The following is a 57,671-nucleotide window of genomic DNA, read 5'->3' on the forward strand; positions in this document are numbered from 1 at the left end:
GCACGCCGACCCTCTTCTCGATTCAGGATCTGATTGACGAAGTGGTGCCGGAAGTTCTGCCGGTGATTAAGCGCAAAGGTCTGCAGCTGCTGATCAACAACCATCTGCCGGCCAACGACGAACGTCACGGCGATCGTGAGGCGCTGCGTAGAATTCTGCTGATGATTATTCAGTACGCCGTCACCACCACGCAAATTGGCAAAATCACGCTTGAGGTCAATACCGACGAGTCCGCGGAGGATCGTCTGACGTTCCGTATCCTCGATACCGGTGAAGGCGTTACAACCAGTGAGATTGATAATCTGCACTTCCCGTTCCTGAACGATACCCAAAGCGATCGCTACGGTAAGGCTAATGCTCTGACCTTCTGGCTGTGCGATCAGCTGGCGCGCAAGCTTGGCGGCCATCTGAACATTAAAGCCCGTGAATCGCTTGGCACCCGTTATTCGCTGCACGTAAAAATGGCCGCCAATCCTCAGGAAGAAGATGAAGAACGCCTGCTGGACGATGTGGTTGTGATGGTGGATGTGACTTCGAACGAGATCCGCAATATCGTGGTACGCCTGCTGGAAAACTGGGGTGCGGCCTGCATCACGCCGGATGAAAGACTCTCAAGTCAAGAATTTGATCTGTTTTTAACTGATAATCCGTCTAATCTTACTGCCTCCGGCTTGCTTTTAAGCGATGATGAGCCAGGCGTGCGAAAAATCGGCCCAGGCCAGCTGCGCGTCAACTTTAATATAAGCAATGCGATGCAGGAAGCTGTACTACAACTAATAGAAGAGCAACTGGCGCAGGAAGAGATAGCGGAATCCCCGTTAGGCGGCAATGAAAATGCCGAGCTTCACGCCAGCGGATATTATTCACTCTTTGTTGATACAGTACCAGATGATGTTAAGCGGTTGTATACTGAGTCCGCTGCGAATGATTTTGCAGCGCTGGCGCAGACAGCACACCGGCTTAAAGGGGTGTTTGCCATGCTTAATCTGGTTCCCGGCAAGCAGTTATGTGAAACGCTGGAACATCTAATTCGTGAGAAAGATGCCTCTGGCATTGAAAAATACATCAGCGACATTGACGCCTACGTCAAAAGCTTGCTGTAGCAAGGTAGCCTAATACATGAACAATATGAACGTAATTATTGCCGATGACCATCCGATTGTACTGTTCGGTATTCGCAAATCACTTGAACAGATCGAGTGGGTGAATGTAGTCGGTGAATTTGAAGACTCTACAGCACTGATCAATAACCTCCCAAAACTTGATGCACACGTGCTCATTACCGATCTCTCCATGCCTGGAGACAAATACGGTGATGGGATCACGCTCATCAAATATATTAAACGTCACTTCCCGGACATCTCGATCATTGTTCTGACCATGAATAACAACCCGGCGATTCTGAGCGCCGTGCTGGATCTGGATATCGAAGGGATTGTACTGAAACAGGGCGCACCAACTGACCTGCCTAAAGCGCTGGCTGCGCTGCAGAAAGGCAAAAAGTTCACCCCTGAGAGCGTCTCTCGTCTGCTGGAAAAAATCAGTGCAGGTGGCTACGGTGACAAACGCCTGTCGCCAAAAGAGAGCGAAGTTCTGCGTCTTTTCGCTGAAGGTTTCCTCGTGACCGAGATTGCCAAGAAGCTGAACCGCAGTATTAAAACCATCAGTAGCCAGAAGAAATCAGCCATGATGAAACTGGGCGTGGACAACGATATCGCGCTGCTGAACTATCTCTCCTCCGTGACGCTGAGCGCGACGGATAAGGATTGATCCAGAACGGGTGTGCGTTCTGATGCCCTCACCCCGTCCCTCTCCCACGGGGAGAGGGTGAAAAGTAAAAGGCCCTTACGGGCCTTTTTTATGTCCGCGTTTTTCTCACGCGATCCGCATAAATCGACAATGTCTGCTTCAGTACGTCCAGCGTAACCGGTTTCGACAGACAGCTGTCCATTCCTGACTCCAGGCAGCGCTGTTTTTCTTCCGCCAGCGCATTCGCCGTGACGCCTACCACCGGCAACGTCAGACCAAGCTGGCGGATACGCTGCGTCAGACGATAGCCGTCCATATTGGGCATATTCACGTCGCTGAGAACGATATCAATATGGTTTTTACTGAGCACATTCAGCGCATCCACGCCGTCATTAGCGGTCTTACATTGATAACCCAGCGAGCCCAGCTGGTCAGCCAGCAGGCGACGGTTAATCGGATGGTCATCCACGACCAGAATCATCATATCGTCGTTCACCGACGCCAGCGATTCCGGTGACGGCAGGGTCGCCGCGCCATCGTTCTCTTCGAGCTGCACGCTGTAGATGCGCGCCAGCAGCCCCAACAGCTCATGTGGCGTCGCCACACTGTGAACCCACTCGCCCGGCGCACGCTCAACCGGAATACCGATGTGGCGACGACAAAACATCACCACGCCCCTTCCCTGCCACGGTTGCGCCAGCGTGTCATCGGTGATCAGCACATCGTCCACGTCCGGCGTCTGGCCTTCATAACGGGAAACGCGCACGCCGCTGTGGTTCAGCAGTGCCGTCAGATAATCATTCAGCGAGGCGTTGTGCACCGCCAGCCAGCAGCGCTTATCGCTCAGGCCGTCAACCGTCGTTTTCGCCGGATACTGCGCAGAATAGAGCGGAATACGAATGGTGAACTGGCTACCCATACCGGGTTCGGTATCCACCGAGATATCGCCGTCCATCATGCTGACGAGCTTCTCACAAATTGCCAGCCCCAGTCCGGTCCCCTGGAAGTTACGCTGCACGCCGGTACCAACCTGGAAGAACGGGTCAAACAGACGAACCACTTCCTTCGCCGGGATCCCAACACCGGTATCCCGCACGCGAATGCTCAGGTAGTCCCCTGCCCGGCACACATGCAACACGATACAGCCGATGTCGGTGAACTTGATGGCATTACTGAGCAGGTTCGAAATGACCTGCTGCAGACGCATAGGATCGCCATGCAGCGTCAGCGGTACGTCTGGCTCAATAAAGCAATAGAGACCCAGCTGTTTACGCACCACCAGCGGCAGATAGTTGGCGCTGATGTGGTTCATCACCTCGCGCGGAGAGAACTCGCGCGGTTCAATTTTCAACTGCTCGGACTCAATTTTCGAGAAGTCGAGAATGTCGCTGATGATTTTCAGCAGCAGGCTTGAGGAGTTATTCATCGCCGTCACCAGGCGATCAACGCCTTTCGGCAGCTCTTTGGTTTGCAGCAGATCGAGGTTGCCGATAATCCCGTACAGCGGTGTACGCAGTTCGTGACTGACGGTGGCAAGGAACATGGATTTCGACTGGCTGGCCTGCTCTGCCGCCTGGGCCATCTCCTGCAAAGACTCTTCCATCTTCACACGTGCTGAGACATCCACCAGCACGCAAATCGCCACGTTTTCATTGCGATAGCGCGAATGCACGAAGCTTATCTGTAAGTTGGTGTGGGTGCTGGTCAGCACGTCGACAAAATTCACCTGCTGACCACAGATAATTTGCGTCAGCCTTTGCCGGTCCTCGTGCGTCAGCATGTTCAGGTAGTTATGCGCCAGTTCATTACTGAGGATATTGGTGCCGTCCTGGGTGCGCAGGATACAGATCCCCACCGGTGCGGAGGCAACAATCTTACGGTTAAACTGCTCGTGTTCCTCCAGGCGCTGGGCATCGCTTTCAGCGGGGATAAAAATCTTCCGCTCATACATCCGCGCCAGGGTAAACAGCGCGCCACCGGCCAGCACGTTCAATAGGATGGCATTCATGATAAGAATACGGATCCGCTCAAGCACCATATCCACCGGCAGGGAATAGACGATACTCAGCGACGATGGCGGTAAGCTTTTCTTCAGCACCAGCTCACGGAATCCTGAGGTATAGCCAAACCACGAACGCTCCTGCATCCAGTGTGGATCGACGTTCAGGCGATTATCCGGCCCGGTGAGTGAAATCAGGGGATGGCCGTTCTCATCCAGAATGGTCACTCCCATCGGCAGGCTGCCCGGCGTGAAGAAGTTTTCCATGCGGATGGTCTGTTCAATGCCCAGCAGCGCCTGCAGGCGATTGCCCAGATAAACTGGCGTCAGCGCATAGAAATAGCCCACGCCCATGCGCGGCCCCTGGCTTATCCAGAAGATGTTATTCCCGCGCTCGTCCTGCGGCGCATTGCGGTATTTCAAAATGCGTTCATGCAGGCTTTTCAGCGCATCATCACGTTCGACGGGCACATCGCGCAGGCCAAAGTCGGCCATGCAGAGGTTTTCGCTGCCAATCAGGAACACGCGGTTCAGGTCATAGGCGGCGGAGAAGTTGTCGCGCCAGTAGCGCATAAACCAGGAGAGCGATTCCAGTGAACCGCGCCAGGTGTTGCTCATGGCGGAGCAGTCGGAATCCGGGAACAGCGGCTCGAAATCCGGTACTTCGGTTTTGTCATTACGCCCGCGGATGGCAAGAATACCGTTTTCCGCCGTCAGGCGATTTTCGGCAATGTACTTCAGCTCCTTCATCACGTCGGAGGTGCGCTGAATATAGCGCTGGGCCTGATCGGAACTTAGGTTAAATTCCTGACGGATCTCCGCTTCTTTCTGGTGCAGCGCGTTGACGATGTAAAACACCGAGGACAAGGCCACCAGTAACCAAAGCAAGAGCGCCAGCGCCCGAAACAGATAGCGAGAGACTTTCAGCGTGGTTCGAAAGGAGACGAGGTATTTCAAAGGGGCGAGGCTCCGCCGTCGGGGTCAAAAAGAATGTGGTTAAGGTAGCGGTAAACGCGGCTTGTCGCAACGTTGACTTGTCTGCATCTGTAAAAGAAAAGGGCCGGAATCCGGCCCTTTATGCGTCAGGAGACATTACTCGTCAGCATCATCCGCTGCATCATCGTCGGTGTCCACTTCCGGTGCGATATCATCATCACCTTCCGCGACGCTACCGTCGATGGAGTCGAGCTCTTCGTCGTCCACTGGCTCAGCAACACGTTGCAGACCCACCACGTTTTCATCTTCCGCCGTACGGATGAGGATAACGCCCTGGGTATTACGACCCACCACGCTAATCTCCGACACGCGGGTACGCACCAGCGTACCGGCATCGGTGATCATCATGATCTGGTCGGCATCGTCTACCTGCACCGCGCCCACAACGGAACCGTTGCGCTCGGTCACCTTGATAGAGATAACGCCCTGCGTGCCACGCGACTTGGTTGGGTATTCCCCTTCCGCGGTACGTTTACCGTAACCATTCTGCGTCACGGTCAGGATAGCCCCTTCTCCGCGCGGAATAATCAGAGAAACGACGCTGTCTTCGCCCGCCAGTTTGATACCGCGAACGCCCGTTGCGGTACGACCCATTGCGCGGACGGCGTCTTCTTTGAAGCGCACCACTTTACCGGCTGCGGAGAAGAGCATGACTTCATCTTTGCCTGAAGTCAGATCGACGCCAATCAGCTCATCGCCTTCGTTCAGGTTCACCGCGATGATACCGGCAGAACGTGGACGGCTGAACTCGGTCAGCGCGGTTTTCTTCACGGTACCGCTGGCAGTCGCCATAAAGACGTTCACGCCCTCTTCGTACTCGCGTACCGGCAGAATGGCGGTGATACGTTCGTTCGCTTCCAGCGGCAGCAAGTTAACGATCGGACGACCACGTGCACCACGGCTCGCTTCCGGCAACTGGTAGACCTTCATCCAGTACAGACGTCCCCGGCTGGAGAAGCAGAGGATGGTGTCATGGGTGTTCGCCACCAGCAGACGATCAATAAAGTCTTCTTCTTTAATACGTGCCGCAGATTTGCCTTTACCACCACGGCGCTGTGCTTCGTAGTCAGTTAACGGCTGATACTTCACGTAGCCCTGGTGAGACAGGGTCACAACAACGTCTTCCTGGTTGATCAGGTCTTCGATGTTGATATCTGCGGAGTTGGCGGTGATTTCGGTGCGACGCTCATCGCCGAACTGATCGCGGATCTGCTCCAGCTCTTCGCGGATCACTTCCATCAGGCGCTCTGCGCTGCCCAGGATATGCAGCAGTTCAGCGATCTGCTCCAGCAGCTCTTTATATTCGTCGAGCAGTTTTTCATGCTCAAGGCCGGTCAGTTTCTGCAGACGCAGATCCAGAATCGCCTGGGCCTGCTGTTCAGTCAGGTAGTACTGACCATCACGCACGCCGAATTCAGGTTCCAGCCACTCAGGACGCGCGGCGTCATCACCGGCACGCTCCAGCATTGCCGCAACGTTGCCAAGATCCCACGGACGGGAAATCAGCGCGGTTTTCGCTTCCGCCGGGGTTGGCGCGCGACGGATCAGCTCGATGATCGGGTCGATGTTGGCCAGCGCCACGGCCAGTGCCTCAAGGATGTGGGCACGGTCACGCGCTTTACGCAGTTCGAAAATAGTACGACGGGTCACCACTTCGCGGCGGTGACGGACAAACGCGCTCAGGATCTCTTTCAGGTTCATGATCTTCGGCTGACCATGGTGCAGTGCAACCATGTTGATACCGAAGGAGACCTGCAGCTGGGTCTGAGAGTACAGGTTGTTCAGCACAACCTCGCCCACCGCGTCGCGTTTGATTTCAATCACGATGCGCATACCGTCTTTATCAGACTCGTCACGCAGCGCGCTGATGCCTTCAACACGTTTTTCTTTTACCAGCTCGGCGATTTTTTCAATCAGTCGCGCTTTGTTCACCTGATACGGGATCTCGTGAACAATGATGGTTTCACGGCCGGTTTTGGCATCTGCTTCCACTTCGGCGCGGGCACGGATGTAAATCTTGCCGCGACCGGTGCGGTACGCTTCTTCAATACCACGACGACCGTTGATGATGGCCGCCGTCGGGAAGTCCGGGCCCGGGATGTGTTCCATCAGCCCTTCAATGCTGATGTCTTCATCGTCGATATAGGCCAGGCAGCCGTTGATCACTTCGGTGATGTTGTGCGGCGGAATGTTGGTCGCCATCCCTACGGCGATACCGGACGAACCGTTCACCAGCAGGTTAGGGATCTTCGTTGGCATGACGTCAGGAATTTTTTCCGTGCCGTCGTAGTTATCAACGAAATCAACCGTCTCTTTTTCCAGGTCGGCCATCAGCTCATGGGCAATTTTCGCCAGACGGATTTCCGTATAACGCATTGCCGCGGCGGAGTCGCCGTCGATAGAACCAAAGTTACCCTGACCATCTACCAGCATGTAACGCAGCGAGAAAGGCTGCGCCATACGAACGATGGTGTCGTACACCGCGGAATCACCATGGGGATGGTATTTACCGATTACGTCACCAACGACACGGGCAGATTTTTTGTAGGCTTTATTCCAGTCATTGCCCAATACGTTCATGGCGTATAGTACGCGACGGTGTACCGGCTTCAGGCCATCGCGGACGTCCGGCAGCGCACGGCCAACAATGACCGACATCGCATAGTCCAGATAGGAGCTCTTCAGCTCTTCCTCGATGTTAACCGGTGTAATTTCTCTCGCAAGGTCGCTCATCTAACCGCTATCCCTCTACTGTATCCCGGATTCAAAGGTCGCAAATTATAACACAGCCGCGGTGATACAGGTAAACCTATACGCTTTATTCACAGGGATTGCCTGATATACTCATTCGTCTTGCTAAATAAGGAGTAAAAGCGCCCATGAATGCCGAAAAATCCCCGGTGGCTCACAACGTAGACCACGAAGAGATTGCCAAATTTGAAGCGGTGGCGTCCCGCTGGTGGGATCTCGAAGGTGAGTTCAAACCTCTGCATCGCATCAACCCGCTGCGTCTGGGCTATATCGCGGAGCGTTCCGGCGGTCTGTTCGGTAAAAAAGTGCTCGATGTCGGCTGCGGCGGCGGCATCCTGGCAGAGAGCATGGCGCGCGAAGGGGCCACCGTCACCGGCCTGGATATGGGTTTTGAACCGTTGCAGGTTGCCCGTCTGCATGCCCTGGAGTCCGGGATTCAGGTGGAGTACGTGCAGGAAACCGTTGAGGAACACGCGGCAAAACATGCGCACCAGTACGACGTGGTCACCTGCATGGAGATGCTGGAGCACGTTCCCGACCCGCAGTCCGTCGTCAACGCCTGCGCAAAACTGGTGAAACCGGGCGGCCAGGTCTTCTTCTCGACCATCAACCGTAACGGCAAAGCCTGGCTGATGGCCGTCGTCGGCGCAGAGTATGTACTGCGCATGGTGCCCAAAGGTACACACGACGTGAAGAAATTCATCAAGCCTGCCGAGTTACTGGGCTGGGTTGACCAGACGTGGCTCAAGGAGCAGCACATCACCGGTCTGCACTACAATCCGCTGACCGATAAATTCAAACTCGCCCAGGGTGTGGATGTTAACTATATGTTGCACACCACCGCCAAAAACGACTAACGTCATCCATTATTCTTATAAAGATTGCGCGACATCATGTTGCGCAATTCTGACCTCCCGTTGAAGAAATCAGCACTCGATCAAATTTTGAATTTTTTTTCTTAATTATTGACATCTCTTCCAGGCCTTACAGCATGAGGACTTAGCCTTTTTTACCCTTTCACAACCTCAATTTAACGTCAAAATCAACCCTTGTACTGAAAAGAATCCTTACTAGAATACTCACCATATAGCGTTTCTCTTATCGCAAACCCCCTATATGTAGTATTTATCCACAGAGTTAGTCACAAGGCGGATCTGTGGATAAACGGGGGATATTTTTTTATTTCACGGACAGGTAAAACCCACATGAATCAGAGTCTGCTGGTGACAAAGCGCGACGGTACTACCGAGCGTATCAATCTGGACAAAATCCATCGAGTTCTCGACTGGGCAGCAGAAGGCCTGAACAACGTATCTATCTCCCAGGTTGAACTGCGTTCCCATATTCAGTTCTACGACGGCATCAAAACGTCTGATATCCACGAAACCATCATCAAAGCGGCGGCGGATCTGATCTCCCGCGAAGCGCCGGATTATCAGTACCTCGCTGCACGTCTGGCGATTTTCCACCTGCGTAAAAAAGCCTACGGCCAGTTCGAGCCGCCTGCGCTTTATGACCACGTGGTGAAAATGGTTGAGCTGGGTAAATACGACACGCATCTGCTGGAAGACTATACGGAAGAAGAGTTCGAGCAGATGAACGGGTTTATCGATCACTGGCGTGATATGAACTTCTCCTACGCAGCGGTGAAACAGCTCGAAGGCAAATACCTGGTTCAGAACCGTGTCACGGGCGAAATCTACGAGAGCGCCCAGTTCCTCTATATTCTGGTAGCCGCCTGCCTGTTCTCTAACTACCCGCGTGACACCCGTCTGGAATACGTTAAGCGTTTCTATGATGCGGTCTCTACGTTCAAGATTTCTCTGCCGACGCCGATTATGTCTGGCGTGCGTACCCCAACCCGTCAGTTCAGCTCCTGCGTACTGATCGAGTGCGGCGACAGCCTGGATTCCATCAACGCGACCTCCAGCGCGATTGTCAAATACGTCTCCCAGCGTGCCGGTATCGGTATCAACGCCGGTCGCATTCGCGCCCTGGGCAGCCCAATTCGCGGCGGTGAAGCCTTCCATACCGGTTGTATCCCGTTCTACAAGCACTTCCAGACGGCAGTAAAATCCTGCTCTCAGGGCGGCGTGCGCGGTGGTGCGGCAACCCTGTTCTACCCAATGTGGCACCTGGAAGTCGAAAGCCTGCTGGTACTGAAAAACAACCGTGGTGTTGAAGGTAACCGCGTGCGTCACATGGACTACGGCGTACAGATCAACAAACTGATGTACACCCGTCTGCTGAAAGGTGAAGACATTACCCTGTTCAGCCCGTCCGATGTCCCGGGTCTGTATGACGCGTTCTTCGCCGATCAGGACGAATTCGAACGTCTGTACACCAAATACGAACAAGACGACAGCATCCGTAAACAGCGCGTGAAGGCGGTCGATCTGTTCTCTCTGATGATGCAGGAACGTGCCTCTACCGGCCGTATCTACATCCAGAACGTTGACCACTGCAACACCCACAGCCCGTTTGATCCGGTTGTTGCGCCAGTGCGCCAGTCTAACCTGTGCCTGGAGATCGCCCTGCCGACCAAACCGCTGGAAGACGTGAACGACGAAAACGGCGAAATTGCGCTGTGTACGCTGTCTGCGTTCAACCTGGGCGCGATTAAGAGCCTGGACGAGCTGGAAGAGCTGGCAGTGCTGGCCGTCCGTGCGCTCGACGCCCTGCTGGACTACCAGGATTATCCAATCCCGGCGGCGAAACGCGGCGCTATGGGCCGTCGTACGCTGGGTATCGGCGTCATCAACTTCGCCTACTGGCTGGCGAAACACGGTAAGCGTTACTCAGACGGCAGTGCGAACAACCTGACCCACGAAACGTTCGAAGCGATCCAGTATTACCTGCTGAAAGCGTCTAACGAGCTGGCGAAAGAGCAAGGCGCATGCCCGTGGTTTAACGAAACCACCTATGCGAAAGGCATTCTGCCAATCGACACCTACAAGAAAGACCTGGATGCGATTGCAAACGCGCCGCTGCATCTGGACTGGGAAGCACTGCGCGAGTCCATTAAGACTCACGGCCTGCGCAACTCCACGCTCTCTGCCCTGATGCCGTCTGAGACCTCTTCGCAGATCTCTAACGCCACCAACGGTATCGAGCCGCCGCGCGGTCACGTCAGCATTAAAGCGTCGAAAGACGGTATCCTGCGCCAGGTGGTGCCGGATTACGAACTGCTGAAAGACAACTACGAGCTGCTGTGGGAAATGCCAAACAATGACGGCTATCTGCAGCTGGTGGGTATCATGCAGAAATTCATCGATCAGTCGATCTCTGCCAATACTAACTACGACCCGACGCGTTTCCCGTCTGGTAAAGTGCCAATGCAGCAACTGCTGAAAGACCTGCTCACCGCGTACAAATTTGGCGTGAAAACCCTGTATTATCACAACACCCGTGATGGTGCAGAAGACGCGCAGGACGATCTGGCACCGTCAATTCAGGATGATGGCTGCGAAAGCGGCGCATGTAAGATCTAATAAATCCCCTCACCCTAACCCTCTCCCACAGGGAGAGGGAACTCTTTCCCCCTCTCCCTGTGGGAGAGGGCCGGGATGAGGGGGAAATAACACCACAGGACACACTCATGGCATATACCACCTTTTCACAGACGAAAAACGACCAGCTCAAAGAGCCGATGTTCTTCGGCCAGCCGGTCAATGTGGCACGCTACGATCAGCAAAAATATGACATTTTCGAAAAGCTGATTGAAAAGCAACTCTCCTTCTTCTGGCGTCCGGAGGAAGTTGACGTTTCCCGCGATCGTATCGATTTCCAGGCGTTGCCGGAGCATGAAAAACACATTTTCATCAGCAACCTGAAGTACCAGACGCTGCTGGACTCCATTCAGGGCCGCAGCCCGAACGTTGCCCTGCTGCCGCTGATCTCCATTCCGGAACTGGAAACCTGGGTGGAAACCTGGGCGTTCTCGGAGACGATCCACTCCCGCTCTTACACCCACATTATCCGCAACATCGTTAACGATCCGGCGGTGGTGTTTGACGATATCGTCACCAACGAGCAGATTCAGAAACGCGCGGAAGGGATTGCCCACTACTACGACGAGCTGATCGAGATGACCAGCTACTGGCACCTGCTGGGCGAAGGGACCCACAACGTGAACGGCAAAACCGTCACCGTGAACCTGCGCGCGCTGAAAAAGCAGCTGTACCTGTGCCTGATGAGCGTTAACGCCCTGGAAGCCATCCGCTTCTACGTGAGCTTTGCCTGCTCCTTTGCGTTTGCCGAGCGCAAGCTGATGGAAGGTAACGCCAAAATCATCCGTCTGATCGCCCGTGACGAAGCCCTGCACCTGACCGGCACCCAGCACATGCTGAACCTGTTGCGCAGCGGTGCAGACGACCCGGAGATGGCGGAAATCGCTGAAGAGTGCAAGCAGGAGTGCTACGACCTGTTCGTGCTGGCCGCACAGCAGGAGAAAGAGTGGGCAGACTACCTGTTCCGCGACGGCTCCATGATTGGCCTGAACAAAGACATTCTGTGCCAGTACGTTGAGTACATCACCAACATCCGTATGCAGGCGGTCGGTCTCGATCTGCCATTCCAGACGCGTTCCAACCCGATCCCGTGGATCAACACCTGGCTGGTGTCCGATAACGTGCAGGTGGCGCCACAAGAAGTGGAAGTCAGTTCTTACCTGGTCGGTCAGATTGATTCTGAAGTCAACACTGACGACCTGAGCAATTTCCAGCTCTGATGACGCGCGTAACGCTGAGTCTTTCGGGCACAGAAGTGCTGTGCCAGGAAGAGCACCCTTCCCTGCTGGCAGCCCTTGAGGCGAATCAGGTGACGGTAGAGTATCAGTGTCGTGAAGGCTATTGCGGCTCCTGCCGCTGCCGCCTGGTCACCGGCCAGGTGGACTGGCTGACCGAACCGCTGGCCTTTATCAATGAAGGGGAAATTTTGCCCTGCTGCTGCCGGGCAAAAGGTGATATTGAAATAGAAATATAGCGCCAACCCCTCCTTTCGGGTTCGTGATTTACGAACCCGTGATTCGCCTTTCCTCACCTGTTCACCCCTCCTCATGCCGCTTACTCTAACGGTATATCCACCTGAGGAGGCCATCAGCAATGTCCGTTTTATCCTTAGAACAGTTCATGACCACATCCCCTGAGCCGATGCCCTACGATATTATTATCGTTGGCGCGGGCTCTGCCGGGGCAGTGCTGGCAGCACGTCTTAGCGAAGATGAGCAGACACGTGTTCTGCTGCTGGAATATGGTCCGTCTTTTGATCCCGATGGCTATCCGGAACTGCTTTACAGCGGCAATATTATCGCGGCGAATGGCGATCAGCGATATGAATGGGGCTATTACGCCAGCCCGGTCAGCCAGCCCGATCCCGTCTATACTCCGCGCGGCAAAACCCTCGGCGGAAGTTCAGCCATTAACGCCGCCGTCGCCTGCCGGGCGCTCCCCTGGGATTTCGAACGCATCACGGCAAAAGGGCTTAAGGGCTGGAAATATGAGGATGTGCAGCCCTACTACAAAAAGATGGAAACCTACCCTTTGGGTGAGGATAAATATCATGGTCGTGAAGGTCCACTTCCGATCCATCAGATGACGTTAGAGGAGATCACCCCAGTTCAGCGGGCCACCCTGGAAGCGGCGTGGCAGTTGGGTTTTGCGCGGGTTGAAGACTTTAACCACCCAGAAGCCAACAACGGCGCCGGGCCCAATCCGATGAATATTATTAACGGCGTTCGGGTGAATACCGGAATGGCATGGCTTACCCGCAAGGTGCGCCAGCGCCCGAACCTGACCATCGTGTATGGGGCGCTCACGGACAAGCTGATCGTTGAGGGGAACCGGGTCAAAGGCGTGCAGCTTGCCGACGGGGAACAGTGCTTTGCCCGCCAGACAATCCTCAGCGCCGGCGCCTATGGTTCCGCCGCGATATTGCTGCGCTCAGGCATCGGCCCAAGCCACCATCTGGAATCGCTGTCGATCCCCGTCGTGAAAGAGGCCCCGGTGGGTGAGCGTCTACGGGATCACGCCTTCTACTGGATCAACTTCGCCGGAAAAGCCGAACTTAAGGGCCACGAGCATCCGGTTGTCGCCGCCCAGATCTGGACGAATTCAAGCTTTGCCAAATCAGCCCGCGAAATGGACATTGCCATTTCCCCTTCGCATCTGTTACCTGCAGACCTCAGCCCAACCGGCGTCGCCTTCTCCCTCGGGCTGGAACTCATGCATTGCAGCTCCACAGGCTACATCCGCCTGAAGAGCCGTGACCCTCACGATGCACCGGAAATAGCGCTTAATCACCTGACGACAGAAGATGACATGCGCCGGATGGTCGAGTGTTTTCGTCTGGCACGCCTGCTGGCGGATATGCCGCCGCTGCGCCAGCTCATAGAGTACGAAATCAGCCCCGGAGCCTCGGTCGGGGATGATGAATCTGACATTCGCCAGGCTCTGGCGCAGGGGGTTAGCACCCTCCAGCACCCCTGCTCCACCGCACCGATGGGGCCCCCTGATGACCCCTATGCCGTGGTGGATGAAAACGGGTGCCTCTATGGTCTGCATGACTTACGGGTCATCGACGCATCGATCTTGCCCGAAATCCCGCTCATCAACCTCAATCCGACCATCATGATGATGGCAGAAAAACTGGCTGATGCGCTGCGTAACGATATTCATGAGGAGAGGAAAAATGGTATCCATCAAGCCGGAAAACAGCGCCAGAATAATGAAACAATCGTACGACGTCATAGTCGCAGGCGGTGGTTCAGCGGGTGCGGTTCTCGCCGCACGTCTTAGCGAGAACCCTGACTGCCAGGTATTGCTGCTGGAGGGCGGCCCCGTCTTTGCCCCCGATGGCTGGCCGGACGAACTGGCGCAAAGCCACTCTGTTGGCGGCGGTGATTACGTCTGGGAACACGGCGCGGCAACGGGAACCGATCATACCTCTGGTCATCTGCGGGCCAAAGTGCTCGGTGGCGGCTCCACGATCAACGCAGGCGCGTTTGTTCGCGCCCCTAAATTCGATTTTGACCGCTGGGTAAAGCGCGGCCTGAGCGACTGGTCGTTTGATAAGGTCTTACCGTGGTTCAAACGGCTTGAAAATGCCGACTATGGCGACGATCGCTGGCATGGCCGCCACGGTCCCGTTCCGGTGCGATTACCTGCGCTGGAGACACTCAGTCCGGCAAGTCAGGCGTTTTATCACGCCTGTCGCGCTCACGGCTTTGCCGCCATTGACGATATTAACGGCGAACAACAACACGGCGTCGCCATCTATCCACTGAATGTTGTCAACGGCATCCGGCAAAACACTGGCATGGTCTACCTGACGGCGGAGGTTCGGGCGCGCAAGAATCTGTCAATTGTCGGCATGACGGTTGTGGATAAAGCGCTGATAGACAATTCGCGGGTGAACGGCATACAGCTTGCGGATGGGACACGGATCGCTGCCGACTGCGTGTTCCTTTGTGCCGGTGCGGCCGGTACGCCAGCCATTCTGTTACGCTCCGGCATTGGTCCTGCTGACGATTTACGCCGTCTGGAAATCCCGCTAAAACAGGATCTCCCCGTTGGCCGCAATTTGCAGGAACAACCCGTGAACGGGATCATGCTGGCGACCTCTGCAGAACATGCCAGCTATCCCCCAATAGGTGCAACGCTCTGGACGCAATCTTCGCTGGCCGCAGCCGACGAACTGGATCTGTATATCAGCAATAATCACTTCGTCGATCCGGGACTGTTTCCACACGGGGCGGGTTTCCAGCTCTTTTTCACCGTGGCTCGCCCCTGTGCCCGTGGGCGTCTGACACTGACGAGCCGCAATCCACTGCTCGCCCCCAGTATCGATCTCAATCTGCTGGGCGACGAGCGCGACGTCATACGGATGGTCGAAGCGGTGAAGTTGTCCCGGGCACTGGTGCAGGAAGGTCCGTTGCAGGCACTGGTTACTGGCGAAGTCCCGGCAGTTAAAGGCGGTAAACTCGCCAAAACAGACCAGCAGATAGCAGAGGAGCAGCGTGCGACGGTGAAAAGTAATCTACACCTCAGCGCGACAGCACCGATGGGTAAAGAAAGCGATCCGGCAGCAGTCGTGGACGCGTGCGGCAACGTCTTCGGTATTAACGGGCTGTTTGTCGTCGATGCCTCGCTGTTCCCGGACGTTCCCTCTCAGGCGACTAATCCGGATGTGATCATGGCGGCAGAATATCTCGCCAGCCGTTTTTCCGGTTCCCTGAACGGCGCATAGTAAACCGAATAAGCCATAAAGGAGCGCCTGTGTGAACAAGTTCGTGGAGATGAGCACGTTTGTTTCGGTTGTTGAGTCGCAAAGCTTTGTTGGCGCGGCGGCAAAGCTGGGGACATCAAAATCGGTGGTCAGCCAGCGCGTCAAGATGCTGGAGAAACGGCTTGGCGCAAGCTTGCTGGAGCGTGGGCCCCGCCTTAGCCTGACGGAAGCGGGTCTGCTTTTTTATCAGGAGTGCGTGCATATCCTTGACGAAGTCACACAGGCGGAAGAAGCCGTGGCACCCTCACGCAGCGAGCTTCACGGCGAGCTGCGTATCGCCACCTCGCATACCTTTATGACCACCCATCTGTCGACGATCCTGGCCGGATTTATTGGCGCTCATCCGGGACTGTCTCTCGATATCTCGACAGAAGATCGGCAGATTAATATGCATCAGCCCGACTTTGATATCGCCATCCGCCTCGGTCTCGTCCCGGACTCTACGCTCATCGCCCGCACGCTGGCGCGCAATCTGACCTGGCTGTGCGCGAGCCCGGACTATCTGGCGCAACGGGGCACGCCTGTGCACCCCGTTGAGCTGGAGCAGCATGACGGACTGTTATATACCCACCGTGCGCCAGGCGGTTGCTGGCAGCTACTGCATAACGGGCAGCGCCAGAACTGGCGCGTCAGAAATCGTCTGCGCTCGGATAATGCTTTCAGCCTGCTGGAAGCCGCCAAAGCAGGGCTTGGGATTGTGGTCATGCCGTTATTTTTAGGTGCTGATGCGATATTGCGCGGAGAACTGAATATTATTTTACCCGGCTGGCAACCGGATGGTGGCAACATTGTGGCCCTGTATCGCCAGACGCGTCGCGCCTCGCCGGTGATCCAGGCGCTGGTCAACCTGGTCGCAGAACAGCTAGGGCCAGAGCCAGAATGGGAAAAAAAGCTAAGGCTGGCCGGCCTACTGCCCGAATAAAAAAGGGCCTTACGGCCCCTTGTATTACTTGTTATGCAGGAATGAAACTGCTTTATCCGGGAAATCCGTAAACAACCCGTCTACGTCCGCCTGCTTATACAACACCTCGTAAAGCTGATTCACGTCCGTGGCGTACGGCGGTAACTGGTCAGCACGCACCGTATACGGATGCACCTGCATCTTGCTGGCGTGTGCCTCTTTTACCATCGCCGTCAGCTTCACGTGGCCCGGGGTTGAACCTTCCGCCACCAGCATGTGGTAATCCGGCCCGATCCCATCGGCGTACTGCGCGATCTGCTTCATGGCACCCGGTTTGAACATCCAGTCGTAGTTGTAGTTTACCCACTTGCCGTCTGCCTGCTTCTCCTGGGTTTCGTTCCAGTCGGTATAGGCTATCAGCTGGACCAGATTGAGATCCATCCCCATCTTTGGCTCCAGCTCGCTTTTGATGCGCTTCAGTTCTGCGGCGTCAAAACACTGGAGATAAACTTTGTCCTTCTTGCTGGTGTAGCCGTATTGCTTCAGCATCTCCAGCGTCTTCGCGGCAATATCCTTCCCTTCCTGGTGATGGAACCACGGGGCTTTAATTTCCGGATAGATACCGATATTTTTGCCCGTTGAGTGGTTCAGCCCCTGAACAAACTCAATCTCTTCCTGGAAGGTATGGATACGGAAGTCAGATTTACCCATTGGGAAACGTCCCGGATAAACCTGCACCTTCTTGCCGTTTTCAATCTCGAAGCCTTCGGTAAACTTCAGAGAGCGGATTTCATCCAGAGTAAAATCGATGGCGTAAAAACGACCATCTTTACGGGCGCGGTCCGGGAAACGCTCCGCCACATCGGTCACGCGATCAAGATAGTGGTCATGCAGGACGACCAGCTGGTCGTCCTTTGTCATCACCAGATCCTGCTCAAGATAATCGGCCCCCTGCGCGTAGGCCATCGCTTTCGCCGGCAGCGTATGCTCCGGCAGATAGCCGCTTGCGCCGCGATGAGCAATAACGATCTTGTCCGCCGCCAGTGCGGAGCCGGTCATCAGGCCCGCCAGCAGCAGACCGGTCGCTAATTGAGTTAATTTCATGGCAATGCTCCTTATTGACGACGCGCCAGCACGTCCGCGTGGTGACGTTTTTCACCGATCATCACAACAATCAGCAGCAGTACCGCCAGCACGCTGCCGCCGATCATCACCATAAAGCCGCCATCCCAGCCGAAGAAGTCAACGGTATAGCCCACGATGGCGCTCGCCGCGACCGAACCGCCCAGGTAGCCAAACAGACCGGTAAAGCCTGCCGCCGTACCGGCTGCTTTTTTCGGTGCCAGTTCCAGCGCATGCAGACCGATCAGCATAACAGGACCATAAATCAGGAAGCCGATGACGATCATACAGGTCATATCCACGCCCGGGTTACCCGGCGGGTTGAGCCAGTAGACGACGGTGGCAATGGTCACGAGCGTCATAAAGAAGACGCCCGTTGCGCCACGGTTGCCCTTAAATACTTTGTCCGACATCCAGCCGCAAATCAGCGTCCCCGGGATCCCCGCGTATTCGTACAGGAAGTAGGCCCAGGAGGATTTATCCAGCGCGAAATGCTTCACCTCTTTCAGGTAGGTCGGTGACCAGTCGAGGATGCCGTAGCGCAGCAGGTAAACAAACACGTTCGCAACCGCGATGTACCACAGCAGTTTGTTTGGCAACACGTACTTCATGAAGATCTGCTTTGCCGTCAGCTCTTCTTCGTGCTTCTCGCTGTAATCATCCGGATAGTCGTTTTTGTACTCCTCAATCGGCGGCAGGCCGCAGGACTGCGGTGTATCGCGCATCAGCGCAAAGGCGATAATCGCCACCAGAATGGCGCCAAAGGCAGGCATATAGAGCGCAGCGTGCCAGTCGTTAAACCAGGCCATCCCCAGCAGGAACAGCAGAGGCGGAATGCCACCACCCACGTTATGCGCGCAGTTCCACACCGATACGATGCCGCCACGCTCCTTTTGCGACCACCAGTGCACCATGGTACGCCCGCATGGCGGCCATCCCATCCCCTGGAACCAGCCGCACAGGAACAACAGCACAAACATAATGGCGATGCTGGACGTTGCCCATGGCACAAAGCCCATAAACAGCATCACCGCCGCCGCCAGGATCAGACCGGCTGGCAGGAACACGCGCGGATTCGAGCGATCCGACACCGATCCCATGATGAATTTCGAAAAGCCGTAGGCGATGGAGATCCCCGACAACGCGAACCCGAGATCGCCACGTGAAAAGCCCTGCTCAACCAGATAAGGCATGGCGAGGGCAAAGTTTTTACGCACAAGGTAATACGCCGCATACCCGAAGAAGATCCCCAGGAAGATTTGCCAGCGCAGGCGGCGGTAAAGCGGATCTATTTCTGCCTCAGGCAGACGCGCCCGGTGCGGCGCAGGTTTAAAGATACTGAGCATGACAGCCTCCGTGGCCATGTATTGAATTTACAGGGGTTTAACTGCCCCAAACTCCAGCAAGGCGGGGATGTTAAGAAATCACGGTGATTGTTACTGTGAATCAACGCACAGATTGTTACAGAAATATGACAACATGCGCAAAAAAGCGCATGGAATCACGTTTCACTTTCGAATTTCGCTCGTTTGTGTTCGAAATCAAACAAACCACAGTTTTAATGTGGCTAAATGATAAAAAACGAACACAGAGGGATGACAATGACAATTCACGATCCACGCTACAGCGATGTGATTATCATTGGCGGGGGCGCGACCGGCGCTGGCATCGCACGCGACTGTGCGCTCAGAGGGCTGAGCGTCACGCTCCTGGAGCGCCATGATATTGCGACCGGCGCTACCGGACGCAATCATGGCCTGCTGCACAGCGGCGCCCGCTACGCCGTTACCGACGGCGAATCGGCACGCGAATGTATCGCCGAAAATCAGATCCTGCGACGTATCGCCCGCCACTGTATTGAACCGACCGACGGCCTGTTTATTACGCTTCCCGAAGACGATCTCGCCTTTCAGTCAACTTTCATTACCGCCTGCCAGGCCGCGGGAATTCAGGCACAAGCCATTGACCCGGCCCTTGCACGCCGCATCGAACCTTCGGTTAATCCGGCACTGACGGGTGCAGTAAAAGTCCCGGACGGCACCGTGGATCCGTTTCGTCTGACGGCGGCCAACATGCTGGACGCCCGCGAGCACAGCGCGCGGATCCTGACCGGCCATCAGGTCACCGGGCTTATCCGTGAGGGGCATCGCATCGTGGGCGTGCGGGTCCTGGATACGCAGTACAACGAACACAGCGAGCTGTATGCCGCTGTGGTGGTCAACGCGGCGGGGATCTGGGGGCAACGCATCGCAGAATACGCCGATTTATCTGTGCGCATGTTCCCGGCCAAAGGCTCGCTGCTGATCCTCGACCACCGCATTAATAACCATGTCATCAACCGCTGCCGTAAACCGTCTGACGCAGACATCCTTGTCCCCGGCGATACCATTTCGTTAATCGGGACCACCTCCACCCACGTTGACTACAGCGAGATTGACTACAATCGGGTCACCGCAGAAGAGGTCGACATCCTGCTGCGCGAAGGAGAAAAACTGGCGCCGGCGATGGCCCAGACCCGCATCCTGCGCGCCTACGCGGGTGTGCGTCCGCTTGTCGCCAGCGATAACGACCCGAGCGGACGCAATGTCAGCCGTGGCATTGTGCTGCTTGACCATGCCGAGCGCGACGGGCTGGACGGCTTCATCACCATCACCGGCGGTAAATTGATGACCTACCGCCTGATGGCCGAATGGGCGACGGATGCTGTCTGCCGCAAACTGGGCAATAGCGAACCGTGCGTGACCGCAGAACAGCCCCTGCCCGGCTCGCGCCAGTCCACCGACAAAACGCTGCAAAAAATTATCTCCCTGCCTGCCCCCCTGCGTGGTTCGGCTGTCTATCGCCATGGCGACAGAACACCGGTCTGGCTGGGTGAAGGACGGCTGAGCCGCAGTCTGGTATGCGAGTGCGAGGCCGTTACCGCCGGGGAAGTGCAATACGCGGTGGAGAATCTGACGGTGAATAGCCTGCTCGATCTCCGCCGCCGCACCCGCGTCGGGATGGGCACCTGTCAGGGGGAGCTGTGTGCCTGCCGTGCCGCCGGGCTGCTGCAGCGTTTTCATACCACCACCGCCACCCAGTCGCTCGATCAGCTCAGCGATTTTCTGAACGAGCGCTGGAAAGGCATTCAGCCTGTCGCCTGGGGCGATGCCCTGCGTGAAAGCGAATTTACCCGCTGGGTGTACCAGGGGCTTTGCGGTCTTGAGAAGGAGCAACGCGATGAAATTTGATACGGTGATCGTCGGCGGCGGGCTGGCGGGTCTGCTCTGTGGCATCAAACTCACGAAGCAGGGACTGCGCTGCGCCATTATCACCCGGGGCCAGAGCGCCCTGCACTTCTCGTCGGGCTCGCTGGATCTGGTGGACGAAACGTACCGCGAAAAACTGCCGGCAGAACATCCTTATCACCTGACTGGCGCGCAGCACATTGACCGCTTTGCCCTGGAGACCGAAGCGCTGCTGGCTGATTGCGGCGCACGTATGCAGGGGAGTGCCAGGCAAAATCACGCGCGCGTCACGCCGCTTGGCACCCTGCGTTCCGCCTGGCTCAGCCCGGAGGAGGTGCCCGTTGCCCCGTTCAAGGCCACGCGCGTGCGGGTGGTGGGCATTAGCGGTTTTCTGGATTTTCAGCCCCATCTCGCAGCGGCCTCGCTCAGTCGCCAGGGGGTCAACGCTGAAACGGCAGAGATTGACCTTCCTGAGCTGGATGTCCTGCGCGACAACCCCAGCGAGTTCCGCGCGGTGAATATTGCCCGTTTGCTCGATAACGAAGAGAAATGGCCGCTGCTGTATGAGGCGCTCAAACCGCTTGCAGAGGGATGCGATGCGCTGTTTATGCCCGCCTGCTTTGGCTTACAGGACAACCGGCTGTGGCGCTGGCTGTCCGACCGCCTGCCCTGCTCGCTCGGCCTGCTGCCAACGCTTCCTCCGTCGGTGCCCGGCATTCGCCTGCATACCCAGCTTCAGCGCCAGTTTGTGGCCCAGGGAGGCGTGTGGATGGGGGGTGATGAAGTGAAAAAAATCACCCTGACTGACGGCTCGGTGAGCGAAATCTGGACCCGCAACCACGACGATATTCCGCTTCGTACGCGTTACGCGGTGCTGGCAAGCGGCAGTTTCTTCAGTAACGGTCTGCTGAGCAGCCGGGACGGCATTCGCGAGGCGATTATGGGGCTGGACGTCCGCCAGAGCGCCTCTCGCGCGGACTGGTATCAGAGCGATTTCTTTGCACCGCAGCCGTGGCAGCAGTTCGGCGTAATCGTGGATAACCAGCTGCATCCGCAACTTTCAGGAAAGTCAGTACCGAATCTCTACGCCATCGGCTCGCTTTTGGGCGGATACGATCCTATCGCCCAGGGCTGCGGCTGCGGCGTCTGCGCCATAACGGCGCTCTATGTGGCAGAGCAGATTTGCCAGCGCACGGAGGCTGAACAATGAACGATACCCGCTTTGAAAGCTGCATCAAATGCACGGTCTGCACCACCGTCTGCCCGGTCAGCGGCGTTAACCCGCGCTATCCCGGTCCGAAACAGGCCGGGCCGGACGGCGAGCGCCTGCGTCTGAAGGACGGCGCGCTGTACGATGACGCGCTGAAATACTGCATCAACTGCAAACGTTGTGAAGTCGCCTGTCCGTCGGATGTGAAAATCGGCGACATTATTCAGCGCGCCCGGGCACGCTATAGCACGCAAAAACCGTCGCTGCGCGATGCCATTCTTAGCCATACCGATCTGATGGGCAGCGTCTCTACGCCATTTGCCCCGCTGGTGAACGCCGCGACCTCGCTGAAACCGGTGCGCCAGCTGCTGGATGCCACGCTTAAGATCGACCATCACCGCAGTCTGCCCAAATATTCCCACGGCACTTTCCGCCGCTGGTACAAATCCGTAGCGGCAGACCAGGCGCGGTATGCCGACCAGGTCGCGTTCTTCCATGGCTGCTACGTGAACTACAACCATCCGCAACTGGGTAAAGATCTGCTGAAAGTGCTGAACGCCATGGGTACAGGCATGCAGTTACTGAACAAGGAGAAATGCTGCGGCGTGCCGCTGATCGCCAACGGGTTTACCGATAAAGCGCGCAAACAGGCCAGAAGCAACGTCTCGTCGCTGCGCGAGGCCATCGTCGATAAAGGCATTCCGGTGCTGGCCACTTCCTCGACCTGTACCTTCACGCTGCGCGACGAGTATCCGCACCTGCTGGACGTGGACAATACCGGCCTGCGCGAACATATCGAGCTGGCAACCCGTTTCCTGTGGCGCAAGCTGGACAGCGGGCAGACGCTACCGCTGAAAAATTTACCCCTGAAAGTGGTCTACCACACGCCGTGCCATATGGAAAAAATGGGCTGGGCGCTTTACACGCTGGAACTGTTGCGGTTAATTCCGGGGCTGGAGCTGACGGTGCTGGATTCGCGCTGCTGCGGCATTGCGGGGACGTACGGCTTTAAGCGTGAAAATTACGAAACATCACAGGCAATTGGCGCGCCGCTGTTCCGCCAGATTGAGGAGAGCGGCGCGGATATCGTGGTGACCGACTGCGAAACCTGCAAATGGCAGATAGAGATGTCCACCAGCAAGCGCTGCGAGCATCCGATCACGTTGCTGGCGAAGGCCCTGGGTTAGGTATCGCCGGGGCCGCCGCCCCGGCAAACCGGTCACTCAACGAACAGCGATTCCACCACGTTGATCCAGCCGTGCTCGCTGGCCACCTCTTTACCTGCCAGCCAGCGACGCAGCATGTTCAGCGCCATCATGGCGCAGACGTCCTGACGCACCGCCAGGCTGTGGCGGGTGATACTCATTTTGACTCTTAAGGCATGCGTCCCTTCCGGCGTAGCCAGCGCAAAGTTGAGATATTCCTCATCCATCCCCCCGACAAACAGCGCCAGCCCGGCAAAATGGTTGACCCGGCGTTCTGACGCCCAGTGCGCCGTCTGCGCCAGCGTCTCCTGCTGGAACGGCACCACCTCGCTGGCCAGCAGCGGAGCATTAACGCGCGACAGTTGCAGCGCCAGCAGGCCGCCGGTGAACTGCTCGCTGAGGGTGACGCTCAGCTGGCGCGACTGCAGATGCTTCGCAATCTGCGCCGGTAGCCCTTCCGTGCCCTCGAAAATCAGACTTTCGCCCGCCACGCGCTGCACTTCCGGCCAGAGCGCCAGCATCGCCGCTTTCTGCGTGGCAGGCCCGGTGAGCTTGAGTTCAATGATCGGCATGGAAGAGCGATAGCCCATGGATACCCCAGGCGGCAGCGGCAGGTGATCGAGGCTCTGCGCCAGATCGCTTTCCGAACGGCCAAAGGTGGTCAGGCGCAGGCAGACTGGCGGTTCAGGCAGGGTAAAACGTTGACGAAGGCGCGGCAGGATCTGCTGTTCGACCATCACTTTAAATTCAGACGGGACACCCGGCGTGAAGAACATCAGGCAGCGGTTCAGTTGAACGGCGAAACCGCAGGCGGTACCCACCGGGTTATCGACCAGTTCGGCGCTGGCCGGGATTTCAGCCTGTTTGCGGTTGCTGGGGGCCATCACGCGGCCACGTTCGGAGAAGAAACGCTCCATGTGGGCCAGCCACTCCTCGTGCAACACCAGCCCTTCGCCTTTGGCGGTCGCGGCAGCCAGCGCGCTGAGATCGTCGCTGGTAGGGCCGAGCCCACCGTTCACAATCAGCACGTCGCAGTGTTCGCTACGCTCGCGCAGAACGGTCACCAGCGACTCAAGACTGTCGCCTACGGTATTGCGGCGCGTTAACGGTAATCCTTGCTCAAAGAAAAGATCGGCAAGCCAGGCAGCATTGGTATCAATAATCTGTCCATGCAGCACTTCGTCGCCGGTGGATAACATCTCCACGTTAATCATTGTGTTCTCCCGCTTATATGGTGAAAACACTATAGCGCAATCACCGGCATGGAGAGGAGAGAAACTGGCGCGACGGACGCCGCGCCGGAGGGGTTAGAAGCCTGCGCTGACGCCCACATACGGGCCGTCAGCCAGCGCGTTGTCGCGGTTGCCGTCTTTGCCCGCCAGATTCAGATAACGATAACCCGCTTCAATGGTAATTGGGCGCATGATGGTCCAGCGCGCACCCGCGTTGGCTTCTTCATAGCTGTCGATACCGCTGGAGAGGGAGTCCGGCGAGTAGTAGTACTCACCAAACAGGCCGAAGCTGTCGCCAATTTTCCACTGCAGACCGCCGCCCACCGCTGCCGCATACCCTTCGTCGCCGTCGTTCGGGTTGGTGTAGATACCTTTACCGCCGACGGTGGCCAGGAACGGGCCAAGAGGAATATTCAGACCCAGGCCGAGGCTTGCCGCATCGCCATCGTCGTCGTTATGCGTCCAGCCGCCGGTCATCGCCAGACCGGCGGTCTCGGTACCCAGGCCAAAGCCCAGGTGGGTATAATCCTGACCCGCAGAGCCGTTAAAGCTGATGGCGTTAGCTGCCGCCGAAACGAATATCAGGCCTAAGCCCATCAATGCCACTTTTTTCATTATCGTGTTCCCGCGCAATTTATAGAAAAGTCCCAAAAAAACCGCGAGATTTTAACCTGAGACGCCTGGCGATCAAGCACTCTGCGTGCGGCGGGCAAGTAGATTGTAACGATTTGAAACGCGCGGTTTTTTTACGTCAGCAACAGAAAGCGCATTTTTACGCTCAGCCCTCCCAGTGCCTCACTGCGGGAAAGCTGCAGGTGGCTTCGGTGAAGCCGGGCGATATCGCTCGCCAGCGCCAGCCCGATACCCGATCCGCTGGCGTCCCCGACGTTGTCGAGCCGATGGAAAGGCAGTACTGCCTGATGAATTTGGCTGTCTTCGATGCCGGGCCCGCTATCCTCCACGCTGAGCTCAACGCCGCCCGCGTCGGTGTGCAGGAACACGGTGACAATGCCTCCTGCCGGGGTGTACTTGATCGCGTTCTCAAGCAGGTTGGCGCACAGCTCCCCCAGCAGCACCTCATCACCGTCTATCAAGACGGGTTGCTGAATGCCGTCATAACCCAAATCGATCGCCTTGCTGCGCGCCTGCGCCAGTCTGGAGAAACAGCAGTTCTGCACCACCTGAACCAGGTCCACTGGCGCAAACTGGCGATCCCCCTGCTCTTTGCGCCTCACCGTGGAGAGTTGCAGCAGCCGTTCGGTGAGGACGATGGTGTTATCCAGCGTCACGTTCATGGCGCGTAAACTCTCCTGCCACAGGGCCGGATCGTTTCGCGTCAGGGCAACGGAAACCTGTGTTTTGAGCACCGCCAGCGGCGTTTTGAGCTGATGAGACGCATCGGCGTTGAAGCGCTCCTGGCGGGAAAGCACGCCGCGTAATCTGTCGATATAACGGTTAAAAGCCACGATCAGCAGCCGCGTTTCCGACCAGGGCAGCAGCTCCGGCAGCGGGGCCAGCAGCCCAGGCTCACGGCGCACCATCAGCGAAGAGAGCTGACGCATCGGGCGCAGCACGCGGCGCAGCAGCCAGGCGGTTAAGACCAACGTCAGCAGCACCAGCAGCCCCTGCGAAACGAGCGATGAAAACAGAAGCTGAGTGGCGAGATAGCGCCGCGACTGCAAGGTTTCGGCGACGTAGATCTCCGCCATACCGGAAACATTGTCTTCGTTAATTGGCTGGAGCAGCTTCGCCACGCGGATCGCCTGGCCGCGATACTCGGTATGATAAAACCAGGCCAGCGCGGGATAGTGCGTGGTGCGCGACGTGGAGGGGGGCATGTTCGGCAGATCGTCATAGCCGGAGATCACCCGCCCCTCCGGGTCAACCACCTTGTAATAGAGACGATCGTTCATGTTCAGCTCAAAGCTGTCGAGCACCACCCAGGGAACATCAACCAGCAGCTTGCCGTTGTGCACCTCCAGACGCTCAGAGACGGTACGCGCCGAAGATAACAGCGTGCGGTCGTACGCCTGGGTCGCCGCCTGCAGGGCGCTGACGTAACTGTTAAAAGCCGATAATCCCCACAGCAACAGCAGCGGCAGGCCGAGAAAAAGCAGCAGTTGCAGATAAAGCGACTGAGGCTTAACCCACTTCATCGCCGCACTCCAGCACATAGCCCAGTCCGCGCAGGGTGGTGATCCGCACGCCGCTGCCGCTCAGCTTTTTGCGCAAGCGATGAATGTAAAGATCGAGACTCTCCGGGCTGACGTCGTCGTTCAGGCTAAACACCTGATCGAACAACTGCTGCCGGGAAACGGGGCGGGTGCGACGATGCATCAGCACCTTCAGCAGCGACAGTTCGCGCGGGGTGAGCGAGAGCGGCTCGTCGCGCAGCAGGAAAAAACCGTCGTCGTCATACTCCAGCTCCCCAAGGCGCTGGCGTTCCTGGGTTCTCCCCTCGCTTCTGCGCAGCAGGGCGCGAAGCCTGGCGTCCAGCTCCTCCAGCTCAAACGGTTTTGGCAGATAATCATCCGCCCCGGCGTTCAGGCCTTTCACCCGATCCGCCACGTTGCTGCGTGCGGTGAGAAACAGCACCGGCAAGGTCTGGCCGCGTTTACGTAAACGGTGCACCACCTCCAGGCCGTCAAAACCGGGCATACCGATGTCCAGTATCGCTACCGCGTAGTTTTCCCCCTGCAGCAGATGATCGGCCGCGCGCCCGTCAGAAACGCAGTCTACGGCAAAGCCCTCCTGCACCAGCGCTTTCTCCAGCCAGTGAGCCAGCTCACGATTATCTTCCGCCAGTAAGAGACGCATATCACATCCTGTAAAGTTGGTGTCGCGTTGAAAGGGAAATGAAAGGTTATTGTTTTAACAATCACGCAACGGAACCGCTACAAGGTGGTTCACATAATCAGAAAAAAACCCGTACCCGTACCCCCGGATCGCCGGCGTGAGGATAAACGATGAAAAAACAATTACTTTCAACGATTGCTGCAAGCGTATTAATGTTGAGTGCCTCTGTTGTCCAGGCGCAGGACGCCCCGTCCCGCACCGAATGTATCGCTCCGGCCAAACCGGGCGGCGGTTTCGATCTCACCTGCAAGCTGATTCAGGTCAGCCTGCTGGAGACGAAGGCCATTGAAAAACCGATGCGCGTGACCTACATGCCAGGCGGCGTGGGCGCGGTGGCCTATAACGCGATTGTCGCGCAACGTCCGGCGGAAGCCGGCACGGTGGTGGCCTTCTCCGGCGGCTCGCTGCTTAACCTCTCTCAGGGCAAGTTTGGCCGCTACGGCGTGGATGACGTGCGCTGGCTGGCCACCGTCGGTACCGACTACGGCATGATTGCCGTGCGTGCAGATTCCCCGTGGAAATCCCTGAAGGATTTGCTCACCGCCATGGAAAAAGACCCTAACAGCGTGGTGATTGGTGCAGGCGCCTCCATCGGCAGCCAGGACTGGATGAAAGCCGCCCTGCTGGCGCAGCAGGCGAAAGTGGATCCGCACAAAATGCGTTACGTGGCGTTTGAGGGCGGCGGTGAACCGGTGACGGCGCTGATGGGCAACCACGTGCAGGCAGTTTCCGGTGACCTCAGTGAAATGGTGCCCTACCTGAACGGTGATAAAATCCGCGTGCTGGCGGTCTTCTCCGAAAACCGTCTGCCGGGACAGCTGGCAAACGTGCCGACTGCAAAAGAACAGGGTTATGACCTCGTCTGGCCGATTATCCGCGGCTTCTTTGTCGGGCCAAAAGTGACCGATGCCGAATACCAGTGGTGGGTCGATACCTTTAACAAACTGCAGCAGACAGACGAATTTAAAAAGCAGCGCGATCTGCGCGGGCTGTTTGAGTTCAACCTGAACGGCAAGCAGCTGGACGAGTATGTCAAAAAACAGGTGAATGACTACCGCGAGAAAGCAAAAGCGTTTGGCCTGGCCAAATAACCGGAGGCGCTATGAGCGATCGCATTTTTGCCGGGATCTGGTTGTTGCTCTGTATTGGCGGGATGTTCGTCGCCTGGCAGATCCACAGCGAATACAGCTATGAACCCGTGGGGCCCCGCCCCTTTCCAATGGGCATTGTCGGCCTGATGCTGCTTTGCTCGGTGGCCATGCTGTTACGCCACCCGGATACCGTAGAGTGGCCGCCTAAGCGCATTTTGCAGCGGCTGCTGGTGATGGTCATTGTGCTGCTGATGTATGCCTGGGGCTTTGAATGGCTCGGCTTCCCGGTAGCGACCGCCATCCTGACGATGGTCATCGGCACGCTGTTTAACGCCAGCCTGCCTGCGGCGGGGATCTCAGGCGTGGTGATGGGCATTTTCCTGTGGTACGCCTTTGACCGCCTGCTGGATGTGACGTTGCCGCTTGGCGCCTGGCTTAATTAACGGAGCACGCTATGGATACCTGGATTTACCTCTCACAGGGGTTCGCTGTGGCGATGACCCCGGAAAACCTGGTGATCGCCCTGATCGGCTGCTTCGTCGGGACGATCGTCGGTCTGTTGCCTGGACTTGGGCCTATCAACGGAGTCGCTATTTTGCTCCCGCTGGCGTTTGCCCTGCATCTGCCTGCGGAATCAGCGCTGATCCTGCTGGCGACGGTCTACATCGGCTGTGAATATGGCGGCCGAATCTCGTCAATACTGCTCAACGTGCCCGGGGATGCGGCGGCCATTATGACCGCGCTGGATGGTTACCCGATGGCGCGGCAGGGGCGCGGCGGCGTGGCGCTGTCTATTTCCGCCGTCAGTTCGTTCTTTGGCTCGCTGATTGCCATTGGCGGCATCATTCTGTTTGCGCCTGCGCTGGCCCAGTGGTCGCTGGCGTTTGGCCCGGCAGAATATTTTGCCCTGATGGTCTTCGCCATTGCCTGTCTCGGCAGCATGATGGCACAAAACCCACTGAAATCGTTTTTGTCTGCGCTGATTGGCTTAGGGTTAGCCACCGTCGGCGTGGATGCCAACACCGGGGTCTATCGCTTTACCTTCGACAGCGTTCACCTGTCTGACGGCGTGCAGTTTATCGTGGTCGTGATTGGTCTGTTCTCTGTCTCTGAGATCTTACTGATGCTGGAACATACCAGCAGCGGGCAGACGCTGGTGCGTAAAACCGGCCGGATGCTCTTTAACGCCAAAGAGGGCGCGCAGTGTATCGGTGCCACGCTGCGTTCGTCGGTGATCGGTTTCTTCGTCGGTATTCTGCCGGGCGCCGGGGCGACCATCGCCAGCGCCATTACCTACATGACGGAGAAAAAAATCAGCGGTAACAGCGACAGCTTTGGTAAAGGCGATATTCGCGGCGTCGCCGCACCCGAAGCGGCCAACAATGCCTCGGCCTGTGGCTCGTTTATTCCCATGCTGACGCTCGGCGTACCCGGCTCCGGTACCACGGCGGTGATGATGGGGGCGCTGACGCTCTATAACATCACGCCAGGACCGGCGATGTTCACCGAACAGCCGGATATCGTCTGGGGGCTGATTGCGGCACTGCTGATTGCCAACGTGATGTTGCTGGTCATGAACATCCCGCTGATTGGCCTGTTCACCCGTATGCTGACCATTCCGCTGTGGTTCCTGGTACCCGCAATCGCGGCCGTCTCGGCGGTAGGGGTGTATGCGGTGCACAGCACCACTTTCGACCTGATTCTGATGGTGGTGCTGGGGGTGTTCGGCTACATCTTGCGTAAAATGCACTTCCCGATGTCGCCGCTGATTCTGGGCTTTGTGCTGGGTGAGATGCTGGAACAGAACCTGCGCCGCGCCCTGTCCATCAGCAATGGCGATGTCGCCATTCTGTGGGATAGCAATGTGGCGAAGATCCTGCTGGTGCTGGCTATTGTGGTGGTGGTCGTGCCGCCGGTGCTGCGCCTGCTGCGTCGTCAGCGTAAGCCGCAGCCCGATGTCGGCTAATTAACCAGACAGCTGGGCATTCACCCACTGTTTTAACGCCTGGCGGGAGATCTTAATCCCGCCATTTTTTAACTCCGCAGGCAGTACCAGCCAGTGCACGGGCTGCTCAAATCGCGCCAGTTTGCCCTGTACCCATTCCGGCAAATGGGTAATATCCGTTCCCGGTTCACACTCCACCACCGCTACCGGACGCTGACCGAATTCGGCGTCATTCAGCGGAACAATGAAAACCTGGCTGATGTGCGGATGGGTCGCGATAATCCGCTCAAGGCTCTCCGGCTGAATGCCCTCGCCTCCACTGAAAAAGAGGTTGTCCATCCGACCGAGGATCGTCAGGCGACCGTCATGCAGTTCGCCGCGATCGCGGGTGGCAAACCAGCCCTCTGAATTCGTGAGCGGCAGCAACGCGCCGTCGCGCCAGTAGCCTGAGGCCATGCTTTGCGCCTTGATCCACACTTCACCGTTAACGACCTGAACCTCCCTGCCCGGCAATGCGCTGCCCACGTCCGGCTCACCGTCAGCCTCTTTCGCGCAGACGGTAGAGGCAAACTCCGTCAGGCCATAGCCACAAAACGTAGAAATACCCTGCGCGCGCGCCTGTTGCGTCAACTCAACGGGGATGGCGGCCCCGCCCAGCAGTACCGCTTTCAGCGCGATCCGCTGGTGGGTATTGAGCAGACGCCAGAGCTGAGTTGGCACCAGCGAGGCATGCGTACACCCCTGCAAGGCCTGCTCCAGCGGCTGCTTCTCGCGTACGGTTAAGCGCGCGCCAGCCTGCAGCCAGCGCCATAAGATCCCCTGCCCGGAGACATGAAACAGCGGCAGCGAAAGCAGCCAGTCGTCATCCTCGCCATAGGGCATCAGCGCGAGGACGCCCTCAGCGCTGGCAAGATGCGCCCCGCAGGTATGAACAGCCGCTTTCGGCAGCCCGGTGGAGCCGGAGGTGAGCGTCATTGAGGCCAGCCGCTCAGGCTGCCATGCCACGCTGTATTCGCCGGACGGAGCATGCATGCTAAGCGCGGCGAGCCCGTCATAGTGACCGTCCAGCACCAACGCAAAACGCAGCGTCATCTGCGGAAGCAACACCTCCAGCAGCGGATGTGGTAGCTGGGGATTAACGGGAAGAATTCGCGCGCCGCACTGGAGCAGCGCCAGCCATGCCAGCAGGGTCTGCGGGTGATTATGGGCGAGCAACAGCACGCCGTCACCCGCCTCCACGCCCTGCTGATGAAACCCTGCAGCCAGATTGTCGATGCGGGTGCAGAGCTGTTGCCAGCTCAGCACCTCGTCGTTGAGACGCAGAGCCGGTTTATCAGCACGCTGCTCGCGCCAGTGCCGCCACGGCCAGTCGCTAAAACTCATTGCAACGGCTCCAGCGCCTCAACGCCCGCGCACGGCAGCGTGCTCCCCGGCCACGGGCGAATGAGCTGGGTTTGCATCAGGTTTAACGTATCCAGCCCCGGGATGGTGTCGGGCGTTAACCAGGCGGCAATGCGCGCCAGCTGCGTCAGCCCAAGGCTGGATTCGATGGAGGAGCTGATCACCGCCGTCAGCCCTGCCTCATGCGCTGCCGCCACCTGTTCGCGCACCTTCGCCAGACTGCCCGTTAGCGTCGGTTTTATGACCACGGCGCTGACGCCAGGCTCGGCGCTAAAGGCAAAGTCCGCCTCGCGTAGGCTTTCATCCCAGGCGATGGCAATGCCGGTTTCTCGGGCAAAAGCGCGTGAATCCTCACGGGTTTTGCACGGCTCTTCCAGAAAAGCGATGCGGCTGCGGTACGCCGGGTTGACGTACTTCGCGAACTGCTGCGCCTTAAGCGGCGTCCAGGCGCGGTTGGCATCCAGACGCAGGCGCAGATCGGGGATCGCCTCCAGCAAGAGGTTAGCGACCATGCCGTCGCGTACCGCTTCGTAAAGACCGACTTTGATTTTCGCCACTTTCTCGCCGGGCATTGCGCTGAGCAAGGCAAACAGCTCGTCCGGATCGCCCGTGCAGAGCGGCGCGGCACGGTAATCGGCCTCATCAGGGAGGCTGCCGTCGAGCTCCACGAGCGCGCAGCTGATGCCAAACGCGGCGGAAGGGAGATCGGGCAGCGGCGGATTCAGGCCTGTACGCCATTCCTCTACCCATGCCATCAGCGCAGCCTGCGCCTCCTCCAGCGACTCCAGGCTAAAGCCCGGCAGAGGCGAAATCTCGCCCCAGCCCTGCCCTTCGCCCTGCTGCAGTTGCACGAAGAAGCCATCACGGGTTTTTAACCGCCGTTCACGCAGCACCACGCCCGCGTCCATCGGTATCTGCCAGCGGTAAACCTGCGCGCGACGCATTACGGGTTCCGTTTGTATTTACTGAAGTCTGGCTGGCGTTTTTCGTTAAACGCGTTGCGTCCTTCCTGACCCTCTTCGGTCATGTAGAACAGCATGGTGGCGTTACCCGCCAGCTCCTGCAGCCCCGCCTGACCGTCACAGTCAGCATTCAGGGCCGCTTTCAGGCAGCGCAGCGCCATTGGGCTGTTCTGCAGCATTTCGCGACACCAGCGAACGGTCTCTTTTTCGAGATCGGCAATCGGCACCACGGTGTTAACCAGGCCCATATCCAGCGCTTCCTGGGCGTTGTACTGACGGCACAGGAACCAGATTTCGCGGGCTTTTTTCTGACCGACAATGCGCGCCATGTAAGAAGCCCCCCAGCCGCCGTCAAAAGAGCCGACTTTCGGGCCCGTCTGACCGAAGATGGCGTTCTCTGCGGCAATGGTCAGATCGCACATCATGTGCAGCACGTGGCCGCCGCCGATGGAGTAGCCTGCCACCATGGCCACCACGGGTTTTGGGCAGGTACGGATTTGACGCTGGAAATCAAGCACGTTCAGGTGATGGGTACCCGCATCGTCCTGGTATCCGCCGTAGTCACCGCGTACTTTCTGATCGCCACCGGAGCAGAACGCTTTTTCACCTTCCCCGGTCAGGACGATAACGCCGATGTTGTCGTCATAGCGCGCATCCGCCAGGGCCTGAATCATCTCTTTTACGGTCAGGGGACGGAAGGCGTTACGCACCTGCGGACGATTAATGGTGATTTTGGCGATACCGTCAGCCGATTTGTGGTAACGAATGTCGGTGTAACCTTCGGAGCATTCTTGCCATTCAACCGGTGCATAGAGCATGTTTTCATCAGGATAGATCATAGAGTGTCCTTTATTCGACGACGCAGTATCTGAGCCAGACTCGCGCTAACCGCCCCGGGATTTTCCCGGTGGGCGTTGTGTCCGGCGTTTGGAATGACATGGCGAACAGCGTTCAGTTCAGCGGCCAGGGCCGCGAACTTCTCGTCACGTTCGCCATAGAGATAATCAAAAGGGAAATTTCGCGCGCTGAGGGCGGCACGCAGGTCTGGTTGCACGGCGAGCGAGGTTGCCTCGAGCATCATCGCCAGGTTTGTGCCCGTGTTGCGACAGCGCAGGGCGATGAGCGCCCTGCGCTGGCTGTCCGTCAGGGAGGCAAAGACAGGCTGTTGATACCAGTCGGCAAAGACGTTTGAGAGGGGCTGCGTGCGAAAACGCTGCGCCCACAGATGGTCGGATGCTGCTCTTGCCTCTCGTGCTGCGACCCCCTTCAGGCCCGGATGTCCGCCTTCCACGATGATGCCGCAAAGCCCCGCAGGATCCTGGCAGGCATGAAACATCGCAATGCGGCCGCCAAGGGAGTACCCCACCAGCCAGTAGTTACGTATGTTGTAACTAACAAGGGTTCGGGTAAGCACGTCACTCATCTCTTTGAACCCCGTGACGGCCATACTGGCGGACCGGCCATGCCCCGGCAGGTCGAGATAAAGCCGGGGATAATCGCTGAGCGCCTCGCCGACCGTCTGCCACTCGCGGCAATCGCCAGAAAATCCATGCAAAAAGACCAGCCAGGGGTAACCTGGCTTACCGGCCTGTTGCGCGCCTGTGAGGATCACAGGTGGCTCACCTGCGCCAGCAGACTTTGCAGCTTCTGCGCACCGTCAGCCTCGTTGACGACCAGTTCAATCAGCGTTGCACCGGGCTGTCGCCAGGCGCTGCTCAGGGCTGCATCCAGCGCTTCCCAGTTTTCCGGGCGGTGGTATTTCAGGTTAAACATCGCTGCGGCATGTTCAAACTGCACGTTCTGCGGCATCAGATAGAAGCGCTCGCGTTCGCTCTGCGGTGTCGGCAGCAGGGAGAAGATCTGCCCGCCGTTATTGTTGACCACAATCAGCACAAACGGCGCCGACACCTGCCGCAGCAGCGCCAGCGCATTGAGATCGTACAGTGCCGAAAGATCGCCCACGATCGCCAGCGTGGATTTCGCGCTGGCTCGCTGCACACCCGCCGCCGTAGAGATCAGCCCGTCAATGCCGCTGGCTCCCCGGTTACTGTAGACCGGATAGCCCGCAGGCAGTTTTGAGAACGCATCAATCAGACGCACCACCAGGCTGTTGCCGACAAACAGTTGCCCCTGCTCCGGCAGATACCGGTGAATACGGTGCGCCAGCTCCGCTTCACCAAACTCTTCGCATTGTGCACGGGTCAACTCCCACGCCTGACGCGACAGCGCCGGGATCTCAACGGCCCACGGGGCGCGCTTTTCCGCCGGGTGGAGCCCCAGCCAGGCGTCAATGTCGCTCACCAGACGACGGCCGCGATGGTGCGCCGGATCGAGCCGCCCTTCCAGCGGATCCACCAGCCAGTACTCTTCCGGGCTACAGGTTGCCTGCCACTGCAGTAACCGTTTGCCGGTCAGGCTTGCGCCCAGCTGAACCACAATCTGCGCCTGCGCCAGTTCAGTCACCGCTTTCGCATTCCCGAGCCAGAGATCGGCACACGGCAGCGGCTGTCCGGTCTGGGACAGCACGTCGCCAATCAGTGGCCAGCCAAGGGTGTGTGCCCATTCGGCCACCTGCCTGCCTTCGGCGGCGCTCATGCGCCCGGCAATAACCACGCCGCGTTTTTGTCGCCAGAAGAACCAGTCACGTTGCTTTGCGCTCTCAAGATGTGTCTGCTCGCGTAGCCACGGCTTTTCGCTTTCCCACCAGTCCCCAAGCTGCTGCTGCCAGGCAAGACCGGTGTCGTCCATTTCGCCGTACAACGGCTCGGCAAACGGACAGTTAATATGTAACGCCCCGCTGCGCAACGTCTCCATGGCATGATCGACGGTCGAGACCAGCCAGCTTGCGGGAATGTCCTGCGTGGGTCGGGGTAACGAAACCGTCTGCGAAGGATGCGAGGCAAAGAGGCCCGGCTGACGAATAGCCTGGTTCGCCCCGCAGTCAATAAGTTCTGGCGGGCGATCGGCTGTCAGCAGAACCAGTTTCTCACCGGTCAGCCCGGCTTCGATAAGGGCCGGATAGAGGTTTGCCACAGCAGTACCGGAGGTGACGATCACCGCCACCGGTTCCTTGCTGACCTTTGCCAGCCCCAGAGCCAGGTGGCCCAGGCCGCGCTCGTCAAAATGGGTGTGGTGAATAAATGCCCGGTTCTCTGCAGCCGCCAGCGTCAGCGGTGTGGAGCGTGAGCCCGGCGCAATACACACATGCCTGACGCCATGGCGAGTCAGGGCTTCAAGGATCACCGTCGCCCAGCGTCGGTTAAAAGAACTTACTGACATGAGATTGTCCGGTATCAAGAATGCGACACAGTATAAATAATAGAAAAAAATAGAATTTTGATATGAATCGGGATTGCGCGAATCAGTACTAATCCTTCAGGAGCAGAGAGCGCAAGCCTGCGGCTTTATTTTCGATCTCCTGCCACTCCTGTTCCGGATCGGAACCGCTGACGATCCCCGCCCCGGCGTAAAGACGGACGGTGGCGTCATGAACGCGCGCCGAGCGCAGGGCCACGCAGAACTCGCTTTGTTCTGGCGACAGATATCCGGCGGATCCGGCATACCATTCCCGGTCGAAAGGTTCAACGCGGTGTATAAATTCGCGTGCTGGCTGGCGCGGTAACCCGGCAACCGCAGCCGTCGGCTGCAGCACATGCAGACATTGCTCATCATCCGCATGCTTGAGCTCGGTCCAGATGCAGCGGCGAAGATGCTGCACTTTGCGCAACCGCATAACCTGTGCTGGCAGGACCTCCAGCGTCCGGGTATGGTGCTGCAGCCGCTGGCAGATATCCTCTACCACCAGCATGTTTTCACGCTGGTTTTTATCATCGTTCATCAGCCAGTCGCCCAGAAGGCGGGCCTGCTTGTCATCGGGATGGCTGGCGACGGTACCGGCCAGCGCTTCGGTACGCAGCAGGTTGCCGCGCCGCCGCCACAGCCGTTCAGGTGTGGAGCCAAGAAACGCGTTGCTGGCATCGAAAACCATGCAGAAATGATAGCAGTTCAGATTCAGGGCACGGCTGGCCGCCATCAGCGCCACGGCATTCACAGGCTGACTGAACTGCAGATCGGTTGCCCGGGCGAGCACCACCTTTTCGACTTCGCCGCGCGCAATGGTCTCTGTCGCCTGACGGATAAGGCGCAGCCATTCCGGTTTTTGCGGCTGATGGGTCTCCTGCACTACCTGGGCGGAGAGCGGGCGGATTGGGCGGGCATCGCGAAGCTGCTGTAAGAACGCCAGCGCCGCGTCGGCATCCTCCTGAAGGGAACGGTCACTCCACAGCTGCAGACGCAACGTGGCGGTCCCGGCAGAACGTCGCCACAGCAGGCGGGGTAAAAAGAGACTGCCCTGCTCCGGGGTGAAGGCATTCAGGCCGCAGATCCGCGTGTCGTTCGCTACAGGCTGTTGCTGTAAAAACTGCGAAGCCTGAGCCAGGGAGGAAAAATGGATGACGGCGCCCAGCGCAGCCAGCTCTTCATCACCGTTACGCTGCTGCCAGTAAAACTGGGGAAAGAGGCACTGAGCACCAAGCCAGGCGAGAGGGTCGAAAGCGTCGTTTAACGGGAAAGAGACGTCAACGTGACGTAAGCCGGGTGTAGCGGGTAACGCTTGCGCAAGCTGAGTACGCAGACGTTCCAGCGCGTTGGAAATCGAATGCACGCGAACCTCTCCCTGTAAAAACGCTTAGTATACGGGGTACCATCAGAAATATCAGTACCCACGTATAGGGAGGGGTTAAGCGTCCGATTCAGGGGTTAACGACGGGCCAGAAGCAGCCCCAGCACCAGCCCCACCGCCGCTCCGACACCAATGCCTTGCCACGGTTTTTCATGGACGTAATCATCGGCGCGATACACCGCTTTTTTTGCGCGGTAGTAGTAATTGTCGGACGCATGGCTGACGCGGGTTTTGACGTCATGTAGCGCCTGTTCGGCACGTGCCTTGAGTTCGATATATTTCTGATCGGCAGGGTCGCCGGACGAACGTAACACCTCTTCCAGCGTTTCGCTCAGTAACGTCAGGTCGTCATCGACACGGGTATCCCAGGATTGAAATGACATATTTTTCTCCATGTTAGTACACCAGTCCGCTAACTATAGCCAACGACCTGCCATTACGCCTGTTTCACTTCCCGCGCCATACCGATATGAGGAATGCCGTCTTCGTCGTACACGTCCGTGACCGGCATAAAGCCAAAGTGGCCGTAGAAAGACTGAAGGTGCGCCTGTGCGCCAAGGTATAACGCCTTGTCTGGCCACTGTTTTTGGCATGCCTCCAGCGTTTTTTCCATCAGCTGATAGCCCAGTTTTTCACCGCGCGCCTTGCCGCTAATAATGACGCGACCAATAACGACAGGCTCAAAATCGTCCTCGCTTTTCAGAATCCTCGCATACGCCACCAGCTCGTTATCCCTCCAGCCGAGAATATGACGGTTCTCGCCCACCAGATCATCACCATCGATGTCCTGATACGGGCAGGTTTGTTCCACAACAAACACTTCGCAGCGCAGTTTGAGCAGGGCGTACAGTGTCTGAACGGTGAGTTCACTATGGTGTAAATCTTGCCACTGGATCATGTCGGTCTCCTTCCTGGGTTCATCACGTTATACTAAACCCTCCCCCATTCGGCAAAGGGCTGATTGCGTTATGGAACTGATTTTTCTGGGTACGTCCGCTGGCGTGCCAACACGCACACGAAACGTGACCGCGATCCTGCTCGATCTGCAGCACCCAACCCGTGGCGGACTGTGGCTGTTTGACTGTGGCGAAGGAACGCAGCATCAGCTGTTACACACCGCTTATCATCCCGGTAAGCTGGATAAGATCTTTATCACGCATCTGCATGGCGATCACCTGTTTGGCCTGCCGGGCCTGCTGTGCAGCCGTTCGATGGCGGGTAATGCCAACCCGCTGACGATTTACGGACCGGCGGGTACTGGTGAGTTTGTTGAAACCACGCTGCGCCTGAGCGGGTCGTGGACAGATTATCCGCTGGAGGTGATTGAGATAACCGAGGGGCTGGTTTTGGATGACGGGGACTATACCGTCACCGCCCGGCCGCTCAACCATCCGGTTGAGTGCTATGGCTACCGCATCGAAGCGCATGATAAGCCCGGCGCGCTCGACGCCGCTGCGCTGATTGCCGATGGTGTGAAGCCCGGACCGCTTTTTCAGCGCCTGAAACAGGGCGAAACCGTCACGCTTGAGGACGGCCGCACGATTAATGGCCAGGACTATCTCGCCCCACCGCAGCCAGGGAAAAAACTGGCGATTTTTGGCGATACCGCGCCCTGCCCTGCGGCCCTGCAACTGGCGCGAGAGGTGGATGTGATGGTGCACGAAGCCACGCTTGAAACGGCGATGGAAGAGAAAGCCAACAGCCGGGGTCACAGCTCAACACGTCAGGCGGCGGCGCTTGCCCGTGAAGCGAACGTCGGAAGATTGATTGTCACCCATGTCAGCTCGCGCTATGACGCCCACGGCTGTGAAAAACTGCTGGCAGAGTGCCGCGACGTGTTCCCGGCATGTGAGCTGGCCAACGATTTCACTAAGGTCAGCGTTTAGTCCTTCATTTTTCTCTCAGGATGCCGATAACGATTAAAAGGGCAGCATTTCACTTGAGGGTAGAATGGATAATTTCCAGAAAGATATTGATGACAGGGCAAATCTCACCCTGTCGAATCGTTTTGAGCTGTTGCTGTTCCGTCTGGGCACGTCTCTGAATGAAAATAAATCCGAGCTGTTTGGCATTAACGTCTTTAAGCTGCGTGAAATTGTGCCGATGCCGGAGTTCACCAAACCCGCAGGGATGAAGTCCCCGCTGATGGGGATGGTGAATATCCGCGATCAGGTGATCCCGGTGATCGACCTGGCCGCCGTGGCGGGCTGTAAGCCGACGACGGGGCTCAACATCCTGCTGATCACCGAATATGCCCGCAGCGTGCAGGCGTTTGCGGTGGAATCGGTTGAGAACATCATGCGCCTCGACTGGAAGCAGGTTCACGCGGCGGAAACCGCCGTCAGCGGACGTTACATCACCAGTATCGCCTGTCTGGACGAAAAGACCGATACCAACGAGCTGGCGATGGTGCTGGACGTTGAGCAGATCCTGTATGACATCACGCCGGCCAACCACGATCTGCACGCCACGAATCTGCAGACCACTAAGTTCCACATCAAGCCTGGCGCTGTGGCGATTGTAGCGGAAGATTCCAAAGTCGCGCGCTCCATGCTGGAGAAGGGATTACAGGCTATGGAGATCCCGGCGCAACTGCATATCACCGGTAAAGACGCATGGGAGAAAATTGGCGTGCTGGCCGCGCAGGCGCAGGCTGAAGGGGTGCCGATCACCGATAAAATTGCCCTGGTGCTGACCGACCTCGAAATGCCAGAGATGGACGGTTTCACGCTGACGCGCAAAATCAAAACCGACCCGCTGCTGAAAGATATTCCTGTTGTGATCCACTCTTCGCTTTCGGGCAACGCCAACGAAGATCATATTCGTAAAGTGAAGGCCGACGGCTACGTGGCGAAGTTTGAGCTGAACGAGCTGTCGTCGGTGATTGAAGAGGTGCTGGACCGTTCGATGAAGAAGATTGACGGGCCGTTGATTAGCAGGAAACAGCTGGCTTAAGTCTGGTGCGGGCTGGTGCCCTTACCCCGTCCCTCTCCCACAGGGAGAGGGCGAAAACCATAAAAAAACCCGCCGAGGCGGGTTTTTTGCTTTTACATCAGCGGCATTGCTCGCTGCACGATATCAATCAGCGGCTGCGGATAGATACCGAAGATCAGCACCAGCAGCGCGGAGATCAGCACCACAATACCACCGGCGCTGTACTGCCAGTTGCCTGGTGCGTCGCGGTTGAGCTGCTGAGGCGCGCTCAGGTACAGGCTCACGGCCACACGCAGATAGTAGTACAGACCGATTGCCGAGCCGATAACCACGCCCGCAGTCAGCCACCACAGGTGCGCCTGCACACCGACAGCCAGCACGTAGAACTTACCGATGAAGCCCAGCGTCATTGGGATACCCGCCAGAGAGAGCATCATCACGGTCATCACCGCAGACAGGATCGGACGGTGCCAGAACAGGCCACGGTAGGAGAACAGTGAATCTGCATCCGGGCCACGGTACGGGCTGGACATCAGGCTCACCACGCCGAACGCGCCGAGGCTGCTGAACAGGTAACCGGCCAGGTAAACGCCTACGGTTTCCATCGACATCTCACCGCTCTGCAGCGCAATCAGTGCCACCAGCAGGTAGCCCAGATGAGAGATGGAGGAGTAACCCAGCAGACGTTTAATGTTGGTCTGGCTCAGCGCCATCAGGTTACCAAAGATGATGGAGACGAACGCGATAATCCCCAGCACCGTGCGAACTGCTTCGCTGTCACCTACCGGTGCGTACAGGAACAGGCGCATGACCACACCGAAGATGGCGATTTTGCTCGCCGTCGCCAGGAAGGTAGAAACCGGCGCCGGTGCGCCCTGGTAAACGTCCGGGGTCCACAGGTGGAACGGAACCAGAGAAAGTTTAAAGCCGAGGCCAACAATCATCATGCCCAGACCCGCCAGCAGCAGCGGCTCGTGCAGCATGCCGTCGCCGAGGCTCTTGCCAAGCGCCATGAACGAAAGGTTACCGGTCTGCGCGTACAGCAGCGCAATACCAAACAACAGGAAGGACGAGGCAGCAGCAGACAGGATGGTGTACTTGATGCTCGCTTCCAGAGAGCGCTTCTGACGGAAGGCGTAACCAATCAGGCCGAACAGCGGCAGAGAGATAAGCTCAATGCCGAGGAACAGCGCAGCCAGATGGTTTGCATTCGCCAGCAGAATGCCGCCGAGTGCGGCAATCAGTACCAGCAGGTAAAACTCTTCTTTGTTGTCGTTGTAGCCTTCGAGCCACGGATAGGCAAAGGTACAGGTCGCCAGGCTCGCCAGCAGAACCAGCCCCGTGTACAGCATGGCATAGCCGTCAACGCGCATCAGCGGGGTGACGTCCATCGCCCCGCCCTGGCCAACAAACCAGAGAGAGACTAACGCGGCGTTCAGTCCGATGACCGACAGCGTGGCATTCAGGAAGTGATTGCGTCGCCACGCAATGGAGAGCATCACAACCACCACCGTCAATCCGACGATCAGCAGCGGTAGCAGCGCGATCAGTTGTTGTGGAGTTATTGTCATGGCGAATTACGGCCTTGTAGTAGAAGCAGAATTAACAAACCACTGCTGGATATTACCCATCGCGGAGTGCGAGGTATCCAGAATCGGCTGCGGGAAGAAGCCCAGCAGCACCAGCAGTACGACCAGCAGCAGGATGATGAACAGCTCACGCAGCGACATCCCCGGCAGTTCTTGTGCAGCAATTTCGCTCTTCGCTTTACCGAAGTAAGCACGGTGCAGCATCGCCAGCGAGTAGACGGACGCGAACACCAGACCAAAGGTGGAGATGACGGTAATCATCGGTACCACTTTGAAGCTGCCGAACAGAATCATAAATTCGCCGACGAAGTTACCGGTACCTGGCATACCCAGGGTCGCCACCGCGAAGAACATGGACAGCGCTGGCAGCCACTTAATTTTGCTCCACAGACCGCCCATCATACGCATGTCACGGGTGTGCAGACGTTCGTACAGCTGACCACAGAGGATGAAGAGACCGGCTGCGGACAGACCGTGCGCAATCATCTGGATCACCGCGCCCTGGTACGCCAGCTGGCTGCCGGTGTAGATAGCAATCAGCACGAAGCCCATGTGGGAAACGGAGGTGTACGCAATCAGACGTTTGATGTCGTACTGCGTGAACGCCATCCAGGCACCGTAGAAGATACCAATCACACCCAGCCACATGGCAATCGGTGCGAACTCAGCGGACGCGTTCGGGAACAGTGGCAGCGCGAAACGCAGCAGACCGTAGGCTGCTGTTTTCAGCAAGATGCCCGCCAGGTCAACAGAACCTGCGGTTGGCGCCTGAGAGTGCGCGTCTGGCAGCCAGCCGTGCAGTGGTACGACCGGCATTTTCACCGCGAAGGCGATGAAGAAGCCGAGCATCAGCAGGTATTCCACACCGTGAGACATCGGGGTCTTCAACAGGTCTTCGTAGTTGAAGGTCCAGACACCGGTCGCATTGTGGTGCACAAACACCAGCGCCAGAATGGCAATAAGCATCACCAGACCACTCGCCTGGGTATAGATGAAGAACTTAGTGGCCGCCGTGATACGCGTTTTACCGTCGGACGCCTTATGGCCCCACAGCGCGATCAGGAAGTACATCGGCACCAGCATCATCTCCCAGAAGAAGAAGAACAGGAACATGTCGATGGCAAGGAACACGCCGATTACGCCGCCCAGGATCCACATCAGGTTCAGGTGGAAGAAGCCCTGGTATTTTTCGATTTCTCGCCAGGAGCAAAGTACCGCCAGAACGCCGAGCAGACCGGTCAGCACCACCATCAGCAGCGACAGACCGTCAATCGCCAGGTGGATCGTAATGCCGAAACGCGGGATCCACGGCAGGATAAACTCAGACTGCCACTGCGGAATGCCCGCAGACTGGGTCAGGGAGTAGCCACCCTGCAACCAGAGTTGCAGACCAAGCGCGAGCGTCAATCCCATGGTGATCAGCGCGATCCAGCGCGGCATCTTCACGCCAAAGCGTTCAGTCTGCCAGCACAGGAAGCCGCCGATGAAGGGAATTAATATTAGCCAGGGTAGTAACATGGCGATTTACATTCCTTTTTAAGGCCCCCAGCAGGGGCCTGATTTTCAACGAATTCGAATAAAATTCACTTTACGATCAACGCAACACCATCAGCAGCGCCAGCACGACAACCGCACCGATGCTCATGGACGCCACATACCAGCGCAGGTAACCGTTCTCGCTGTACAGCAGGCCTTTACCTGCAAAGCGGGAGAGGATCGCCGGGATATTCATCAGGCTGTTCAGTGGGTCGCGCTTCAGCAGCCACGCAATGCCCAGGAACGGCTTAACGAAGATCATGTCGTACAGCCAGTCGAAGCCCCACGCGTTGTACCACCAGGTGCCCAGCAGGCGGCCTGGCGCACTGTTGGCAACGGCAGTCACCAGCGTGCGTTTGCCCAGCCACAGCCATGCAGCAATCAGGATACCCGCGATAGCGACCACACCAGAGGTGATTTCAAGCGTCAGAACGCGACCGTGCTCAAGCTCGGTGGTGTCTGGCAGTACACCCTGCAGCGGCGGCACAATCATCGCGCCAACGAAGGTGGACAGGACCAGCAGCACAATCAGCGGCAGGTGGTGAGTAATCCCCTTCCCTGCGTGAGCGTGAATTTGTTCTTTACCGTGGAATACGATGAAAATCATACGGAAGGTATACAGGGAAGTCATAAACGCACCGACCAGACCCGCAACCATCAGATTGATATGACCATTCGCCATGGCACCGGCAAGGATTTCGTCCTTACTGAAGAAGCCCGCGGTAATCAGCGGCAGTGCCGCCAGCGCCGCGCCGCCCACCAGGAAGCAGACATACACCAGCGGGATGGACTTACGCAGTCCGCCCATCTTGAAGATGTTCTGCTCGTGATGGCAGGCCAGGATCACGGAACCGGATGAGAGGAACAGCAGCGCTTTAAAGAACGCGTGCGTCATCAGGTGGAAAATCGCCGCGTCCCACGCCTGAACGCCCAGCGCCAGGAACATGTAGCCAATCTGGCTCATGGTGGAATAAGCAAGAACGCGTTTGATGTCGGTCTGCACCAGCGCGGCAAAGCCTGCCAGCACCAGCGTGACCGCACCAACGATACCCACCAGATGCAGAATTTCCGGGGTCATCAGGAACAGGCCATGGGTACGCGCAATCAGGTACACACCGGCGGTGACCATGGTCGCGGCGTGGATCAGCGCGGAGACAGGGGTTGGACCCGCCATCGCGTCGGCCAGCCATGTCTGCAACGGCAGCTGTGCAGATTTACCCACAGCACCGCCCAGCAGCATCAGCGTTGCCCACCACAGCATGTTGTTGCCTGCGGCGAAGTGTGCAGGCGCCAGTTCCACCATTTCGCGGAAGTTCAGCGTGCCCAGTTCGTTGTAGAGAATGAACAGCGCGAACGCGAGGAAGACGTCACCCACACGGGTCACGACGAACGCTTTCATGGCCGCTGCGCCATTCTTCGGATCGGTGTAGTAGAACCCGATCAGCAGGTACGAACAGAGACCCACACCTTCCCAGCCCAGATACATCAGCAGCAGGTTATCGGCCAGCACCAGAACCACCATGCTGGCGATAAACAGGTTGGTGTAGGCGAAGAAGCGGGAGTAGCCCTCTTCACCGCGCATGTACCAGGAGGCGAACATGTGGATCAGGAAGCCCACGCCGGTCACCACGGAGAGCATGGTCAGCGAGAGACCATCCAGCACCAGGTTAAAACCGATGTTGAAATCACCGACCGACATCCAGGTCCACAGCGGCACGCTGAAGGCCTGACGCCCGTTGTTGAAGAAATCGATACCCGCATACGCTGTTACCAGCGCAGCCAGACCGACAGATCCCATGCCGACGGTCGCAGACAGATTCTCAGACCAGCGGCCGCGAGAAAACGCCAGCAGCACGAAGCCAATCAGCGGAAAAATAATGGTTAAGGCAAGCATGTTCATCCACGCAACTCACTTACTGAATCGATGTTCAGGTTCTGGCGGCGACGATGGAGCTGCAGCAACAGCGCCAGGCCAATACTCGCTTCGGCAGCCGCGAGGCTGATGGCGAGAATGTACATCACCTGACCATCGGTCTGGCCCCAGTAGCTTCCGGCGACCACGAAGGCCAGCGCGGAGGCGTTAATCATGATTTCCAGACCGATCAGCATAAACAGCAGATTGCGGCGGATAACCAGACCGGTTAAGCCCAGAACGAATAAAATCGCAGCGAGGATCAGTCCATGTGTTAAGGGGATCATGCGCGTTCCTCCGTTTTTCTTTTCGCGCGGTCGTCAGTGCGGTTGCTCAGCACCTCACCAGCACGCTCTTCGCGGCCAACGTGGAAGGCAACAACCAGACCCGCCAGCAGCAGCATAGAGGCCAGTTCAACCGCCAGAACGTATGGGCCAAACAGCGTGATACCCACTTCTTTCGCGCCGATTGGCGTACCGTCGATGCCCTGGTCGTTCACGCCGAGAATGGCATAAACAATCACCACCAGCATGATGGCCGACAAAATTGCCGGGCCAATCCACACCTGCGGTTTTAACCACTGACGTTCCTGCTCAATTTCAGAGCCGCCCAGGTTCAGCATCATCACCACGAAGACGAACAGCACCATGATGGCACCAGCGTAAACGATGATTTCCAGCGCACCGGCAAAGTGCGCGCCGAGCGCAAAGAACACCCCGGAAATAGCCAGCAGCGAAATGATTAAGTACAGCAGCGCATGCACCGGATTGGTGTGCGTAATCACTCGTAGCGTAGCCAGGATGGCGATAAGGCCACAGATATAAAAAGCGAATTCCATTGCCCTCTCCTTACGGTAACAGGCTCTTGACGTCGATAGGCTTGGCTTCGTTCTCTGCTTCGCCCTTATCTTTGCCGTCGATTGCCATACCCGCCATCCGGTAGAAGTTATATTCCGGGTATTTGCCCGGACCGGAAATCAGCAGATCCTCTTTCTCGTACACCAGGTCCTGACGCTTGTACTCACCCAGTTCGAAGTCCGGGGTGAGCTGAATCGCCGTGGTTGGGCACGCTTCTTCACACAGACCACAGAAGATGCAGCGTGAGAAGTTGATGCGGAAGAACTCAGGGTACCAGCGGCCGTCTACCGTCTCTGCTTTCTGCAGAGAGATACAGCCTACCGGACACGCTACCGCACACAGGTTACAGGCAACGCAGCGCTCGGAGCCGTCCGGGTCGCGCGTCAGCACGATACGGCCACGGTAGCGCGGCGGCAGATATACCGGCTCTTCCGGGTACATCCGGGTTTCGCGTTTGGCAAACGCGTGCAGGCCGATCATCCAGATACTGCGTACCTGGGTACCGAAGCCTACCAGTAATTCTTTTAAGGTCATGGTCTATAGCCCCTTATGGCTGCTGCCAGAGAATGACAGCCGCCGTTACCAACAAGTTGACGAGCGTCAGCGGCAGGCACACTTTCCAGCCGAAGGACATTACCTGGTCATAACGCGGACGCGGTAACGCTGCGCGAATCAAAATGAACATCATCATGAAGAACGCGGTTTTCAGCGCGAACCAGATGAACGGCGGTAAGAACGGGCCATGCCAGCCACCAAAGAACAGCGTTACCATCAACGCGGAAATGGTGACGATACCGATGTACTCGCCCACGAAGAACAGACCGAATTTCATACCGGAATATTCAATGTGGTAACCGTCGGCCAGTTCCTGTTCGGCTTCTGGCTGGTCAAACGGGTGACGGTGACACACCGCCACGCCCGCGATAGCAAAGGTAACAAAACCAAAGAACTGCGGGATAACGTTCCAGATGTCGGCCTGGTTGTTAACGATGTCGGTCATGTTGAATGAACCGGCCTGCGCCACCACGCCCATCAGGGAGAGCCCCAGGAACACTTCGTAGCTCAGCGTCTGCGCGGAAGCACGCATCGCACCCAGCAGCGAGTATTTGTTGTTACTGGACCAGCCTGCGAACAGTACCGCGTAAACCGCGAGACCTGCCATCATCAGGAAGAACAGAATGCCGATGTTCAGGTCAGCCACCACCCAGGTCGGGCTGACAGGAACGATAGCAAACGCCAGCAGCAGCGAGGTGAAGGCGATCATCGGTGCCAGCGTAAAGATCACGCGATCCGAGAAGCGTGGGATCCAGTCCTCTTTGAAGAACATCTTGATCATGTCCGCGACCAGCTGGAGTGAACCACCCCAGCCAACGCGGTTTGGTCCATAACGGTTCTGGAACAGACCAAGCAGACGACGTTCACCAAAGCTCATGAACGCACCACAGGTGACCACCACCAGCAGAATGACAATCGCTTTCAGAATGCTCAGCAGGATGTCGATAAGATCCGGCGTTAACCAACTCATGCTTTTGCCTCCTGCAGGTTATCAAGACGCGCACCCGCCAGTACCGGCGCGATGCCAGGCATACCCATCGGCAGACCGACCTGCCCTGCTGTCAGGCTTTCAGAGATAATCAGCGGCAGGCTGATGGTCTGGCCCTCGTAGCTAAAGGCAATGTTCGCACCCGCGTTAACGCCAAGCTTCGCGGCGTCTGCCGGGTTGAGCTTGATGTACGGCTGCGGCATACGCTGCTGGAATACCGGTGAACGCTGGGACAGCTCGTCGCTACCAAACAGATGGTAGTACGGCGCAATACGCCAGCTACCGTCCTGCGCCTGGAAGCTCGCCGGAACGGTCATGAAGAAGTCCAGACCGGTTTCGGAGGCCTCAATCAGACGCACGCCCGGATCGCCGTGACGCAGTGAACCGCCCACTTCCGCCTGGAACTTGTTCCACGCTTGCGGGGAGTTCCAGCCCGGCGCCCATGCGAATGGGATCTGTGAACGCGGCGCAGACGGCTGGTTGTTCCCTTCCATGGAGAAGGCGAACATGGTGTCTTTATCCTGCGGCTGACGCGGTTCGTGCACGCTGATATTGGCACGCATCGCGGTACGGCCACTGTAACGGTGCGGTTCACGCGCCAGTTTCTGGCCGCGAATACGGAAGCTCGCTTCAGGCGCAGCATCTTTAATACCCGCCAGCTGAGGCAGTTTTTCGACTACCGCATCGATAACGTGGTCGAGCTGCGTCCAGTCCACTTCACGGCTCTGCACGGTGCTGTGCAGGGAGTGCAGCCAGCGCCAGCTTTCCAGCATCACGGTGTTGCTGTCGTAGTACGCTGGGTCATAAACCTGGAAGAAACGCTGTGCGCGGCCTTCGTTGTTGATAACCGTACCGTCGCTTTCTGCGAAGCTTGCCGCAGAGAGCACCAGGTGCGCTTTATCCATAATCGCGGTGCGCTGATGGTCGATTACCATCACCAGCGGTGCTTTAGAGAGCGCAGCGTCAACACGCGCGGCAGAGGCATGGCGATGCAGGTCATTTTCCAGCACCACAACGGCGTCAGCAGCACCGGACTCCAGTTCGCTTAACGCTTCTTCCAGCGAGCCGCCGCCAATCATACCCAGACCGATGCTGTTCACCGCACGGGCAATCATGGTGACACCAACGTCCGCACCGCGGCCTTTCAGGGCTTTGGCGACGTTCGCTGCAGCCTGAATGATCTCGGCGCTACCGGCGTTAGTCCCGGAGATAATCAGTGGTTTCTTCGCCCCCGCCAGCGCCTGAACAATCACGTCGACTTTGCTTTGCAGGTCACGATCCAGTTCAACGGCCGGAGAATTGTTGTCCAGCGCATGAGCAATGGCGAAGCCAAGACGCGCCTGATCTTCAACCGGCGCGCAGTAGGTCCACGCGGCGATATCGTCCAGACGGGTGTTGTCGACGTTCGTCACAAACAGAGGATGCTTCGCGCGCTGGCCGATGTTGAGGATTGCCGCAATCTGCCAGTCAGCCACTTTCTGTGCCGCTGCCATTTCACGTGCTTTACCCTTCACCGCCTGGCGAACCGCCAGAGCCGCGCGAGCGCCGGTCTGCGTCAGATCTTCGCCCAGCACCAGAACCGCATCATACGATTCGATTTCGCGCAGCGCAGGGGTATGAATACCGCCTTCGCGCAGCACTTTCAGTACCAGCTGCAGACGTTCCTGCTCGCCCTGAGCGATACCGGTGTAGAAGTTTTCCGCCCCCACCAGCTCACGCAGCGCGAAGTTGCTTTCGATGCTGGCACGCGGGGAGCCGATACCGATCACTTTCTTCGACTGGCGCAGAATATCTGCCGCACCCTGCATCGCCTGTTCAGCGTTCAGGGTGATAAAGTCGTCGCCACGGCGCTGAACCGGCTGACGCGGACGGTCTTTCAGGTTCACATAGCCATAGCCAAAACGACCGCGGTCGCACAGGAAGTAATGGTTTACGGTACCGTTGTAACGGTTTTCGATACGACGCAGTTCGCCGTAGCGCTCACCCGGGCTGGTGTTACAGCCCAGCGAACACTGCTGGCAGATGCTTGGTGCAAACTGCATGTCCCACTTACGGTTGTAACGCTCGGAGTGAGTTTTATCGGTGAATACGCCGGTCGGACAGATTTCTACCAGGTTACCGGAGAATTCGCTCTCAAGCGTACCGTCTTCCGGACGACCGAAATAGACGTTGTCATGTGCGCCATACACACCCAGATCCTGACCGTCTGCGTAATCTTTGTAGTAACGCACGCAGCGGTAGCAGGCGATGCAGCGGTTCATTTCGTGAGAGATGAACGGCCCCAGGTCCTGGTTACGGTGAGTACGTTTAGTAAAGCGATAGCGACGGAAGCTGTGACCGGTCATTACGGTCATATCCTGAAGGTGGCAGTTGCCGCCCTCTTCACAGACCGGGCAGTCGTGCGGGTGGTTGGTCATCAACCATTCCACAACGCTTTCGCGGAACTGTTTTGCTTCTTCGTCATCAATCGAAATAAAGGTGCCTTCGGTGGCTGGCGTCATACAGGACATCACCAGGCGACCACGCGTGTCTTCCGCGTTTTGATATTGCTTCACCGCACACTGGCGGCAAGCACCGACGCTGCCCAGCGCCGGATGCCAGCAAAAGTACGGAATATCGAGGCCAAGAGACAGACAAGCTTCCAGCAGGTTGTCCGCCCCGTTGACTTCGTATTCTTTGCCGTCTACATGAATCGTAGCCATTAGCATGCTTCCAGTTGTCTCGAATTGCTTCGAGCGTTAATCAAAATTCTGTTTTTACCAGCGTGCTTTCAGCAGGTTCGGCTGAATACCATTGATTGAATGGGTATTGCTGAACGGCTGCTTGATGCCTGCTTCGAATTCGTCGCGGAAATATTTAATCGCGCTCTGCAGCGGCTCGACGGCACCCGGTGCGTGGGCACAGAAGGTTTTGCCCGGCCCTAAGAATCGACACAGTTGCTCAAGTGTCTCGATATCACCAGGCTGGCCTTCGCCGCGTTCGATAGCACGCAGGATCTTCACGCTCCACGGCAGACCGTCACGGCACGGTGTACACCAGCCGCAGGACTCACGGGCGAAGAACTCTTCCAGGTTACGCACCAGCGAGACCATGCCGATCTCGTGGTCGACGGCCATCGCCAGCGCCGTACCCAGACGGCTTCCTGCTTTACCAATGCTTTCGAACTCCATCGGCAGATCAAGGTGGGCTTCGGTCAGGAAGTCTGTCCCTGCCCCACCCGGCTGCCAGGCTTTAAATTTCAGGCCATCGCGCATGCCACCGGCGTAGTCTTCAAGAATTTCGCGGGCGGTGGTACCGAACGGCAGTTCCCAGACGCCAGGGTTTTTCACGCGGCCGGAGAAGCCCATCAGCTTGGTACCGGCATCTTTGCTTGAGGAGATGCCCTGATACCACTCCACGCCGTTGGCGAGGATAGCCGGAACGTTACACAGGGTTTCGACGTTGTTCACACAGGTCGGTTTACCCCACACGCCGGAGCTTGCCGGGAACGGCGGCTTGGAACGCGGGTTCGCACGGCGGCCTTCCAGGGAGTTAATCAGCGCGGTCTCTTCACCGCAGATATAACGCCCTGCACCGGTGTGCACGAACAGCTCGAAGTCAAACCCGGTGCCGAGAATGTTTTTGCCAAGCAGGCCCGCTTCGGTCGCTTCGGCAATCGCGCGACGCAGGTTTTCCGCCGCTTCGATGTACTCACCGCGCAGGAAGATGTAACCACGGTACGCTTTCAGCGCGAACGCGGAGATCAACATGCCTTCCACCAGCAGGTGCGGCAGTTGCTCCATCAGCAGACGGTCTTTATAGGTACCCGGCTCCATTTCATCCGCGTTACACAGCAGGTAACGGATGTTCATGGATTCATCTTTTGGCATCAGGCTCCACTTCAGACCGGTGGAGAAGCCCGCGCCGCCGCGACCTTTCAGACCCGACTCTTTCACCGCGTTAACGATGTCGTCCGGCGCCATGCCGCCCAGGGCTTTACGCGCCCCGGCATAGCCGTTTTTGCTCTGGTATTCGTCGAGCCATACCGGCTGTTTGTCATCGCGCAGACGCCAGGTCAGCGGATGCGTCTCAGCAGTACGAATTACAGTTTTCATTTGTACTGCTCCAGCAGGTCAGGAATGGCTTCCGGCGTCAGATGGCTGTGAGTATCCTCATCAATCATCATGGTCGGCCCCTTGTCGCAGTTACCCAGGCAGCAGGTTGGCAGCAGAGTAAAGCGACCATCGAACGTGGTCTGGCCCGGCTTGATATTGAGTTTTTTCTCAATCGCAGCCTGAATGCCCTGATAACCGGTAATGTGACAGACAACGCTGTCACAGTAGCGGATCACATGGCGGCCCACCGGCTGACGGAAGATCTGGCTGTAGAACGTGGCTACGCCTTCTACGTCACTGGCCGGGATACCCAGCACTTCTGCGATCGCATAGATCGCCCCATCCGGCACCCAACCACGCTGTTTCTGTACGATTTTCAGCGCTTCAATGGACGCCGCACGCGGGTCTTCGTAGTGGTGCATCTCGTGCTCAATGGCGGCACGCTCTGCTTCACTCAGCTCAAAAGCCTCGGTTTGTGGTTGTTGATTCTCGTGCATAATTAGCGGTCCACATCTGACATAACAAAATCGATACTACCCAGATACACAATCAGGTCGGAGACCAGACTGCCGCGGATGGCGGACGGGATCTGCTGCAGGTGCGCAAAGCTCGGCGTACGCACGCGGGTACGGTAGCTCATGGTGCTGCCGTCACTGGTCAGGTAGTAACTGTTAATACCCTTGGTCGCTTCGATCATCTGGAAGGATTCTTGTGCCGGCATGACCGGGCCCCAGGAAACCTGCAGGAAGTGGGTGATCAGGGTTTCGATATGTTGCAACGTGCGCTCTTTCGGTGGCGGCGTCGTCAGCGGGTGATCCGCCTTGAACGGGCCTTCCGGCATGTTGTTGAGGCACTGCTCAAGGATGCGCAGACTCTGACGCAGCTCTTCTACTTTCAGCATCACGCGGGTATAGCAGTCGGAAACACCGCCGCCAACCGGGACTTCAAAGTCGAAGTTCTCATAGCCAGAGTAAGGACGCGCTTTACGCACGTCGAAATCAATACCGGTCGCACGCAGGCCAGCACCGGTGGTCCCCCACTCCAGCGCCTCTTTCGCGCCGTAGGCAGCAACGCCCTGGGAACGGCCTTTCAGGATGGAGTTACGCAGCGCGGCTTTCTCATACGAGGCCAGACGTTTCGGCATCCAGTCGAGGAATTCACGCAGCAGACGGTCCCAGCCGCGCGGCAGATCGTGTGCCACACCGCCGATACGGAACCAGGCCGGGTGCATACGGAAACCGGTAATCGCTTCCACCAGATCGTAAATTTTCTGACGGTCGGTAAAGGCGAAGAAGACCGGGGTCATCGCGCCAACGTCCTGAATGAACGTGGAGATGTACAGCAGGTGGCTGTTAATACGGAACAGTTCTGACAGCATAACGCGAATCACGTTAACGCGATCCGGCACGGTGATGCCTGCCAGTTTCTCAACGGCCAGCACGTAAGGCATTTCGTTTACGCAGCCGCCGAGGTACTCGATACGGTCGGTATACGGAATGTAGCTGTGCCAGGACTGACGCTCGCCCATTTTCTCAGCACCACGGTGGTGGTAACCGATATCCGGAACGCAGTCGACAATCTCTTCGCCATCAAGCTGAAGAATAATACGGAATGCACCGTGCGCAGACGGGTGGTTTGGACCGAGGTTGAGGAACATGAAGTCCTCGTTTTCGGTACCGCGCTTCATGCCCCAATCTTCCGGCTTGAAGGTCAGCGCTTCCATCTCCAGATCCTGCTTGGCTTTGGTCAGCTCAAACGGATCGAATTCAGTCGCACGTGCCGGGTAGTCTTTACGCAGCGGGTGGCCGGTCCAGGTCTGCGGCATCATGATGCGCGTCAGATGCGGGTGGCCGTCGAAGGTCATGCCGAACATTTCCCAGGTTTCACGCTCGTACCAGTTGGCGTTCGGGAAAAGTTTGGTGATCGTCGGCAGATGCATGTCGTTTTCAGACAATGCCACCTTGAGCATGATATCCGTGTTGCGGTCTATTGAGATCAGGTGGTAGAAAACGGAAAAATCCGCAGCAGGGAGACCCTGGCGGTGCGTGCGCAGACGTTCATCCATGCCGTGTAAGTCAAACAGCATGACGTAAGGTTTTGGCAATTTCTTGAGGAAATCGACAACTTCCAGCAATTGTTCACGCTTCACCCAAACAACGGGTACCCCGGTGCGGGTCGCCTGAACAGTAAAGGCATCCGGCCCAAAACGGTTGCGCAGTTCGCCAATGACGGGGTCATCCAGATGATCCCGGGTCTGCCAGGCGGCTTCTTGCGCGGTTAAGTCGGTCATATTGTTCACCATTGCAAATGGTCCGTGGTGACTGTTAAGCCTGGCTTCGCGCTATTTGAGTAGTGATATGCGAAGGTGTTCTCCAGGCCCACAGGCGCAAATTAAATTTCGTCAGGCGTACGCAGGTTGGTGACGGCAATACGTTCACCACGTTTACGCTCGCGCTCAGACTGCATGTTCGCGCGATAGACACCCTGATCGCCAACAACCCACGACAGCGGGCGGCGTTCTTTACCGATAGACTCCTGCAGCAGCATCAGCGCTTGCATGTAAGCTTCCGGACGTGGCGGGCAACCCGGGATGTATACATCCACTGGAATAAACTTATCTACGCCCTGCACAACGGAATAAATGTCGTACATACCGCCAGAGTTTGCACATGCGCCCATGGAGATAACCCATTTTGGCTCCAGCATCTGGTCATAAAGACGCTGAATAACCGGTGCCATCTTGGTAAAGCACGTACCGGCCACCACCATCAGGTCAGCCTGACGTGGGGATGCACGCAGTACCTCTGCCCCAAAACGCGCAACGTCATGCACCGCAGTGAATGACGTCACCATTTCAACGTAGCAGCAGGAAAGGCCAAAGTTGTATGGCCAGATGGAGTTCTTACGACCCCAGTTGACCATATCGTGCATGGCATGTTCGAGCTTGCCCATGTACACGCTTTTATTGACTTCTTGCTCCAGGGGATCGGTTACGATCTCCTGTTTTTGCAGGGGGTAACGGTCATTCTCACCGTTAGGATCTATGCGGGTGAGCGTATAATCCATCTTATTGCCTCGCTGTTACTGCTGACGATTAGAGATACTGTTTTCCGGGTTGATGTGTTCACGACGTGAACGCGCAGGCGTCCAGTCAAGCGCGCCAATACGCACCAGATAAACCAGACCGGCCAGTAGCACTAAAATGAAAATTGCGGCCTCGACAAAGCCTACCCAACCACTTTCGCGGATGGAGGTCGACCATGCGAAAAGGTAAAGCGCTTCCACGTCAAAGATGACGAAGAACATGGCTACCAGATAGAACTTGGCAGACAGGCGTAAGCGAGCGGAACCTACTGAATCAATACCTGATTCGAAAGGGGTGTTTTTGTGCCTTGCGCGGGCGCGACCGCCCAGGAACCAGCCGCCGACTAACATCAGGCAGCACAGGCCAATGGCTACAATAAGAAAGATTGCGAATGCCCAGTGATGAGCGATGACTTCTGTGGATGTTGACATACTCATTGCTTACTCATCAAAAGTGATACCAACGACACTGCTCTTGCTGGCAGATGGGCATCACATCGATTCATGGGGAGGAACAAATAACCTTACACTAACTGTCAGAAATGAGACGTAGACAGCAAAATGATGGGGTTTTTTACTCCTTTCTATAACCTATTGTCAACTTTAACAAAGGTTTCTTCACATTAAATTACATCGAGCGATTCTCATTAACATTTGGTGCCCTTTAACCCTGGTGGTTACCTGACTTTTCGTCAAATGCATGTTGTTGAATCGTGTCCGTTTTGGAAGTAAAAAAAATAACCCTCCTATTTTGACAGGATTTGCCAACGATTCCTCCCCCTAAATGGGAGTATTTTCTTGATCTGAGACACGCTTTTGTTAATTCAACCAGTAAAACGGCAACATCTTTCCTGTTTTATTAACATGCCTGGCGCGGGAAGGAAGTGAGAAAAGAATTTGTTCAGACTTTAATCAACTGTATTTTACTTATTGATAATTAAGAACTCTTTTCATTTCACTCTCATTAGCGGAGAGAATTTGTGCAAAAAAAAAGCCACTCCATGCGAAAATCGCACGAGTGGCATTTTTTTACACTTACATTTTGTTACCAGAATTTTGAGCTCTCGATCACTCAAAGTCACCTTCAACGATCAGGGAGTCATCCCCCCCTTCGTGGGTAACATGCTCGAACTGCCACGGGTTATGGTAGTTCTCCATTGCTTCGAACACCACTTTCGCCAGCTCGTTGTTACTGGACGTGTTGTGGCACAGCAGATACTCCGTATCCGGCAGCGGAGGGAGTCCATCGGATTTTCCCAGCACCCGCAGATCCGGGCTCATCATCTCCACCGGACGCGCCGTTACGCCAAGGCCGGCTTTGACCGCTGCGCGAACGGCAGGCAATGTGGAGGCCACATACGCCAGTCGCCACGGAATGTTGGCCTCGTTGAGCGCCGCCAGCACCATATCGCGGAATGGGCTCGGATCGTCCAGTAAGACCAGAGGAACCGGCTCGCCTTGCTGAAGCACATATTCCGCCGCGCAATACCAATGCGTAGGAGACGTTCGCAGCGTCAGGCAATTAAATTGGCCGGGACGATGCGTGGTGACCACGAGGTCAACCTCGTTCTCTTTTAACATCTCAATCATAAAAGCATTACGCTTCACGCTAACATCCAGCGCAAGCTTCGGATAAACCGAACTGATTCGATTAAGAAGGAACGGCAATATAGTATCCGCTGACTCATCAGATGCACCTAACGTTAGCACACCCTGAAGGTTGCTAAACATTAATGACATACATGCTTCGTCATTAAAGCGAAGTATTTTCCTGGCATAACCCAGTAGCTGAATACCGTGTTCCGTTAAGAGCTTATTACGGCCATGACGGGCAAAAAGCTCTTTACCAACCAGTTGTTCCAGACGCTGCATTTGCTGACTGACGGCGGACTGGGTTCGGCAAACTGCGGCAGCAGCTGCTGCAAAAGTGTTGAGGTCTGCGACCGCAACAAACGTTCTCAGCAGATCGAGGTCGAGATTCATTATCGGACGATTTGCATTTATCATATCTATTCACTTTCAGGTTGCTCGTGCGGAGCTGCCCGGGTTGAAGCTGTGTGTAACAGTTAAGCAATTCCTTCTGGAGTTTTCCCTCGCATCCCGGCCCGGCAGACTGCCTGACAGATAGTTATTGTGCTGCTTTAGTGTATATATCAACAGTCAGAAAGCACGTTTCATGACGTTATTTTTATTCTCTTAAACGTTCAGGATATTTAGAAGATCGCAGGTTAATGTAAATTACATTAAAGGTATGACACCTTTTCTGCCATCTTTATCGCAGCGCTGTCAACGTTGCAGGTTGTGCTTTGCACACGCCAGCCAGAGATAACTCCAACAATAACAATCAATTAATTCAGAAAATCAGGGCAAGATATACAAATCACATACGTCTTTCCTCTGCTTTCCTTAAAGACATCTTAACTCAAATCCACTTTATTTATAAGTCTTATCGCAATATTCAGGATTAAAGGTTGTTGTTAGGCTTCTAAACTAATTTTATTAAAATTAACT

Annotated in this window: 47 protein-coding genes (1 of these 47 cut by a window edge); 17 read left to right on the forward strand and 30 right to left on the reverse strand. The window is 56.9% G+C overall.

Annotated elements, in window-relative coordinates:
* A protein-coding gene (gene rcsD / locus ACMWKA_RS03660; protein ID WP_032618586.1) for a phosphotransferase RcsD crosses the window boundary here: on the forward strand, window positions 1–1,103 show its 3' end. 1,570 nt of this gene lie to the left of the window's left edge; 1,103 of the gene's 2,673 nt are visible here — the last part of the coding sequence; its start codon lies off the left edge, out of view; its stop codon occupies window positions 1,101–1,103.
* 16 nt (window positions 1,104–1,119) lie between these two features.
* The gene (gene rcsB / locus ACMWKA_RS03665) at window positions 1,120–1,770 is read left to right on the forward strand and encodes a response regulator transcription factor RcsB (protein ID WP_003859405.1); all 651 of its coding nucleotides are present in this window, start codon (window positions 1,120–1,122) and stop codon (window positions 1,768–1,770) included.
* Window positions 1,771–1,858: 88 nt separating this feature from the next.
* On the opposite strand, the gene rcsC is transcribed toward rcsB, so the two are convergent.
* Window positions 1,859–4,705 carry a two-component system sensor histidine kinase RcsC gene (rcsC, locus tag ACMWKA_RS03670; RefSeq protein ID WP_020690666.1) on the reverse strand — a complete coding sequence of 949 codons (2,847 nt, stop codon included), beginning with the start codon at window positions 4,703–4,705 and terminating at the stop codon, window positions 1,859–1,861.
* Between the two features lie 135 nt (window positions 4,706–4,840).
* Window positions 4,841–7,477: a DNA topoisomerase (ATP-hydrolyzing) subunit A gene (gene gyrA, locus ACMWKA_RS03675; RefSeq protein ID WP_130626343.1), complete on the reverse strand. Its 2,637-nt coding sequence runs from the start codon at window positions 7,475–7,477 to the stop codon at window positions 4,841–4,843.
* Between the two features lie 146 nt (window positions 7,478–7,623).
* Here gyrA and ubiG point away from each other — a divergent pair, with 146 nt between their 5' ends.
* From ubiG to ACMWKA_RS03710, 7 genes are all read left to right on the forward strand, one after another.
* Window positions 7,624–8,352 (forward strand): bifunctional 2-polyprenyl-6-hydroxyphenol methylase/3-demethylubiquinol 3-O-methyltransferase UbiG, encoded by a 729-nt coding sequence (gene ubiG, locus ACMWKA_RS03680; protein ID WP_414759997.1) that lies wholly within the window; start codon window positions 7,624–7,626, stop codon window positions 8,350–8,352.
* Window positions 8,353–8,700: 348 nt separating this feature from the next.
* Window positions 8,701–10,986, forward strand: coding sequence for a class 1a ribonucleoside-diphosphate reductase subunit alpha (gene nrdA / locus ACMWKA_RS03685; RefSeq protein WP_178327920.1), 2,286 nt, complete (start codon window positions 8,701–8,703; stop codon window positions 10,984–10,986).
* A gap of 107 nt (window positions 10,987–11,093) precedes the next feature.
* A complete protein-coding gene (gene nrdB, locus ACMWKA_RS03690; protein ID WP_013098012.1) occupies window positions 11,094–12,224 on the forward strand; it encodes a class Ia ribonucleoside-diphosphate reductase subunit beta in 1,131 nt (376 codons plus the stop codon).
* The gene (gene yfaE, locus ACMWKA_RS03695) at window positions 12,224–12,478 is read left to right on the forward strand and encodes a class I ribonucleotide reductase maintenance protein YfaE (RefSeq protein ID WP_013098013.1); all 255 of its coding nucleotides are present in this window, start codon (window positions 12,224–12,226) and stop codon (window positions 12,476–12,478) included. The genes nrdB and yfaE overlap by 1 nt, the downstream gene beginning before the upstream one ends.
* A gap of 119 nt (window positions 12,479–12,597) precedes the next feature.
* Entirely contained in the window at window positions 12,598–14,289 is a 1,692-nt protein-coding gene (locus tag ACMWKA_RS03700) for a GMC family oxidoreductase (protein ID WP_414759998.1), read from the forward strand.
* Window positions 14,219–15,739 carry a GMC family oxidoreductase gene (locus ACMWKA_RS03705; RefSeq protein ID WP_414759999.1) on the forward strand — a complete coding sequence of 507 codons (1,521 nt, stop codon included), beginning with the start codon at window positions 14,219–14,221 and terminating at the stop codon, window positions 15,737–15,739. The genes ACMWKA_RS03700 and ACMWKA_RS03705 overlap by 71 nt, the downstream gene beginning before the upstream one ends.
* A gap of 31 nt (window positions 15,740–15,770) precedes the next feature.
* Window positions 15,771–16,700, forward strand: coding sequence for a LysR family transcriptional regulator (locus ACMWKA_RS03710; protein ID WP_369706637.1), 930 nt, complete (start codon window positions 15,771–15,773; stop codon window positions 16,698–16,700).
* 24 nt (window positions 16,701–16,724) lie between these two features.
* On the opposite strand, the gene glpQ is transcribed toward ACMWKA_RS03710, so the two are convergent.
* Together glpQ and glpT are read right to left on the reverse strand one after the other, a co-directional pair.
* Window positions 16,725–17,783, reverse strand: coding sequence for a glycerophosphodiester phosphodiesterase (gene glpQ, locus ACMWKA_RS03715; protein ID WP_369706636.1), 1,059 nt, complete (start codon window positions 17,781–17,783; stop codon window positions 16,725–16,727).
* A gap of 11 nt (window positions 17,784–17,794) precedes the next feature.
* Entirely contained in the window at window positions 17,795–19,147 is a 1,353-nt protein-coding gene (gene glpT / locus ACMWKA_RS03720) for a glycerol-3-phosphate transporter (protein WP_013098018.1), read from the reverse strand.
* A gap of 255 nt (window positions 19,148–19,402) precedes the next feature.
* Between glpT and glpA the strand changes: the two genes are divergently transcribed.
* The 3 genes from glpA to glpC are packed head-to-tail and all read left to right on the forward strand — an operon-like array spanning window position 19,403 to window position 23,425.
* The gene (gene glpA / locus ACMWKA_RS03725; RefSeq protein ID WP_414760000.1) at window positions 19,403–21,031 is read left to right on the forward strand and encodes an anaerobic glycerol-3-phosphate dehydrogenase subunit A; all 1,629 of its coding nucleotides are present in this window, start codon (window positions 19,403–19,405) and stop codon (window positions 21,029–21,031) included.
* Window positions 21,021–22,238, forward strand: coding sequence for a glycerol-3-phosphate dehydrogenase subunit GlpB (gene glpB, locus ACMWKA_RS03730; RefSeq protein WP_414760001.1), 1,218 nt, complete (start codon window positions 21,021–21,023; stop codon window positions 22,236–22,238). The genes glpA and glpB overlap by 11 nt, the downstream gene beginning before the upstream one ends.
* On the forward strand, window positions 22,235–23,425 hold the full coding sequence (gene glpC, locus ACMWKA_RS03735) for an anaerobic glycerol-3-phosphate dehydrogenase subunit GlpC (RefSeq protein ID WP_038420244.1): 1,191 nt from the start codon (window positions 22,235–22,237) through the stop codon (window positions 23,423–23,425). Before glpB ends, glpC begins: the two co-directional genes overlap by 4 nt.
* A 32-nt stretch (window positions 23,426–23,457) precedes the next feature.
* Here the strand turns inward: glpC and ACMWKA_RS03740 are convergent, their stop codons facing one another.
* The 4 genes from ACMWKA_RS03740 to tctD form a co-directional block, all read right to left on the reverse strand.
* A complete protein-coding gene (locus ACMWKA_RS03740) occupies window positions 23,458–24,657 on the reverse strand; it encodes a nicotinamide mononucleotide deamidase-related protein YfaY (protein WP_058678191.1) in 1,200 nt (399 codons plus the stop codon).
* A 93-nt stretch (window positions 24,658–24,750) separates the two neighbouring features.
* Complete coding sequence (locus ACMWKA_RS03745; protein WP_013098023.1) at window positions 24,751–25,290, reverse strand: YfaZ family outer membrane protein; 540 nt, start codon at window positions 25,288–25,290, stop codon at window positions 24,751–24,753.
* Between the two features lie 131 nt (window positions 25,291–25,421).
* On the reverse strand, window positions 25,422–26,831 hold the full coding sequence (locus ACMWKA_RS03750) for a sensor histidine kinase (protein ID WP_414760002.1): 1,410 nt from the start codon (window positions 26,829–26,831) through the stop codon (window positions 25,422–25,424).
* The gene (tctD, locus tag ACMWKA_RS03755) at window positions 26,818–27,492 is read right to left on the reverse strand and encodes a transcriptional regulator TctD (protein ID WP_013098025.1); all 675 of its coding nucleotides are present in this window, start codon (window positions 27,490–27,492) and stop codon (window positions 26,818–26,820) included. The genes ACMWKA_RS03750 and tctD overlap by 14 nt, the downstream gene beginning before the upstream one ends.
* A gap of 149 nt (window positions 27,493–27,641) precedes the next feature.
* On the opposite strand from tctD, the gene ACMWKA_RS03760 reads away from it, so the two are divergent.
* The 3 genes from ACMWKA_RS03760 to ACMWKA_RS03770 are packed head-to-tail and all read left to right on the forward strand — an operon-like array spanning window position 27,642 to window position 30,588.
* The gene (locus ACMWKA_RS03760) at window positions 27,642–28,622 is read left to right on the forward strand and encodes a Bug family tripartite tricarboxylate transporter substrate binding protein (RefSeq protein WP_029881726.1); all 981 of its coding nucleotides are present in this window, start codon (window positions 27,642–27,644) and stop codon (window positions 28,620–28,622) included.
* Window positions 28,623–28,633: 11 nt separating this feature from the next.
* Window positions 28,634–29,065: a tripartite tricarboxylate transporter TctB family protein gene (locus tag ACMWKA_RS03765; RefSeq protein WP_013098089.1), complete on the forward strand. Its 432-nt coding sequence runs from the start codon at window positions 28,634–28,636 to the stop codon at window positions 29,063–29,065.
* Between the two features lie 11 nt (window positions 29,066–29,076).
* Window positions 29,077–30,588, forward strand: a complete 1,512-nt coding sequence (locus ACMWKA_RS03770) for a tripartite tricarboxylate transporter permease (RefSeq protein ID WP_097534509.1) — start codon at window positions 29,077–29,079, stop codon at window positions 30,586–30,588.
* On the opposite strand, the gene menE is transcribed toward ACMWKA_RS03770, so the two are convergent.
* The 8 genes from menE to ACMWKA_RS03810 all read right to left on the reverse strand — a co-directional run bounded on the left by menE (window position 30,589) and on the right by ACMWKA_RS03810 (window position 38,509).
* Window positions 30,589–31,950 (reverse strand): o-succinylbenzoate--CoA ligase, encoded by a 1,362-nt coding sequence (gene menE / locus ACMWKA_RS03775; RefSeq protein ID WP_414760003.1) that lies wholly within the window; start codon window positions 31,948–31,950, stop codon window positions 30,589–30,591.
* Window positions 31,947–32,912: an o-succinylbenzoate synthase gene (gene menC, locus ACMWKA_RS03780; protein WP_414760004.1), complete on the reverse strand. Its 966-nt coding sequence runs from the start codon at window positions 32,910–32,912 to the stop codon at window positions 31,947–31,949. The genes menE and menC overlap by 4 nt, the downstream gene beginning before the upstream one ends.
* Window positions 32,912–33,769, reverse strand: coding sequence for a 1,4-dihydroxy-2-naphthoyl-CoA synthase (gene menB / locus ACMWKA_RS03785; protein WP_414760005.1), 858 nt, complete (start codon window positions 33,767–33,769; stop codon window positions 32,912–32,914). The genes menC and menB overlap by 1 nt, the downstream gene beginning before the upstream one ends.
* Window positions 33,766–34,542: a 2-succinyl-6-hydroxy-2,4-cyclohexadiene-1-carboxylate synthase gene (menH, locus tag ACMWKA_RS03790; protein WP_414760006.1), complete on the reverse strand. Its 777-nt coding sequence runs from the start codon at window positions 34,540–34,542 to the stop codon at window positions 33,766–33,768. Before menH ends, menB begins: the two co-directional genes overlap by 4 nt.
* Window positions 34,539–36,209, reverse strand: coding sequence for a 2-succinyl-5-enolpyruvyl-6-hydroxy-3-cyclohexene-1-carboxylic-acid synthase (gene menD / locus ACMWKA_RS03795; RefSeq protein WP_414760007.1), 1,671 nt, complete (start codon window positions 36,207–36,209; stop codon window positions 34,539–34,541). Before menD ends, menH begins: the two co-directional genes overlap by 4 nt.
* An 88-nt stretch (window positions 36,210–36,297) precedes the next feature.
* Window positions 36,298–37,593 (reverse strand): isochorismate synthase MenF, encoded by a 1,296-nt coding sequence (gene menF / locus ACMWKA_RS03800; protein ID WP_013098096.1) that lies wholly within the window; start codon window positions 37,591–37,593, stop codon window positions 36,298–36,300.
* A 95-nt stretch (window positions 37,594–37,688) separates the two neighbouring features.
* Window positions 37,689–37,994, reverse strand: coding sequence for a stress response protein ElaB (gene elaB, locus ACMWKA_RS03805; RefSeq protein WP_028028061.1), 306 nt, complete (start codon window positions 37,992–37,994; stop codon window positions 37,689–37,691).
* Between the two features lie 53 nt (window positions 37,995–38,047).
* Entirely contained in the window at window positions 38,048–38,509 is a 462-nt protein-coding gene (locus tag ACMWKA_RS03810; protein ID WP_038983959.1) for a GNAT family N-acetyltransferase, read from the reverse strand.
* Window positions 38,510–38,579: 70 nt separating this feature from the next.
* On the opposite strand from ACMWKA_RS03810, the gene rbn reads away from it, so the two are divergent.
* Together rbn and ACMWKA_RS03820 are read left to right on the forward strand one after the other, a co-directional pair.
* The gene (gene rbn / locus ACMWKA_RS03815; protein ID WP_038420258.1) at window positions 38,580–39,497 is read left to right on the forward strand and encodes a ribonuclease BN; all 918 of its coding nucleotides are present in this window, start codon (window positions 38,580–38,582) and stop codon (window positions 39,495–39,497) included.
* A 64-nt stretch (window positions 39,498–39,561) separates the two neighbouring features.
* On the forward strand, window positions 39,562–40,566 hold the full coding sequence (locus ACMWKA_RS03820; protein ID WP_013098100.1) for a chemotaxis protein: 1,005 nt from the start codon (window positions 39,562–39,564) through the stop codon (window positions 40,564–40,566).
* Between the two features lie 92 nt (window positions 40,567–40,658).
* Here the strand turns inward: ACMWKA_RS03820 and nuoN are convergent, their stop codons facing one another.
* The 14 genes from nuoN to lrhA all read right to left on the reverse strand — a co-directional run bounded on the left by nuoN (window position 40,659) and on the right by lrhA (window position 57,167).
* Entirely contained in the window at window positions 40,659–42,116 is a 1,458-nt protein-coding gene (nuoN, locus tag ACMWKA_RS03825; protein ID WP_014832756.1) for an NADH-quinone oxidoreductase subunit NuoN, read from the reverse strand.
* Between the two features lie 6 nt (window positions 42,117–42,122).
* Window positions 42,123–43,652: an NADH-quinone oxidoreductase subunit M gene (nuoM, locus tag ACMWKA_RS03830; protein WP_013098102.1), complete on the reverse strand. Its 1,530-nt coding sequence runs from the start codon at window positions 43,650–43,652 to the stop codon at window positions 42,123–42,125.
* 76 nt (window positions 43,653–43,728) lie between these two features.
* On the reverse strand, window positions 43,729–45,570 hold the full coding sequence (nuoL, locus tag ACMWKA_RS03835; protein ID WP_014832758.1) for an NADH-quinone oxidoreductase subunit L: 1,842 nt from the start codon (window positions 45,568–45,570) through the stop codon (window positions 43,729–43,731).
* Window positions 45,567–45,869, reverse strand: a complete 303-nt coding sequence (gene nuoK / locus ACMWKA_RS03840; RefSeq protein ID WP_003861496.1) for an NADH-quinone oxidoreductase subunit NuoK — start codon at window positions 45,867–45,869, stop codon at window positions 45,567–45,569. The genes nuoL and nuoK overlap by 4 nt, the downstream gene beginning before the upstream one ends.
* The gene (gene nuoJ / locus ACMWKA_RS03845) at window positions 45,866–46,420 is read right to left on the reverse strand and encodes an NADH-quinone oxidoreductase subunit J (protein WP_008500212.1); all 555 of its coding nucleotides are present in this window, start codon (window positions 46,418–46,420) and stop codon (window positions 45,866–45,868) included. Before nuoJ ends, nuoK begins: the two co-directional genes overlap by 4 nt.
* Before the next feature lie 10 nt (window positions 46,421–46,430).
* Window positions 46,431–46,973 (reverse strand): NADH-quinone oxidoreductase subunit NuoI, encoded by a 543-nt coding sequence (gene nuoI, locus ACMWKA_RS03850; RefSeq protein WP_003861491.1) that lies wholly within the window; start codon window positions 46,971–46,973, stop codon window positions 46,431–46,433.
* 13 nt (window positions 46,974–46,986) lie between these two features.
* Entirely contained in the window at window positions 46,987–47,964 is a 978-nt protein-coding gene (nuoH, locus tag ACMWKA_RS03855) for an NADH-quinone oxidoreductase subunit NuoH (protein ID WP_013098104.1), read from the reverse strand.
* A complete protein-coding gene (gene nuoG, locus ACMWKA_RS03860; protein WP_057071664.1) occupies window positions 47,961–50,684 on the reverse strand; it encodes an NADH-quinone oxidoreductase subunit NuoG in 2,724 nt (907 codons plus the stop codon). The genes nuoH and nuoG overlap by 4 nt, the downstream gene beginning before the upstream one ends.
* A gap of 54 nt (window positions 50,685–50,738) precedes the next feature.
* On the reverse strand, window positions 50,739–52,076 hold the full coding sequence (gene nuoF, locus ACMWKA_RS03865; RefSeq protein WP_003861487.1) for an NADH-quinone oxidoreductase subunit NuoF: 1,338 nt from the start codon (window positions 52,074–52,076) through the stop codon (window positions 50,739–50,741).
* Window positions 52,073–52,573, reverse strand: a complete 501-nt coding sequence (gene nuoE, locus ACMWKA_RS03870; protein ID WP_003861486.1) for an NADH-quinone oxidoreductase subunit NuoE — start codon at window positions 52,571–52,573, stop codon at window positions 52,073–52,075. The genes nuoF and nuoE overlap by 4 nt, the downstream gene beginning before the upstream one ends.
* Window positions 52,574–52,575: 2 nt before the next feature.
* Entirely contained in the window at window positions 52,576–54,378 is a 1,803-nt protein-coding gene (gene nuoC / locus ACMWKA_RS03875; RefSeq protein WP_148419923.1) for an NADH-quinone oxidoreductase subunit C/D, read from the reverse strand.
* Window positions 54,379–54,467: 89 nt separating this feature from the next.
* Window positions 54,468–55,142 (reverse strand): NADH-quinone oxidoreductase subunit NuoB, encoded by a 675-nt coding sequence (gene nuoB, locus ACMWKA_RS03880; RefSeq protein ID WP_003861482.1) that lies wholly within the window; start codon window positions 55,140–55,142, stop codon window positions 54,468–54,470.
* Between the two features lie 15 nt (window positions 55,143–55,157).
* Window positions 55,158–55,598: an NADH-quinone oxidoreductase subunit NuoA gene (gene nuoA / locus ACMWKA_RS03885; protein ID WP_014171000.1), complete on the reverse strand. Its 441-nt coding sequence runs from the start codon at window positions 55,596–55,598 to the stop codon at window positions 55,158–55,160.
* A 630-nt stretch (window positions 55,599–56,228) separates the two neighbouring features.
* A complete protein-coding gene (lrhA, locus tag ACMWKA_RS03890) occupies window positions 56,229–57,167 on the reverse strand; it encodes a transcriptional regulator LrhA (RefSeq protein WP_029881734.1) in 939 nt (312 codons plus the stop codon).
* Window positions 57,168–57,671 lie beyond the last annotated feature (504 nt).

The sequence above is a fragment of the Enterobacter sp. 03-F-07-AD-ECC genome (genome assembly GCF_047530935.1).
GTDB classification, from domain to species: Bacteria; Pseudomonadota; Gammaproteobacteria; order Enterobacterales; family Enterobacteriaceae; genus Enterobacter; species Enterobacter cloacae.

Bases quoted from the DNA above. Each gene is read 5' to 3' on its own strand.
- rcsB (WP_003859405.1), top strand. From the start codon at position 1,120: ATGAACAATATGAACGTAATTATTGCCGATGACCATCCGATTGTACTG.
- gyrA (WP_130626343.1), bottom strand. From the start codon at position 7,477: ATGAGCGACCTTGCGAGAGAAATTACACCGGTTAACATCGAGGAAGAG.
- ubiG (WP_414759997.1), top strand. From the start codon at position 7,624: ATGAATGCCGAAAAATCCCCGGTGGCTCACAACGTAGACCACGAAGAG.
- nrdA (WP_178327920.1), top strand. From the start codon at position 8,701: ATGAATCAGAGTCTGCTGGTGACAAAGCGCGACGGTACTACCGAGCGT.
- nrdB (WP_013098012.1), top strand. From the start codon at position 11,094: ATGGCATATACCACCTTTTCACAGACGAAAAACGACCAGCTCAAAGAG.
- yfaE (WP_013098013.1), top strand. From the start codon at position 12,224: ATGACGCGCGTAACGCTGAGTCTTTCGGGCACAGAAGTGCTGTGCCAG.
- ACMWKA_RS03700 (WP_414759998.1), top strand. From the start codon at position 12,598: ATGTCCGTTTTATCCTTAGAACAGTTCATGACCACATCCCCTGAGCCG.
- ACMWKA_RS03705 (WP_414759999.1), top strand. From the start codon at position 14,219: ATGAAACAATCGTACGACGTCATAGTCGCAGGCGGTGGTTCAGCGGGT.
- glpQ (WP_369706636.1), bottom strand. From the start codon at position 17,783: ATGAAATTAACTCAATTAGCGACCGGTCTGCTGCTGGCGGGCCTGATG.
- glpT (WP_013098018.1), bottom strand. From the start codon at position 19,147: ATGCTCAGTATCTTTAAACCTGCGCCGCACCGGGCGCGTCTGCCTGAG.
- glpA (WP_414760000.1), top strand. From the start codon at position 19,403: ATGACAATTCACGATCCACGCTACAGCGATGTGATTATCATTGGCGGG.
- glpB (WP_414760001.1), top strand. From the start codon at position 21,021: ATGAAATTTGATACGGTGATCGTCGGCGGCGGGCTGGCGGGTCTGCTC.
- glpC (WP_038420244.1), top strand. From the start codon at position 22,235: ATGAACGATACCCGCTTTGAAAGCTGCATCAAATGCACGGTCTGCACC.
- ACMWKA_RS03740 (WP_058678191.1), bottom strand. From the start codon at position 24,657: ATGATTAACGTGGAGATGTTATCCACCGGCGACGAAGTGCTGCATGGA.
- ACMWKA_RS03745 (WP_013098023.1), bottom strand. From the start codon at position 25,290: ATGAAAAAAGTGGCATTGATGGGCTTAGGCCTGATATTCGTTTCGGCG.
- ACMWKA_RS03750 (WP_414760002.1), bottom strand. From the start codon at position 26,831: ATGAAGTGGGTTAAGCCTCAGTCGCTTTATCTGCAACTGCTGCTTTTT.
- tctD (WP_013098025.1), bottom strand. From the start codon at position 27,492: ATGCGTCTCTTACTGGCGGAAGATAATCGTGAGCTGGCTCACTGGCTG.
- ACMWKA_RS03760 (WP_029881726.1), top strand. From the start codon at position 27,642: ATGAAAAAACAATTACTTTCAACGATTGCTGCAAGCGTATTAATGTTG.
- ACMWKA_RS03765 (WP_013098089.1), top strand. From the start codon at position 28,634: ATGAGCGATCGCATTTTTGCCGGGATCTGGTTGTTGCTCTGTATTGGC.
- ACMWKA_RS03770 (WP_097534509.1), top strand. From the start codon at position 29,077: ATGGATACCTGGATTTACCTCTCACAGGGGTTCGCTGTGGCGATGACC.
- menE (WP_414760003.1), bottom strand. From the start codon at position 31,950: ATGAGTTTTAGCGACTGGCCGTGGCGGCACTGGCGCGAGCAGCGTGCT.
- menC (WP_414760004.1), bottom strand. From the start codon at position 32,912: ATGCGTCGCGCGCAGGTTTACCGCTGGCAGATACCGATGGACGCGGGC.
- menB (WP_414760005.1), bottom strand. From the start codon at position 33,769: ATGATCTATCCTGATGAAAACATGCTCTATGCACCGGTTGAATGGCAA.
- menD (WP_414760007.1), bottom strand. From the start codon at position 36,209: ATGTCAGTAAGTTCTTTTAACCGACGCTGGGCGACGGTGATCCTTGAA.
- elaB (WP_028028061.1), bottom strand. From the start codon at position 37,994: ATGTCATTTCAATCCTGGGATACCCGTGTCGATGACGACCTGACGTTA.
- ACMWKA_RS03810 (WP_038983959.1), bottom strand. From the start codon at position 38,509: ATGATCCAGTGGCAAGATTTACACCATAGTGAACTCACCGTTCAGACA.
- rbn (WP_038420258.1), top strand. From the start codon at position 38,580: ATGGAACTGATTTTTCTGGGTACGTCCGCTGGCGTGCCAACACGCACA.
- ACMWKA_RS03820 (WP_013098100.1), top strand. From the start codon at position 39,562: ATGGATAATTTCCAGAAAGATATTGATGACAGGGCAAATCTCACCCTG.
- nuoN (WP_014832756.1), bottom strand. From the start codon at position 42,116: ATGACAATAACTCCACAACAACTGATCGCGCTGCTACCGCTGCTGATC.
- nuoM (WP_013098102.1), bottom strand. From the start codon at position 43,652: ATGTTACTACCCTGGCTAATATTAATTCCCTTCATCGGCGGCTTCCTG.
- nuoL (WP_014832758.1), bottom strand. From the start codon at position 45,570: ATGAACATGCTTGCCTTAACCATTATTTTTCCGCTGATTGGCTTCGTG.
- nuoK (WP_003861496.1), bottom strand. From the start codon at position 45,869: ATGATCCCCTTAACACATGGACTGATCCTCGCTGCGATTTTATTCGTT.
- nuoJ (WP_008500212.1), bottom strand. From the start codon at position 46,420: ATGGAATTCGCTTTTTATATCTGTGGCCTTATCGCCATCCTGGCTACG.
- nuoI (WP_003861491.1), bottom strand. From the start codon at position 46,973: ATGACCTTAAAAGAATTACTGGTAGGCTTCGGTACCCAGGTACGCAGT.
- nuoH (WP_013098104.1), bottom strand. From the start codon at position 47,964: ATGAGTTGGTTAACGCCGGATCTTATCGACATCCTGCTGAGCATTCTG.
- nuoG (WP_057071664.1), bottom strand. From the start codon at position 50,684: ATGGCTACGATTCATGTAGACGGCAAAGAATACGAAGTCAACGGGGCG.
- nuoF (WP_003861487.1), bottom strand. From the start codon at position 52,076: ATGAAAACTGTAATTCGTACTGCTGAGACGCATCCGCTGACCTGGCGT.
- nuoE (WP_003861486.1), bottom strand. From the start codon at position 52,573: ATGCACGAGAATCAACAACCACAAACCGAGGCTTTTGAGCTGAGTGAA.
- nuoC (WP_148419923.1), bottom strand. From the start codon at position 54,378: ATGGTGAACAATATGACCGACTTAACCGCGCAAGAAGCCGCCTGGCAG.
- nuoB (WP_003861482.1), bottom strand. From the start codon at position 55,142: ATGGATTATACGCTCACCCGCATAGATCCTAACGGTGAGAATGACCGT.
- nuoA (WP_014171000.1), bottom strand. From the start codon at position 55,598: ATGAGTATGTCAACATCCACAGAAGTCATCGCTCATCACTGGGCATTC.
- lrhA (WP_029881734.1), bottom strand. From the start codon at position 57,167: ATGATAAATGCAAATCGTCCGATAATGAATCTCGACCTCGATCTGCTG.